Consider the following 56,835-nt stretch of genomic DNA (forward strand, 5'->3'; position numbering starts at 1 on the left):
CTGTTCCTGTTCGCGGGCGTGCTCGGGTACGCCGTACTGGCCGCCCGCAGGAAGCGCGCGGCGCTCTGACCGGTGGGACGATGAAGGCATGGCAGCGATCAGGGAGACGATCGACATCGACCGCACGCCGGCCGAGGTCTACGCCTATGTGACCGACCCCTCGCACCTGCCGGAGTGGCAGCAGAGCGCGGTGTCGGCGCGCAGGCTGAGCGACGCGCCCATGGGGGTCGGCTCGCGCGTGTCCGTGACCCGGCGGATGGGCAAGCGGGAGTACGCGGGCACGATGGAGGTCACCGCGATGGACCCGCCGCGGAGCTGGCACATGCACGGGGTCGACGGCCCGGTCCGGCCGGACGTCCAGGGCACCATCGAGCCGCTCGCCGACGGCACCGCCTCCCGGCTGACCATCGACCTCGACTTCGAGGGGCACGGGATGGGGCGGGCGCTGGTGCCGTTCGTAATCCGGCCGCACGCCCGCAGGGAGATGGCGCTCAACGAGGCGAAGCTCAAGCTCATCCTCGAAAACCGCTGACGGCGGGCGGCGGGGAGGGTGACATCACGCCGGTGGGCGGGGCCGCAGTGCGGCCCCGCCCACCGGCGTGAGTGCGATCGATCAGTCGAGGTAGTCGCGCAGCACCTGCGAGCGCGACGGGTGGCGCAGCTTCGACATGGTCTTGGACTCGATCTGGCGGATCCGCTCACGGGTCACCCCGTAGACCCGGCCGATCTCGTCCAGGGTCTTCGGCTGGCCGTCGTTCAGGCCGTACCGCATGGAGACCACGCCCGCCTCGCGCTCGGAGAGCGTGCCCAGGATCGACTGCAGCTGCTCCTGGAGGAAGGTGAAGGAGACCGCGTCGGCCGGGACGACCGCCTCGGAGTCCTCGATGAGGTCACCGAACTCGCTGTCGCCCTCTTCACCCAGCGGGGTGTGGAGGGAGATCGGCTCGCGGCCGTACTTCTGGACCTCGATGACCTTCTCGGGGGTCATGTCGAGTTCCTTGCCCAGCTCCTCCGGGGTGGGCTCGCGGCCCAGGTCCTGGAGCATCTGGCGCTGCACGCGGGCCAGCTTGTTGATGATCTCGACCATGTGCACCGGGATACGGATGGTGCGCGACTGGTCGGCCATGGCGCGGGTGATCGCCTGCCGGATCCACCAGGTCGCATAGGTGGAGAACTTGAAGCCCTTGGTGTAGTCGAACTTCTCGACGGCGCGGATCAGGCCGACGTTGCCCTCCTGGATCAGGTCCAGGAAGAGCATGCCGCGGCCGGTGTAGCGCTTGGCCAGCGAGACCACCAGGCGGAGGTTGGCCTCCAGCAGGTGGTTCTTGGCCCGGCGGCCGTCCTCGACGAGGATCTCCAGCTCGCGGCGGTAGGCCGGCTTGTGGTCGTCCTCTTCCTCCAGCTTGTACTCGGAGAACAGGCCCGCCTCGATCCGCTTGGCGAGCTCGACCTCCTGCTCGGCGTTGAGCAGCGGCACCTTGCCGATCAGCTTGAGGTAGTCCTTGACCGGGTCGGCGGTCGCGCCGGCCACCATGACGGTCTGCGCCGGGGCGTCGTCGTCGTCCTCGTCGGACAGGACGAAGCCCTGGCCGCCGGGCTTGGCCGCGTCTTCCTCGGTGTCGTCGGACAGGTCCTCGAAGAGGTCCTCGCCCTCCAGCTCCGGGGTCTCGCCGTCGGCGTCCTTGGCGGTGGTCTTCTTCGCCGCCGTCTTCTTGGTGGCGGTCTTCTTCGCGGCGGCGGTGGTCTTCTTGACCGCGCGCTTCTTCGGCTCGGCGGCGGCCACGTCTTCGGCTCCGGCCTCGACGGCCGCGTCCGGCTGAGCGGATATCGCCGCCGCGGCGGCCGGGGCGGCAGCGGTCTTGCGGGCTCCGATCGGGCGCGGCGGGGTGGCCGCCTTCTTCACTGCGGTGCGGGCCGGCGTCGCCGCGGCCTTGCGGGGCTTCTTCGCGGCGGTCTTGGCAGCGGGGGCCGCGCTGACGTGCAGCGCCACACCCTCCTCGTCCAGGACCTGGTTCAGGCTGCGCAGGACCCGCTTCCACTGGTCCACCGGGATGCGGCCGGCCTCGAAGGCCTGGCGCACGTCGTCACCGTTGATGTGACCCTGCTCGCGGCCACGCTCGACGAGCGCGACGAGGGCCTCGGATTCGGCGATCTCCGGAGGGAACGTACGGGACGGGCTGAGCGACACAAGGAGCCTCTCGTTGCGAACAGATAAAGGACGGGCGGGACATCATCGCGCGGACCTACGGCAACACCCCGAGGGGGGTCGGTATTCCGTCGCCGCGCGAGGACACCTGTCGGTTCATCGCGTGCCCGAGACGATTCGTTACGCACTGAATTGAGTGACCTACGCCACGCTGCCAATGGAAGGCGGTCGACCGGCCCCGCTGACGGGTCCCGGAGCGGCCCGGATCATCAGCCCGGTTTGCGGGCCTCGATCAGGAACCGGGTGGTGTGAGCGACGAACGGCCCTTCCTGCTCGATCCGTTCGTGCAGCTCGCGCAACCGGTCCCGGTAGTGGCCGACCGTGAAGCCGGGCACCATCCAGATCACCTTCCGAAGGAAGTAGACCACGGCGCCGATGTCATGGAACTCGGTCCGCAACCGCTCCGAGCGCAGATCGACCACTTCCAGCCCGGCTTTGGCGGCGTCGGCGGCAGCGTCGTCCGGGTGCCGGCCCCGCCGGACCTCCTCCGGCTGCGGCCCGAGGAAGTACTCGACCAGCTCGAACACGCTGGACGGGCCCACCTGCTGGGAGAAGTAGGTGCCACCCGGTCTCAGTACCCGGGCGATCTCGTCCCACCAGATGGTCACCGGGTGCCGGCTGACGACCAGCTCGAAGGCCTCGTCGCCGAAGGGCAGCGGCGGCTCGTCGGCATCGGCGACCACCACCGCGCCCAGCGGGTGCAGCAGCCGGGTCGCCTTGTCGATGTTGGGCGGCCAGGACTCGGTGGCCACCATCAGCGGCGGCAGCTGCCCGGCCGGGACGGCCCCGGCGAGCACCTCCCCGCCGCCGGTCTGGATGTCGAGCGCCGACCGGACCCGGCCGAGCCGCTCGCCCAGCAGCCGCTGATAGCCCCAGGAAGGACGCTGCTCGCTCGCACGCCCGTCGAGCCAGGAGAAATCCCATCCCTCCACGGAGACCGACTCGGCCTCGGACACGAGATGCTCGAAAGTGGGTGTCATGCCTTGATCGTCCCAGTTGCGGTGTCAGGTATCCAGCGGATTGCCGATGCCGGTCGACTACAGTGGGCGGCGGGCCGTGACTGGCGTTCGGGTGGATCACCACCGGGGAGCGGCCCGGCGTCGACCTGCAAGGGTGTCCGTACGCCGTTGCCGCGCGCCTGGGCGAACCGCGATCCCGCAGCGACGCTCAGGAGACCCCATGACGACTGCCACCGCCCGCCTGATGGACGGCACCGCCCTCGCCCGCCGCATCACCGAGCAGACCGCCGCCCGCGCCGCGCTGATCACCGAGCGCACCGGCACGGCACCCTGCCTGGCCACCGTGCTGGTCGGCGAGGACCCGGCGTCCGTGACGTACGTACGCATGAAGCAGAACCGTTGCGCCAAGGCCGGCATCACCTCCCGGCACGTGGCCCTGCCGGCCGAGACCACGACGGAGGAGCTGATCGCGGTGATCACCGGCCTCTCCGAGGACCCGGAGATCAGCGGCATCCTGCTCCAGCACCCGGTCCCGCACCACATCGACGAGCGCGCCGCATTCGAGGCCATCGCCCCCGGCAAGGACGTCGACGGGGTCACCATGCACTCCTTCGCCGCCATGGGCTTCGGCCTGCCGGGCTTCGTCTCCTGCACCCCGGGCGGCATCATGCGCCTGCTGGAGGCCTACAACGTGGACCTCACCGGCAAGCACGCGGTCGTCGTCGGCCGCAGCGCGATCCTCGGCAAGCCGGCCGGCATGCTCCTCCTGGAGCAGAACGCCACCGTCACCTACTGCCACTCCCGCACCCAGGACCTGTCCTCGATCGTGCGGCAGGCGGACGTACTGGTCGCCGCGGTCGGCAAGGCCGAGTTCATCCGCGGCGAGGACATCAAGCCGGGCGCCGTGGTCCTGGACGCCGGCTACAACGAGGGCAACGTCGGCGACGTCCACTTCCCCTCGGCGGCCGAACGCGCCTCGCTGATCACCCCGGTCCCGGGCGGCGTCGGCCCGATGACCATCGCCGTCCTCCTGGAACAAACGGTCACGGCAGCCGCCACCCAGGCGGGCCTCGACCTGACCTGATCCACCGCCCGCCCCGGGCCTTGCGGCCCGGGGCGTTCCTGGCGGCGGGAGCCTGTATCCGGGCATTGGCTGCTCAGCCTCGACGCCCGCCCTCTCCGTCGGCGCACCCGCAGCATCCACCTTCGGCCCGGTCCTCACGTGCCACGCCGTGTAGTGCAGCCCTCAGCTGGGCAGTTCGCCACCGCTCGACAACCACGGCCCTGCGGTAGCCGATCCATGCTGTGACCACACCAGCCACAGGCGCAGCTGCAAGGAGAAGAGGTGTCCCTGCCTCGAGCAGGCTGTTCGTGATCTCCAGACCCATGGTTCGTCACGGTCCTTCCGGTTCGGTTGCCCCCTGCTGGAGCAGTCCGTCGGAAGAGTCACCCGCCTGGTCAGTTTCCCTCTACGGTAAGGAAACCCGCAGAAATTAGGCTGAGTTGGAGGGGTCTCGTGCCTGGAGGTCGGCCGACACGGGCTGGACGCGAGGGATACCCGGAGCTGGCAGAGCTGGCGGCCTGGTTCGATCAGGCCATCAGGGAGGCGGGTCATCCCAGCGTCAACGCGTTCGTACAGCAGCACACCCTCGACAAGAACAAGGTCTACGAGGTCGTTCGGGGCACGCTACTTCTGTCACTCAATTCGACCGCAGGTCTGGCCAGACTGCTCAAGCAGGACCCGTCGGCCGTGGAGCCGATCTGGCTCCGTGCGCGTGAGGCAATGGACCGGCGGCTCATGGCCGAGGACGAAGGCGCAAGACCACGCGTCACCTCCTGGGCGGAGATCCCGCGGCCAGAGCTCGCACTGCGGAATGTCCTTGACGCCCTGACCCATGCTGTCGAGCAACTTCCCTACCGGCTGCTGGGTGTTGCGGCACCCCCGCTGTCCACCGTCTACGTCCGACAGCGCCTCCGCGCAGACACCCCTGGGGCAGGAGGGGATTCGAACAAGGAGCGCGACCGCGAGGAACTGCGCCCGGAGCGAAGCGAACCGAGTGCTGATGTCCCGGTGACGGTTGCGGAGGCGCTCAACCGCAGCGAACACCTGCTGGTCACCGGTGAACCAGGTGCGGGCAAGTCCACTCTCGGCCATCATCTGGTTTCCCGGCTCGCCCGGATCTGGCTCCGGCAGGAGAGCGCAGTCAACCCCCCGCTGTCCGAACCCGTGGTGCCGGTGCGGGTTTCGGCACGGGCCCTCGTAGGTGAGGGTTCGTGGAGCACGGTGCTGGCCGAGGCCACCCGACGGGCCCTCGGTCCCTATCTCGTCACGGAGCCGAGTCCGCACCTCTTCGCCGGCCGTACGCACGGTGTCCGCTGGCTGGTCGTGGTCGATGGCCTCGATGAGATCCTCGATCGCCCGACCCGGGCGTCCATCATCCGAGCGTTGTCCCAGCATGCCCGCGCAGGCAGCGACTACCGCTTCGTCATCACCAGCAGACCCCTGCCCGAAGAGGAGATGGCGGCACTCCGGGGCAGTCACATCGGCATGTGCCGCATCGAGCCGTTTGAGCAGGAAGAGCTGAAGCTGTTCTCGGAGCGCTGGTTCTTCGCCCAGGATCCGATCACCTCGGAGCAGCGGGCACAGGAGTTCCTCCACCAAATCGAGGACGGCCGCCTGAAAGAGCTGGTCCGCAACCCCCTGCTGGCCACCATCGCGGCCGTTGCCAACACACGTGAACCCGAACGTCCCTTGCCGACCAACCGGGTGGACCTCTACCAGCGGTTCTATGAGTACCTCGTCACCGATGAGGAGGCGAGCGGACGCGCAACACTCAGTGAGCTTCGTCGCCTGCGCGACGGCCAGCCGGGGCGATTTCGACTGGTCGAGTGGATCCACGCCCAACGGACGGCCGTCATCGAGGCGCTGGCCAAAGAGCGCCTGACGACCGAACTCCCCTTGTCGGACGTGGCCTACGCGTGGGTACGGGAGCGCAAGCCCGCCGGCATGGAACTGTCGCCTGGTTGGGAGCGGGACTTCGACAGGCTGCTCATCGATACCGGAATGTTCGTGTACGAGAGCTCGGGGCTTCGATTCCTTCATCACACTTTCGCCGAGTTCATTGCCGCTCGGGCGTATGCCACCAGCTTGCCGGCGGACTTTCCGGGAATCGATGAGTGGATCGAACGCGGTCTCGGGGAGGCACAGCGCAACTTCGCACTGCTCACCATGGTTCTATGGGGTCGTATCAATGGGAATGATGTGGGATTGATCCTGGATCGTCTCCTTGAAGGCGACCGGGAGTATGCATCACTGGCAGGGAGGCTTCTGTCGGAAAGCAGTGATGTGAACGACCGGCATTCCTGTGCGGTAGTGGACCGCCTGATCGACCTCGGCCTCGGTAATGCTCCGGTCGAGGAGCGCAAATTCCTCGGCTCCCCTGGGCGCATCGAGGACAGGTACAGTGCCACATCTTCCATCTTCGACATCCTGGGCCTGCTTAGCGGAAACGCCCATGCCGTAAGGCGACTTCGAGGGATCGTGGAACGTGAGGAATTGCCGTTCATCACCCGGATTATCGCCCTTGAGGCGCTCAGTCGCGTCGAATCCAAGGAGGAATCCCTGGAGCTCCTCAAATCGATCTCGCATGCAGCAATCAGACCCATCGAACTGTCCGTCGTTGCTGTCGGACTCATCGAGCTCGGGTCGGATTCATCTGAGGAGGCGCGAGAGCTCCTCGTCCGCGCCAGTCGAGATTCCAAGGCGGATTCCCAGGCCTTGGCATCGGCGGCAGAAGCATTGAGGGACATCGGAGAAATTTCCGCGGCGCTCCATGCTGCGCGTAGTGTCCTTACGACTTCCCATCCTCACCCGAGCGACGTACGCACTGCCGTGAAGCTGCTACTCAATGAGCGGGTTGAGGGTGACTCGATCGAGCCGGACGGTGTACTGGAGAAATTGTCGGACTGCTATGGATTGGCACTGGTCGAGGCGGCGAAGGAGTTTGTGCAAGCGGGCCATCCTTCGCAGGCCCTACTGCTCGCGCGAAGCGTTCTTCACGGCCCTGATTCCAACGAGGTTGCCATTGGCAGGGCAGCTGACCTCTGGCTCTCGCTGACCAGAGAAGACAGTGCTGAGGCTTTGGTCGCCGAGTTGAGCCGGCGTCAGAATTTTGACGAAGCCCAGCGTGCGCTTGTTGCGGAAGCCCTGGCGGAAGCAGGCTACTCAAGAGTGGCAGGAGAACTGGCGTCCGGCGTCCTTGTCGATTCGAATGCCAGCGGTTACGCAGTCGGCAAAGCGGCCGGAGCGTGGCTTGCCGCTTCAGGGAGCATTGATGGCTTGCTGGACATCCTGCGTCAACGTTCAGTGATCGACCCGTGGTCCCGTTCGACCATAGCCGAGGAGATGGCCGAGGCGGGCCATATTGCCCAGGCGGTCGATCTTGTGCGCAGTGTGTTTTCGGATCCTGTTGCCGATACATACGACTTGAGTAAGGCGGTCAAGGTTGTCCTCCGGGCGGAGGGTTCGGTACGGTCGGAAATTTTCGAGGAGATCCGACAAGTAAACTCCAAGGGAGATCGCGCAAGAGTCGCGTTCACCCTTGCTGAACTGGGATATCGTGAAGAAGCCAGTAGCCTCGTCATCGAAGCACTCGGCGACTTTGACGGCGACACGCAAACCCTCAAGGATCTCTTGGATGCCTTCCTCACGGCGAGCGGAGTCTCTGCAGCGGATGCGGCTTTGGCGGCCTTGAACGCCAGCACCGTATCCGAGGCAACTCGCTTTGCTGCGGCAGAGGTCCTGGCTTCCGCAGGCGCCTTGAGTGCAGCTGTATCACTGTGGTGCGGGCTCCTCACGGTGGAGGCCGGCTCCCCGACGGAGTCCGTCTCGGTGCTCACCCGCCTGCTGAATACCGGCCACCGCGACGAAGCCATCCATGCCCTGCGCAGTGCCCTGGATGCCCCCGATCTTCAGCCGCATCACCGCGGGCGCCTCCGTTCCCTGCTGTCCTGGGCCGTCTTCAGCGACCCGAACGCCTCGAACTGCGGAAACTGCCCCTGAGTCAGGGCGTGAGGTCATGACCCCTGAGGTAATCGACCCGCCGGGGAAGTCGGCGGCACAGTGGGGGCATCGGGTTCCGGGGTGGCGCACTCCGCTCCGGGGCCCGGGTCCTCGTTCCCGCTTCGACCTCGATGGAGGCTGATCTCCATGTCCGCAACCCTGCTCGGCAGCATTGCCCGTACCACCGAACCGCAGACCGCGCTGCGGCGGTTCCTCGGTCTGGATGCCGTGGTCACCGGTGCCAACGGGCTCGCGTATCTGGCGTTTTCCGGGCCCCTCGGGCGGCTGCTCGGGGTGGGGCAGGGGCTACTCCTGGAGCTTGGGATCCTGCTCGCCCTGTACGGGGCCGGGGTCGGGTGGCTGGCCTCGCGGCGGGAGCCGGCGGCGGGGTGGGTGCGGGTGGTGGTCGAGGTCAACTACGCCTGGGCCGCGCTCAGTCTGGTCGCCCTGGTGGTGTGGTTCGAGCCGACCGCCGCCGGGACCGTGTGGATCCCGGCGCAGGCCGTCACCGTCGCGGGCTTCGCCGTACTGCAGCAGCTGGCGCTGCGCTCACGGGGCCAGTGAGCGCAGGTACTTCACCGTCGCCGGGTCGGCCGGGAGCATCGTCTCGATGGCCAGCTCGGCGACGGTCACGTCCATCGGGGTGTTGAAGGTGGCGATGGAGGACACGAAGGACAGCACGTGCCCGTCGTGTTCGATGAGCAGGGGAAGTGCGAAGTAGGGGACGGGGTCCGCCGGTTCGGTGTCGTCCGGGCGGTCCGGGGTCGGATAGGCCGACACCTCCTCGTACAGGGCGCGCAGCGGCTCGGAGCGGGCCAGTGCGATCTGGCGTTCCATCTGGGCGAGGAGGTGTCCGCGCCACTCCTTCAGGTTGTGGATCCTCGGGGCCAGGCCCTCCGGATGCAGGGTGATCCGCATGGCGTTCAGCGGCGGGGTCAGCAGGTGTTCCGGGAGGCCCTCCAGGAACATGGCGATGCCCCGGTTGGCCGCGAGGACCGTGTACGTGCCGTCCACGATCAGCGCCGGGTACGGTTCGTAGCCGGTCAGCAGCCGTTCCAGGCCCTCCCGCAGGGTCCCCAGCGACGGGTCCTCCAGCGGGGTCTGGGCGTAGTGCGGGGCGTAACCCGCCGCCAGCAGCAGCGCGTTGCGCTCCCGCACCGGTACGTCGAGGCGGTCGGCGAGCCGCAGCAGGAGCTCCTCGCTCGGCCGGGACCGGCCGGTCTCGATGAAGCTGATGTGCCGGGACGAGGAGTCGGCCCGCCCGGCCAGCTCCAGCTGACTGAACCCGCGCCGCTGCCGCCAGGTGCGGAGCAGGGGTCCGACGGAGGTCGTGGTGGAGGTCATGACCGGGACGGTAGCCGAGGGCGAGAGCCGGGTCAGCCCAGGTCGAAGAGGTTCCGCAGACCGAGACGGTAGCGCCACCGGTCGTGCCGCTTGAACTCCTCGATCTCCGGCGCCCGGTAGAGCCTCTTGACCGCGCACCGGGCCGCCGCCGAACCGTCGCGGTCCAGCAGCGCGTTGACCGCGGCCCGCGCCGAGGCGTTGGCGCCCTCCATGGTGGCCAGGTCGATGTCCACGGCGACGTAGTCCCCGCTGAGGAAGAAGTTCGGGATGCGGGTGGCGGCCGACGGCCGGTGGTGGAAGGTGCCGGTCGGGTGGATCAGCAGCTCGTCCTCGTTGGTGGGGTTCGGGGTGCCCAGCCCGTCCACCCCCGGATCCAGGAACCACGAGTGCAGCGCAGCGTCCCGCAGCAGGGTCTTGCCGGTGTCGTTGAGCGAGGCCTTCAGCTGCGCCCACACCTCGCGGGCGACCTCCTCGCGGGTGCACTGCTTGGCCGTCTTCCCGTACAGAATCCCGGGCTTGTCCCACTCCGAGATGTCCACCGACAGGCAGTCCACGGCGGTGCCGTCGCCGTAGTCGGCGGGGAAGTTCCGGGCCGGCCAGTGCTCGGCCTGCTGGATCGCGGTCAACGACCAGGGCGAGTCGATGCAGTTGAGGTGGCCGTGGACGAGCGGCGCCCGCTCGGTGAGATAGAACTGGATGCCCGTCATCCAGTCGGTCTGCAGCTTGTCGCAGCGCGCCAGCATCGGATCGGCGGCCCGCAGCGCCGGGCTCCAGGTGCGACGGGCGTGTTCGACCGGCAGGGCGGACACGTAGTGGTCGGCGACCACCGTCTGCCGGGCCCCCGCCGGGTCCTCCACCAGGACCCCGCTGACCCGCCCGTCCCCGTACCGGACCTCCCGTACGGTCCACCCGATCCGGAACTCCACGCCCAGGGACCGCAGATGGGCCTCCCAGGGGTCGATCCAGGCCTCGTTGGTGGGCAGGTTCAGGATCCGGTCCGGCGGGCCGTCCGCGCCCCGGCCGAGCGCGTTGAAGACGAAGGCCTCGCCGAGCGTGCCGACCGTACGGGTGGAGGCCTCCTCGGCCTTGGTGGCCACGATGTTGCGGGTGACCCCGATCGCGAGGATCCGCTGGTACTCGCTCGACATCCGGGCGGCCCGGGTGAACTCCCACCAGGGGGTGCGCTCCCAGACCTCGTCGCGCCGCTCGTCGCAGCTGGTGAGGAAGACCAGGGCGCGGTCGACGAAGTACGCCGTCTCGTGCAGCGGCAGCCGCACCAGGGTCTGCAGGATGCCGGTCAGGGCGCGGCGGATCTCGTCCGGGGTGAGCTCGGCCGGGGCGTGGCCCTGCCAGGGGATCGGCGCGCGGAGGTCCTCGCGGTCACCGGCCCGGGCGAACATCATCTCGCGCGGGGCGACCAGGTTGTCCCAGACGCCGTTGGCGTTGCCGGGGAAGGGGATGCGGCGCATGGTGTCCGGCAGGTTGTGGTAGATGCCGGGGATGAAGCGGAAGCCGTGCTCGGCGGGGAGCGGGCGGCGGGAGCCGCGGGCGCTGCCGGGCACGCCCATGCTGCGCGCCTTGCCGCCGAGGGCGCGGCGTTCGTACACGGTCACGGTGTAGCCGCGTTCGGCGAGTTCGTGTGCGGCGGTGAGGCCGGCCACCCCGCCGCCGAGGACGGCGACGCGGCGGCCGGCGGCGGGAGCCGTGGCCGCGGCCGGTGCCGGAGCCGGTGCCGGTGCCGGCGCGGCGTCGGCCGGCCCGGCGGCGGCCAGGGCCCCCACCGTTCCGGCTGCCGCCGCGCCCGCCATGAACGTACGCCTGGAATTGCCTGTACGAGCCATTCCCCGCCCCCTCATTACCGCCGGTAACAGTCACGTCCGGCGCAGGAGCATAGGGGCGGCCCCCGGGCCACGGAAGGCGCAGAAGCACCCGCCCGCACTATGGCGCGAAACCTTCCCTCCGGTCTGAGCTGTGGGAACCTTGACTCCACGTCACGATCACGGTTACGGAGAAGGAGCCGGCGGATGCCGAGTGAGCCGCTTTCGCAGAAGGAGATCGAGGACCGGTTGCGGGAACTCCCCGGCTGGGCCTTCGAGGACGACCGGATCAACCGCACCTACCGGCTGGACACGCACTTCGCCGCCAGCGCTCTCGTCGCCCACATCGCCGCCGTTCAGGACGAGTTGGACCACCACTCCGACCTCACCCTCGGCTACAACACGGTCCGGCTGTCGGTGAACACCCACAGCGCGGGCGGCCTGGTCACCGAGACCGACTTCGAACTCGCGCAGCGGGTGGAGGCCATCGCGCCTGCGCACGCAGTGAGCTGACTGTGAAACAGCTGGTCGACTACGACGCCGAGGCCGAGGCGTACGACGCCATGCGCGGCGGCGTCCCGAGGGCCGAGGCCGCCGCCCGGGCGGTCCTCGGGCTGCTCCCGCCCGACACCGCAACCCTGCTGGACCTGGGCTGCGGCACCGGCATCGTCACCTGCCGAATGGCCCGCCCGGGCCTTCGGGTCCTTGGGGTGGACGCCTCGCCCGGCATGGCCCGGATGGCCCTCGGCCGCGGCGTCCCGGTGGCCCTCGCCTCCGCGACCCGGCTCCCGCTGCCCGACGCGCGGGTGGACGCGGTCAGCGCGGTCTGGCTGCTGCACCTGCTGCACGACCCGGGCGCGGTGGCGGCGGTGGTCGCCGAAGCGGGCCGCGTGCTGCGGCCCGGCGGGGTGTTCGTCACCACCGTCGACAAGGATGCCGGGCACGACGTCGGCAGCGATGTCGACGCCGTCCTCGCCCCGCACCGGCGGGCCCTGGCATCGGACGAGGCCGACGCCGTCACCGCGTACGCCGCCTCGGCGGGCCTGCGGCCGGCCGGCCGGGCCCGCTTCCGGGGCCACGGCCAGGGCCGCACCCCGAACGCGATGGCCGAAGGGGTGCTGGCCGGGCGCTACGCCTCCCTGCTGGAACCGCAGAACACCGTCCCGGCGGAGCTGGTCGCCCGCCTGGGCGCCCTCCCCGCCCCGGACACCCCGCGCGGCGAACCGACGTACGAAATCCGGTCCTTCATCCGCACCTGAGGCGCCGGGGCCGGGGTCCGGGTCAGCCGGCGGCGGGCTCGGCGGCGGGCTCCAGCCGCCAGCCCTGCGTGGGCGCGTCCGTCTCCTCCCACTGGCGGGCGTACCCCTCTGCGTCCACATCCAGCGGCAGCCCGCTGATGCAGGCGATCAGGGAGACCACGCCCGGGGCGTCCAAGTGCTCCTCCACCAGCCACTCCTGCGCGCCGAAGCCGTTCGGCTTCCACAACTGGATGCGGGTGCCGCTCTCCACGGCGGCGCCGGCCACGTCGAGCCGCTTCTCGCTCAGCACGTTCACGACGTGGTACGTCCCGGCGCCCGGGTGCACCGGCACGATCCGCCACCGCTGCGCCGCCTTTCCCGCAGCCGTCGGCGGATCCTCCGGGCCCACCCGGACCCGCGTACCACTGCCCGTACGGCCGCCCTCAGCCTCCAGTACCAGCCCGCTCGCTGCGTTCCGCAGCAGGAAGACCCCCTCCACGTCCTGCCGCCTCTTCAGACGTCGAAGACGGCCGGGTCCGGACCGATCCGGCGGCCGTCCGGCCCCGACCCCAGCGCGTCCAGGGCCGCCACGTCCTCGCCGTCCAGCTCGAAGCCGAAGACGTCCAGGTTCTCGCTGATCCGGGACGGGGTCACGGACTTCGGGATCGCGATGACGCCCTGCTGCACGTGCCAGCGGAGCACCACCTGGGCCGCGGACCGGCCGTGCTTCGCGGCCACCGCCTCGACCGCGGGCAGGGCCAGCAGCTCCTTGCCCTGGCCCAGCGGGGACCATGCCTCGGTGGCGATGCCCAGTTCGGCGTGGACCGCGCGGAGTTCGGTCTGCGGGAACAGCGGGTGCAGCTCCACCTGGTTGACGGCGGGCACCAGCGGGCTCTCGGCCTGCAGCCGGCGCAGGTCGGCCGGGCGGAAGTTGGACACGCCGACGGCCTTGGCCCGGCCGCTCTCGGCGATCTCCTCGAAGGTCCGCCAGATGGCGAGGTAGTCCTCCCGCATCGGGCGCGGCCAGTGGATCAGGTACAGGTCGATGTAGTCCAGGCCCAGCTTCTCCAGCGAGGCGTCGAACTCGCGCAGCACGTTGTCGCGGCGCCAGGTCTCGGACGGCCCATTCCACAGCTTGGTGGTGACGAACAGCTCCTCGCGCGGCAGCCCGGAGCCGGCGATGCCCTTGCCGGTGCCGGTCTCGTTGCCGTAGATCGAGGCGGTGTCGATGCTGCGGTAGCCGGCGTCCAGCGCGATGCCGACGGCCCGTTCGGCCTCGGCGTCCGGGACCTGCCAGACACCGAAGCCGAGCTGCGGCATGAGCGTGCCGTTGTTGAGGGTGATGGCGGGGACCTGGTCGGGCTGAGTCACGTCTGGTCGTTCCCTTGCGAAGTGTGCTGTGGCCGTGGCTGGTGGTGCGGCGGTCCGGCGGTGGCCGTACCGTACGCCCGGGCACAACCGGACCGCCCACCGTCCTATTCCCGCCGTGTCCCGGCACCCGGCGGCTCTCCACCCGTCCGGGTCAGCCGCTCCTGGGCAGAGCCCAGGTAAGCCTCCCTGACCAGCGGGTTCGCCCGCACCTCCGCCGCCGTGCCCTCGGCCAGCACCGTACCGAGGTCCAGGACCACCACCCGGGTGCACAGCTCCATCACGAAGGCCACGTTGTGTTCGACCAGCAGCACGGCGCAGCCCTCCTCCTCGGCGAGCCGCCGCACCACCGCCGCCAGCTGCTCCCGTTCCGGAGCGGACATGCCGGAGGCCGGCTCGTCCAGCAGCAGGACCCGCGGCGGGTCGGCCACCGCCCGGGCCAGTTCCACCATGCGGGCCCGGCCCACGGGCAGACCCGCCGCGTACGCATCACCGAGCGCGGAGATCCCGCAGCCCGCCAGCACCTCCTCGGCCCGGGCGCGCCGCTCCCGCTCCCGGCGGCGCCGGTCCCGCAGGCCGCCGCCCCGCCATTCCTGGGCCACAAGCAGATGGTCGGCCACGGTCAGCTGGCCGAAGAGCTGCTGCCGCTGGAAGGTGCGGCGCATGCCGTGGCGCGCCCGCCAGACGGGGGAGCGGCGGGTGATGTCGGCGCCGTCGAGCAGCATCCGGCCGCGGTCGGGCCGCCGGATCCCCGACAACACGTCGAACAGGGTGGTCTTGCCCGCCCCGTTGGGCCCGATCAGCCCGCAGACCTCACCGGCGCGGATGCCGACGGACACGTTGGTGAGCGCCCGGACCCCGCCGAACCGCACCCCGATTCCGGCGGCCTCCAGCACGTACCTGCTCCTGCTCCTACTTGTCTCGCTCATCGGGTCATCCCCAGGTAGGCCTCGGTCAGCCGGTCCGTCTCCACCTCGGCGCGCGGGCCGCACCAGGAGACCCGGCCCTGGGCGAGGTAGGCGACGGTGTCGGCGATGCCGAGGATCTCGGCGGCCTTCTCCTCTACCAGCAGCAGTGCGGTCCCGGCGTCGCGGAGCTCGGTGAGCAGCGCGTACACCTCGTCCACGATGCGGGGGGCGAGGCCGAGGGAGGGCTCGTCGGCGATCAGCACCCCGGGCGGGCGCTGGAGCAGCGGCGCGAGGGCGAGCATCTGCTGCTCCCCGCCGGACAGCGAACCGGCGGGGACACCGCGGCGTTCGGCGAGCCGGGGGAAGCGGTCGTAGACGGCGGCGCGGGCCTCGGGGTCGGCGAGGTAGAGGGCGAGGTTCTCCTCGATGGTGAGCGAGGGGAAGATCCCCCGGCCCTCGGGCGCGAGCAGCACGCCGGCGCGGGCGCGGCGGACGGCTCCGTCGCGGGTGGCGTCACGACCGTGGACGTGGACGGAGCCGGAGCCGGCCGGGAGCAGGCCGGCGGCGACGCGGCAGGCGGTGCTTTTGCCGGCGCCGTTGGGGCCGAGCACGGCAAGGATCTCGCCGCGCCTGACCCGCAGGTCAACACCATGCAGCACAAACCCCCCGTCATACCCGGCCCGCACCCCCCGCAACTCCAACGCCACCCCCTGCGCGGGGGCTGCGCCCCGGCCCCCGTTCCGGGCCACGCCGGGCTCTTCGGGGGCTTCGCCCCGGTCCCCTTCGGGGAGACCGCCCCGGGCCTGTGCGGGGACTCCGCCCCGGCCCGTGTTCCGGGCTGCGCCCGGCGTTGCGGGGGCTTCGTCCCGGTCGCCGTTCCGGGTCGCGCCCGGTTCGGCCGGGGCTTCGCCCCAAGCCTCGGCCCAATCCGGGGCGGGGGTTCCTGGGGCTGCGCCCACGGCACCCGGCGCTGCGGCCCCGGCCATGGCCTGGCCCTGGACCGCCAGGGCTGCAGCTCCCGCAGCCGCCGCGCGCCGCCGCGCCCGCCGCACCGGCACGGCTGCGCAGTAGCCGTCCGGGTCGTTTGCCAGGGCGAGGCCCGCCAGGCCGAACAGGATCACCGGCAGGTGCGCGGACTCCGTGACGTAGTCCGCGAACAGCCTCGGCATCACCGCGAACACCAGCCCCGCCACCACCGCGTACTGCGGCCTCCGCACCCCCGCCGCCACCACCACCGCCAGCCACACCAGCCCGGTCATCGCGGTGAAGTCGGTCGCCGTGATCCGGGTGTTGTACGAGGCGTACAGCACGCCCCCGAACCCGGCCAGCCCCGCCGACAGCGTGAACAGCAGCAGCTTCGTCCGCAGCACCGACACCCCCGAGGCCATCGCCGCGGCCGGCGCCGACCGTACGGCGAGCATGGCCCGCCCCGCCGGGGAGTTCCGCAGCGCGCTCAGCCCGGCCGCCACCACCGCGACGATCACCACCAGCGCCACGCCCATCGCCCGGTCGTCGCCCAGGTCCAGCGGCCCGATCACCGGCCGCGGGACCGACCATCCGGAGTCCCCGTTCCGCAGCCAGCGCAGCTGGAAGAGGACCTGGTCGGCCAGGAAGGCCAGTGCCAGCGTGGCCAGCGCCAGGGACCGGCCGCCCAGCCGCAGCGCCGGCAGGGCGACCAGCGCGCCCAGCAGCGCGGCCACGCAGGTGCCGACGGCGAGCGCGGCGACGAACGGCCAGCCGCGGCTCATCAGCAGCCCGGCCACCAGCGCCGCCCCCGTCACGAACGTGGCCTGGGCCAGCGACACCATCGCCCCCAGCCCCGTCACCACGGTGAAGGACATGAACACCAGCGCGATGGCCAGCCCTTGGGCCAGCAGCCCGCTCCAGAAGGGGGTCGTCACGGTGTAGAAGGCGGTGCACAGCAGCGCCGCGCCCACCGCCCACCCGCCCCAGCGCCGCGCCCACGACGCCCCGGCCAGATGGTCGAGCGGTGCCGTGTCCGCCGCCGCGATCCCCGCCGCCCGCTGCCGCCGGGTCAGGACGAGCAGCCCGCCGAACAGGATCAGGAACGGTACGGCGGTCCGGAACCCGGTGATCCCCTCCGCGAAGGTGGCGTACCCGGCCACCAGGTTCTGCAGCACCCCCAGCCCCAGCCCGCCCGCGAAGGCCAGCGGCACCGAGGCGAACCGCCCGAGCACCGCCGCCGTCGCCGAGACGAACAGGAAGAGGGTGAAGTCGTGCGCCGACAGGCCCAGCAGGGGCGTGGCCAGGACGCCCGCCAGCCCGGCCAGTCCCGACGCGATCATCCAGGCCACCGAGGACAGCCGGTCCGCGCTGATCCCGCGTAGCTCGGTCAGCGAGCGGTTGTCGACGGCGGCCCGCAGCTGCAGCCCCAGCCGGGTGTGCCGCAGCAGCACCCACAGCGCCACGGCCACCACCGCCGTCACCACCCAGGTGATCAGCTGGTCGGAGTCGATGCCGACCCCGTCCGCGAGCTGCCAGGACTTCGCCGGGCTCGGTCCGACCCCGGGCAGCCCGAACTGGTTCTCGGCCGGCTTCACCGGCGCCCCCGCCTCCGACAGCAGTTCCACCAGCCACAGCCCGGCCGCCGGCAGGGCCACCAGCAGGCCGATGGTGGCCACGATCTGTGCCGTCTCGCCGACCCGCGCCAGCTTGCGGAACATCAGCCGGTCCAGCCCCCAGCCGAGGCCGGGGGCCAGGACGCACACCACCAGCAGGGCGGCGGGCACGGCCGGCCAGCCGAGCCCGGAGTGCAGTTCGTAGAAGGTGAGCGCGGACACGTACGCGGTGGCCCCGTGCGCGAAGTTGAACAGTCCGGACGCCGAGTACGACAGCACCAGCCCGGTCGCGAGCAGGGCGTACAGCGCGCCGGAGACCAGGCCGCTCAGCACGAAGACGAGCAGATCACCCATGGGTGCGGAACCCTGCCCCTACGTGAAGGGGATGGGTTCGTGGCACTTGAAGGGTACGGACACCTGGTACGTGCCGTTCTTCAACTGCACCAGCGCGCCGCAGCCGAAGCTGTCCTTCTGCCCCTTGGGCAGGGCCCGGTCACCGACCAGGGTGCCGGTGTCGGAGAAGTTCTGCGCGGCGGCCTGGAAGGACTCCACGGTCAGGTCCTTGCCGGCCTTCTGGGCGATGGACAGGAACAGGTCGGCCGACATGTAGCCGGTCAGCATGTGCATGTTCAACGGCACCTCCTTGCCGCCCGCCGCCGCCTTGATATCGGCCTTGAACTGCGCCATCTGCGGATGGGACGACTCGAAGGGCTCGAACTGCAGCAGCACGTGCACCCCGTCGAGGGCCTGCTTGGTGGCGTCCTTGGCGAGCAGCCCGGGGTCGTAGTCGGTCGGGTCGGACAGCAGGCCCCGGTAGCCGGCCCGCTTGAGCGCGGTGAACAGGCCGATGTTGTTGGGCGTCTGCATGACCGAGACGACCGCGTCCGGCGTCTTGCCGCCGTTGCTCGACATGATGTCCTTCACGTACGCCGACCAGTCGCTGGGGACGGCGGTGGCGGGCACGCTCGCCTTGGCGTAGGCCACCGTGAAGCCGGCGCTGGCGAAGCCCTGCTGGAAGGTGCGGATGCCGAACTTGCCGGCGTCGCTGTCATTGGCGATGACGGCGACCGATTTGCCCTGCGCCCCGCCGAGGACGGTGGCGATGCCTTCCGGCCAGGTCTGGTTGAGGGTGCCGCCGGGGGAGGGGACCAGGCAGCCGTTGAAGCCGTAGATGTACTTGGGCCCGCAGAACGACGGCAGGGTGCCCCAGCCGAAGGTGGGGACCTTCTCCTGTTCCAGGAAGTCGGCGCCGGAGAAGGTGACCGAACTCATCGGCGCGACCGCGAACACCTTGTCCTGCTGGACGAGTTTGCGGGCGGCGGCGTTGTTCTTGCCGGGGTCCTGGCCGTCGTCCTCCGCGCCGAGGTAGTCGATCTTCCGCCCGTTGACCCCGCCTTCGGCATTGGCTCGCAGATAGCGGGCCTTGGCGCCGAGGTCGGTGTCCTTCTTGCTGTAGCCGCTGCTGGTGGTCATCGAGACGATGCCGCCGACCTTGATGGAGTCGGCGGTGACGCCGCGGGCAGTGCCGGTGCCGGACTGTCCGGGCTTGCCGGTGCCGGTGCCGGTGCCGTTCTCGGAGGCGGAGTTGCAGGCGGAGACGAGGGCGAGGGCCGCTGCCGCGGCGGCCAGGGTGCGGATCGGTCGCAAGCGGATCGGTCGCAACATGTTCGGGTACCCCTCCGGTCGGAATTCCCGAATTCTGTGCGTGAGCTGACGAACCGTCAAGAACTCGCGCAGCGTTGATGACGAACCGTCAGCTAAACCTGGTCGGGGCCGGTCAGGACTGGTAGAGCGCGGCTATCTCGGTCGCGTACGCCGCCTCGATCGCCCGCCGCTTCAGCTTCAGCGAGGGCGTCAGCAACCCCCGCTCCTCACTGAACTGCTCCGCCAGCACCCGGAACGAACGGATCGCCTCCGCCTGCGAGACCCGGGTGTTGGCGGCCGTCACAGCCCGCCGGACCTCGGCCACCAGATCCGCGTCCTGCACCAGCTCGGCCGGAGTCATCTGCTGCCGCCCGCGCATCGACAGCCAGTGCGCCACCCCCTCCGGATCAAGGGTGACCAGGGCGGCGATATACGGCCGGTCGTTCCCGACCAGCACACACTGCGACACCAGCGGATGCGAACGCACCCGCTCCTCCAGCGAGCCGGGGGACACGCTCTTGCCGTTGGAGGTCACCAGGATCTCCTTTTTCCGCCCGGTGATCGTGAGGTAGCCGTCCTCGTCGAGCCGCCCCAGATCCCCCGTGGCCAGCCAGCCGCCCTGCAGGACCGCCGCCGTGGACCGCGGATCGTTCAGGTACCCGGCGAACACGTGGTCCCCGTGCAGCCAGACCTCCCCGTCCTCCGCGATGTGCACCGTACTGCCGGGAATCGGGAGGCCCACCGTCCCGTACTTCGTCGCCCCCGGCGGATTCGCCGTCGCCGCCGCACAGGACTCGGTCAGCCCGTACCCCTCGAACACCGTGACCCCGGCACCCTCGAAGAACAGCCCCAGCCGGCGCGACATGGCTGAGCCGCCCGACATCGCATGCCGGACCCGGCCGCCCATCGCCTCCCGGACCTTCCCGTACACCAGCCGGTCGAACAGCTGGTGCTCCACCCGCAACGCGGCCGACGGCCCGGGCCCGGTCCCGAACGCCTTCTGCTCCCGTGCCTCGGCGTACCGTACGGCGGCCTCCACCGCCCGGTCGAAGGGGCCGGTCCGCCCCTCCGCCTCCGCCTTGCGCCGGGCCGCGGCGAACACCTTCTCGAAGACGTACGGCACGCCCAGCACAAAGGTCGGCCGGAACGCGGCCAGATCCGGCAGCAGCTCCGCGGCGGCGAGCACCGGCTGGTGGCCCAGCTTCACCCGGGCCCGGACCGCCGCCACCTCCACCATCCGCCCGAAGACGTGCGCGAGCGGCAGGAACAGCAGCGTGGACGGCCCTTCCCCGGCACCGCCGGAGAACACCGACTCCCACCGCTGCACCAGCGTGTCCGTCTCGTACATGAAATTGCCGTGGGTCAGCACACAGCCCTTCGGCCGCCCGGTGGTCCCCGAGGTGTAGATCACCGTGGCCACCGCATCAGGAGTGACCGCGGCCCGGTGCCGGTGCACCACCTCCTCGTCGACCGTCGCCCCGTCGGCGGCGAGCTGCGCCACGGCCCCGGTGTCCAGCTGCCAGAGCCGCCGCAGCTGCGGCAGCCGGTCGATCACCGACCCGACCGTCATGGCCTGGTCCTCGTTCTCGACCACGCAGGCGACGCAGTCGGAGTCGTGCAGGATCCAGTGCACCTGCTCGGCGGAGGAGGTGGGGTAGACCGGCACCGGCTGGGCCCCGACCGCCCACAGCGCGAAGTCGAACAGCGTCCACTCGTACCGGGTCCGGGACATGATCGCGACCCGGTCGCCGAACCGCACCCCCTGCGCCAGCAGCCCCTTGGCGAGGGCCAGCACCTCGTCGCGGAGCTCGGCCGAGGTCACGTCCCGCCAGACCCCGCCGGTCTTCCGGCCGAGCACGACCCGGCCGGGCTCCTCCCGGGCGTGCCGGAACACCGCATCGGCCAAGCCTCCGGCGGGTGCGGGGATGACCACGGGTGGAACGCTCAACTCGCGCAAGGGCTGCTCCGCTCCTCTCCGTACCGGCGCGGTGACGCTACCCCCGGACCCGCCTTCACCAGGCCGGTTTGGCTGAAACCTCCACGAGATCCACTCACCGCCGTGCGTGTGATCCCTTCCGCCGTCCGGCCCCTGCGGGCGGGCATGTCAGCGGTGCCGCGGCGGCCCGCCGTGGTCGGCTGTCGACCGTCCCCCGCACCGACATGAAAGGTGAACCCCGGTGAACAGAGCCCGGTTCCTGGCCGCGGCCGTACCGTCCCTGCTCGCGGTCTCGCTGGCGGGTGCCCCCGCCTGGGCCGCGCCGGCCTTCAGGCCGCCCGTCCCGCACTGCCTGACGTCCGACGGCACCGACCTCAACGAGCTGTTCAAAATCAAGGAGCGGATCATCGGTCCGGAAGGCTGCCGGACGGCCTTCGCCAAGGAGAAGTGGGTCAGGACCGTGCCGGCCTGGGAGGTCTCGGGCGCCGCGGGTGCCGTGTACCCCGACGGGTACGAGCCGGCCCGGGTCGCGCCCATCGACGACTTCATCTCCAAGTTCGTCAGCGCCACGTACGTCCACGACATCGGTACGCCGGAAGAGGAGAGCTTCACCTTCAGCCGGGACAAGGTGCTGCGCACCGGCTCCATCCCGAACGGGAACAGCCTCGCCGTGGTCATCTCACCGCCGTTCAAGGCGTTGAGCGTCGGCTCGCACACGAGCACGGTGTTCTTCACCCTCAGCGCCGAGCACTGCGACGGTCTCGGCACCGACCGGGAGGAGAACTGCCTGCCGGAGGGCACCTTCCCCTACACGGGCGACATCCCCTTCGACGTGGTCCCCCGACCCAAGGACGGGTACCCGCACGACAAGGACAGGGACAAGGACAAGGATCCGGAGCACGGGCGGCCGGACCACGGCAAGCCGGACTACAAGAAGCCGGACCACGGCAAGCCCGATCACGGGAAGCCGGACTACCAGAAGCCCGACCACCACAAGCCGAAGCCGAAGCCGAGCAAGCCGGACTACCAGAAGCCCGACTACCACAAGCCGGAGCCGAGCAAGCCCGACCACCAGAAGCCGGACTACAAGAAGCCGGAGCCGAGCAAGCCGGACTACAAGAAGCCCGAGGACGGCAAGCCGGACTACAAGAAGCCGGAGCAGGACAAGCCGGACTACAAGAAGCCGGAGAACGGCAAGCCCGACTACAAGAAGCCCGAGCACGGCAAGTCGGATGACAAGAAGCCCGACCACGAGGACGGCGAGTACCAGCCCTTCGCCTTCTAGCAGCCGACGCGCAGCCATCGCGCAGTCGACGCTCAGCCGGCCGGTCCACGGGCCGGCCGGCTGAGCCGGTCCCCGCCCGACAGGATCGCCGCGGCCAACGCCTCCGCCGCCGCCCCGCCCTGCGGCCCCCGCAACAGCGCGAACTCCACCGGACCCAGCTCCGGCAGGCCGCCCACCCGTACCAGCCCCGGCGGGATCAGTCCCCGGGTGTGTGCCATCACCCCCAGCCCGGCCCGCGCCGCCGCGATCAGCCCGCTCAGGCTGCCGCTCGTACAGGCGATCCGCCAGCCGCGGCCCTCCCGCTCCAGCACCTCCAGGGCCCGGGCCCGGGTGATCCCCGGCGGCGGGAAAACGATCAGCGGCACCGGCCGATCCGGGTCCAGCCGCAGGCCCTCCGCGCCGATCCACACCATCCGGTCCCGCCACACCAGCCGGCCCCGCTCGTCACCCGGCCCGCGCCGCTTCGCCAGCACCAGGTCCAGCCGGCCTGCGTCCAGCCGCTCGTGCAGCGTGCCGGACAGCTCCACCGACAGCTCCAGGTCCACCTCGGGGTGCTCCTGCCGGAATCCCTCCAGGATCTCCGGCAGCCGGGTCAGTACGAAGTCCTCCGAGGCCCCGAACCGCAGCCGCCCGCGCAGCCGGGTCCCGGTGAAGAAGGCCGCCGCCCGCTCGTGCGCGGCCAGGATGGTCCGCGCGAACCCCAGCAGCGCCTCCCCGTCCTCGGTCAGCTCCACCCGGTGGGTGTCCCGGACGAACAGTGGCCGCCCGGTCGCCTCCTCCAGCCGCCGCACGTGCTGGCTGACCGTGGACTGGCGCACCCCGAGCCGGCCGGCGGCCTGCGTGAAGCTGAGCGTCTGCGCGACGGTGAGGAACGTACGGAGCTGAACCGGGTCGTACATGCCCCCACCGTAGACCGCTCATCATGATGAGCAATGACAGTCAGCACGGTGAACGGGGTTCCCGATCACCACCCCCTTCCACCACCATGGACGGGACCGCCCCGAAACAAGTGAGTGAGCCGAGCACCGCACATGCGCCGCCCGCAGATACCGGCCTGGCTGCCGGTGGACCCGTACATCCTGGCCCTCGTCGGCACCGTCGCCCTCGCCGCCCTGCTGCCCGCCCGGGGCACCGCGGCCACCGTCGCCGAAGCCGCCGCCACCGGAGCGGTCGCCCTGCTCTTCTTCCTCTACGGAGCCCGGCTCTCCACCCGCGAAGCCCTCGACGGCCTGCGCCACTGGCGGCTCCACCTCACCGTCCTGGCCTGCACCTTCGTCCTGTTTCCGGTGCTCGGGCTGGCCGCGGGGGCCCTGGTGCCCACCCTCCTCACCGACCCCCTCCACAACGGGCTGCTCTTCCTCTGCCTGGTCCCCTCCACCATCCAGTCCTCCATCGCCTTCACCTCCATCGCCCGGGGCAACGTCCCCGCCGCGATCTGCGCCGGCTCCTTCTCCAGCCTGGCCGGCATCCTCCTCACCCCGCTGCTCGCCGCCGCCCTGCTCGGCGGCAGCGCGGGCGGCTTCTCCGCCGACTCCCTCCTGAAGATCGTCCTCCAGCTGCTCCTCCCTTTCCTCCTCGGCCAGGTGCTGCGCCCCTGGGTCGGCGGCTTCCTGGTCCGCCGCAAGAGAGTGCTCGGCTACGTCGACCGGGGCTCGATCCTGCTCGTCGTGTACACCGCGTTCAGCGCGGGCATGGCCGCCGGCGTGTGGCGCCAGGTCAGCCCGGCCCGGCTCGGCGCGCTGATGCTGGTCGAAGCGGTGCTGCTCACCGTCATGCTGCTGCTCACCTGGTACGGGGCGAAGCGCCTCGGCTTCGACCGCGCGGACCGGATCGCCATCCAGTTCGCCGGCTCCAAGAAGAGCCTCGCGGCCGGACTCCCCATGGCCAGCGTGCTGTTCGGGGCACAGGCGAGCCTCGCGGTGCTCCCGCTGATGCTGTTCCACCAGATGCAGCTGATGGTCTGCGCCGTCCTGGCCCGCCGCCGCGCCCGGGACCCGGAGGATTCCGACGGTCCGGCAGCGGCCCAACTCCAGCCCCGGCGGGCCCCGCAGGCCGCCGATGCCGCTACCGTGCGGTAGTGACCTGGATACGTCCCCTCGCCGCCCACGCCCCGCGTCCCTGCACCCTGGTGGTCTGCCGCGGCTGCTGTTGCGGCACCCCTCGCAAGCACCCCGGCACCGACCACGCCGCCCAACTGGCCCGGCTGCAGGCGGCCGAGGCCGCCTCGGAAGGCCAGCTGGCCGTCCGTACGGTCGACTGCCTCGGACCCTGCGAGCAGGCCAACGTCATCGTGGTCCAGCCCACCACCGAAGCCCGCCGCCGCGGCGCCCGTGCCGCCTGGTTCGGCTGGGTACTGGACGATACGGCCACGGACGACATCGCCGACTGGGCCCTCGCAGGCGGCCCGGGCACCGCCCCCCTCCCGCCGGCCCTCACCCTCCACCAGGTGGACCCGCCCACCCCGGCCCCGAAGCCGGACCGCCCGAAGAAGCAGCGCCGCAAGGGCCGCTGACCCGGCGCTCGGGGCCGGATGGCGAAGAGCGGGGCGGGATGCCAGTCTGGGAGGGTCGGCCATGTGCCGGGGCGCCCCTCCACTCAGCCCGATACCACTGTTCGTGTTCGCGGGAGGAGGAACCTCCGTGAGAAGCCGTGCATCACGTACCAGAACCGCACTGAGTCTGGCGGCGGCCGGAGTTCTGTCGGCCACGCTCATACCCATCGCCGCCCCATCGGCCTCGGCGATCACCTGCAATGCCGCGGTCGCGGCCCAGCCCCCGAGCGGCACCGCCACCAGGGATACCCTCGTGTGCCTCATCAACGCCGAGCGCACGAAGCGCGGGCTGCCGGCCCTGACCGGCAACCAGGCCCTGACGAACGCGGCCCAGCAGCACACCGCCGCGGCCGTGCAGTTGAAGTGGTGGGGACCGGGAAAGGACTCCCACACCAACCCGCGGACCGGCTCGACACCGCAGAGCCGCATCAAGGCCGCGGGCTACTGCCCGAACCCCCGGTCCTGGCGCGTCGCCGAGATCACCTACAACGGCTGGGGCGGCTCCGGCACCCCGAAAGCCGCCGTCAACTGGTGGATGAACGTCAGCACTTGGGGCCACCGTCAGATCATCCTCGACCCGTCACTGCGGGAGATCGGCCGCTGGGCCCAGGCCGGTGCGGCTGATCCGGCCGGAGCGAATGCGAGCGGGGCCGGAACCTATGTGGTGACGTTCGGGCGCTGCCAGCAGTGATCGCCGAGCACGATGCGGTGCTCGCCCGCGTAGATGTTCATGTTCCCGCCGCGCAGGAATCCGACCAGGGTCAGGCCCGACTCCAGGGCCAGGTCCACTGCCAGGGAGGACGGGGCGGAGACGGCGGCCAGGACCGGGATGCCGGCCATCACCGCCTTCTGGGCCAGTTCGAACGAGGCCCGGCCGGACACCAGCAGCACCGCACCCGCCAGCGGCAGCAGCCCCGCCTGGAGGGCCCGGCCGACCACCTTGTCCACCGCGTTGTGCCGGCCCACGTCCTCCCGCAGGTCCAGCAGCTCGCCGTCCGCCGAGAACAGGCCGGCCGCGTGCAGGCCGCCCGTCCGGTCGAAGACCTTCTGCGCCGCCCGCAGCCGGTCCGGCAGCTCGCCCAGCAGCTCGGCGGGGATCCGTACCGGGTCATCGGCCAGGCCCGCGAACCGGGTCGCCGTACGGACCGCGTCCAGGCTGGCCTTTCCGCACAGGCCGCAGGAGGAGGTGGTGTACACGTTCCGTTCCAGCGTGATGTCCGGCACCTTGACGCCTGCCGCCAGCTGTACGTTGACCACGTTGTACGTGTTGGAGCCGTCCTCCGTCGCGCCCTCGCAGTAGGTGACGGCCTGCACCTCGGAGGCGGCGCCGAGCACGCCCTCGCTCGCCAGGAAGCCCACCGCCAGCGCGAAATCGTCACCCGGCGTGCGCATCGTGATCGCCAGCGGCCTGCCGTTCAGCCGGATCTCCAGCGGTTCCTCCGCCACCAGCGTGTCCGGGCGCACCCCGGCGGCACCACCCCGGATGCGTACCACGCGGCGACGCTCGGTGACCCGTCCCATGCCGATCAGCCCGTCCATTCACTCGTTGTGCCCGTTGTGCTGGTCGCGGTCCATTGTCCTTTACGTCAGGAAGCTCCTCAGGACTCTCCAAATTCGGGTGCCGGAATCCTGTCGGGTCACACGCACACGTACCCACCGGTAGCAGGCGAAGCTGGATGATCCTGACTGTCGTACGAGGGGAATGCACCCAATGACCGCTTCACGCGTGGTGGCGCTGGGGCACTACCAGCCCGCCAAGGTGCTCACCAACGACGACCTCGCCGCCCTGGTCGACACCAACGACGAGTGGATCCGTTCCCGGGTCGGCATCAGGACGCGCCGGATGGCCGGGCCCGACGAGCCGGTCGACGAGCTGGCCGCCCAGGCCGCCGGAAAGGCCCTGGCCGGCGCGGGCCTCACCCCCGACGACATCGACCTCGTCCTGGTCGCCACCTCCACCGCGATCGACCGCTCGCCCAATATGGCCGCCCGGGTCGCGGCCCGCCTGGGCATGGGCGGCTCCCCGGCCGTCATGGACCTCAACGTTGTCTGCTCCGGCTTCACCCACGCCCTGGCCACCGCCGACCACGCCATCCGGGCCGGCTCCGCCACCCGCGCGCTGGTCATCGGGGCGGACAAGATGACCGAGATCACCGACTGGACCGACCGCACCACCTGCGTGCTGACCGGTGACGGCGCGGGCGCCGCCGTGGTCGAGGCCTGCCCCGACGGCGCGGCCGGCATCGGCCCGGTGCTGTGGGGCTCGGTGCCCGAAATGGGGCACGCGGTCCGCATCGAGGGCAGCCCGCCGGTCTTCGCGCAGGAGGGCCAGTCCGTCTACCGCTGGACCACCAGCCGACTGCCGGCGCTCGCCCGCAAGGTGTGCGAGAAGTCCGGCATCACCCCCGAAGAGCTCGCCGCGGTCGTGCTGCACCAGGCCAACCTGCGGATCATCGAACCGCTCGCCGCGAAGATCGGCGCCGTCAACGCGGTCGTCGCCAAGGACGTCGTCGACTCCGGCAACACCTCGGCCGCCAGCATCCCGATGGCCCTGTCCAAGCTGGTCGAACGCGGCGAGGTCCCCTCGGGCGCCCCCGTACTGCTGTTCGGTTTCGGCGGCAACCTGTCGTACGCCGGCCAGGTCATCAGCTGCCCGTAGCCCCGGGCCTGATGCCCCCGGCGCAGGCAGCTGACCACGGGATATGTGGTCGAGGAGCACCGGAAACCTTTGCTATTGTTGTCCATGTCGCCGCGGGAAACCGGGGCCGACCACCTGGTCCGGGTGGCGGAATGGCAGACGCGCTAGCTTGAGGTGCTAGTGCCCTTTATCGGGCGTGGGGGTTCAAGTCCCCCCTCGGACACCAACGAAAACCCCACTCCACGTGGGGTTTTTTGCTTTTCCGGGCTGCGGCGTGACCAACCAGGTGACCAACAGCCCAGTGAATCCCCAGGTCAGACCAGGGGTGTCAGTTCACCGAACGAATCAGGCCCCGGCCAATCGGCCGGGGCTTCTTTCGTTGCTTCGACTACTTCAGCGGGCAAGGCAGCTCGGGGCTGGAACGGTTCGGGGAACAGGTCACCAGGGCGACCGAATGAAACTGGGTGCCGTTCAGGTAGTGCCCCAGCGACACATCCCCGCCCCAGGTCAGTCGCTCCACCGCCGCCTTCACCAGAAGTACCAGCCGAGTCACTTCCCGGTCCGCTTGTGAGGCGAACCGTGGCGCGGCCTCCGCCAACTGGAAGCCAAGCCATTCCCCGGCCTCTTTCGGCTCCTCCCACGTGCCCTTGACCGCTCCCGGCGGCTTCATTAGCCAGTGAGCCGTCTGCATGGGCGGCAGCCCCGTCACGCTGAACTCCGCGACCACGTCCCGATACCGTTCCACGAGCCGCTGAGCCGCCGCGTCCTCCTTGGCCGCAGGCGCGGGCGGATTGGGATGCGGGGGCCGCCGCAACGCTTCGTCGTCGAACATCTTCTTCTCTCCGACCCATGCGTAACCGTGGTGGTGCACTGCCGCTCCGTTCCGGGAATGGCGACGGCCCCGCCCGTCGGCGTGTGGGCGGGGCCGTCAGTCAGGTGGTGCCAGGAGTCAGGCGGAGAGGTCGAAGCGCGCGGGGTCGATGCCCGCCGCGTTCAGCTCCGCCGTGGTGAACCGCAGCGGCTCAGCGGTCGACCGCTTGCTGTCACCCATGGCCCACGCGTCCGGGCCGATCCTGGCGAGCGTCACGCACGCCTCGCCGTCCGGGTGCGTGCTGCCGCCGCACGCCTTGTGGAAGTCGGCACCCTCGATGGGGAGCCCGTACAGGTCGGTCATTGTTGTGTCCTTCCTGATCTGCCTGACGGCCGCCCAGAGCCGACCGTCCCCCGCCCCTTAGCGGACGGAAGTCATCGCTCCTCGAAGAGCCTCGGCAATCTGTTCCGCCACGTCCGCGCGGAGCGTCCCCAGCTCCACGTACGGTCTGCCGGTCTTCGTGACCGTGGGCCGGACGCTGCTCCAAGCGGACTCGGGAAGGCCGAGTGCGGCCAGAGCCGCTCGTATCGACTCGGCGGCATCTGCGGCCCGTGTCCAGCCGTCCCGCCAGGTCTGCATGTCCATCACGCGGCCACGCTCACGTTCGGGCACTCGTTCGCGTGCCGGTAGATCACCACCGGGGACGCCGAGGCCCTTTCGATGCAACCCCGCCGGACAGGCTCCAGGGTCTCGATGCCTCGCAGACACGCGGTGCACTGACTTCCCGGCGGCGCATAGGTCACGTACTCCCACAACTGTTCCGCCGTCTGCACGGTGCCCGCCATGGCGCCCTCCCGGTCGCTTCCGAAGTCGATGGAACGACCCTAGGAAGTGGCGAATCCGCGCAGCTACGTTCTTGCACGAGCTTGCACGCGAACTAACCGAGAGACGTAATCGCCTCTGAGATCAGAGCCCGGGCGGCAGCACCGTGTACCGCGATCTTGGACAGCTCTGAGAACGCCTTCGCGTAGGTCGCAACCTCGCTGGGGGCAGTCACGTTCACGGCGGCCGTGAGCAGCTCGACGCTCGCTTGGCGGCTGTCGAACAGGTAGAAGGCTTCCAGTGGCCAGACGCGGCGCTGAGCCGTGAAAGGGATGACTCCAAGGCTCACGTTCGGCAAGGCCATGACTGCCAGGAGATACCCGAGCTGGCCGGCCATGGTGGCCTCGTCGCCGATCCGGTAGCGGAGCACCGTTTCTTCTAGGAGCAGAGCGAACCGGTGGTCACCCTCGTGGAGAACGCGTGAGCGCTCGATCCGGGAGGCGGCGGCCGTCTCTGAATCGTCTGGGGTTCCTTGGAAGGCCGCGATGGTCGAGAGCAGGGCGGCGGCGTATGCCTCGGTTTGAAGCATCCCAGGGACCACGTTCGAGCAGTACACGCGGAAGTGGCGCGTTTGCTCATACAGGGGAACGACTTCCTCCTGTGCCCGGCGCATGCCGTGCCGGTGGAGCTTCTGCCAGTGCACGTACATCTGATCGGCTTGCCGATTCGCCGCGATCAGGTCCTCTACCTGGCCCTCGGCTCCGCACGCCTTGCACCAGGCGCGGATGTCGGCGTCAGACGCGGGAGTCTTGGCCCGCTCGATGCGTGACGACTTGGCCGGACTCCAGCCACAGCGAAGAGCCAGCTCATGCCCGGTCAGCTCCGCCTCTCTGCGCAGGCCTCCGAGACGGGTGGCGATGGCTTCACGGGCAGCCTGGGCACTGGACGAGGGGGATGCAGACATGAGTTGGCTCTTCGTGATTCGTCAGGTCAGACCGAGTACTTCTCGTGTGGGATACCGCGCTCCCACACTGTCTCGAAGGCTGCGGAGGCCAGTGCAGCAACGGCCGGTTCGGACCGTACCTCCCAACCGGGCTCGGACCAGCTCCCCTCCCCGGTGAAGTGGTTGAAGAGCACGATCTCCCCGTCGAACACCCAGCAGTCGTTCCCAGGAAGTGCGATGTCGGAAGCCTGACGGCGGGGAAGCCAGCGCACCTGCTCCCCGGCGTGGAGGTTCACCACGGTGCCAGCGTGCTCGTACCGGATGTACTCCGTGACCGGCTCCGACACCACACGGGCCCGGCGGACGACGACTCCCCGGGCCACGGTGCCGCGAATCAAATCAACCCAGGGCGCCCAGTAGGCAGAGGCAGGGTCTACGTCGCGTTGGCCTGTGCGCTGCCAGTTCTCGAAGTCCTCGGCCTCGTCGCCTACCCCGTACGAGTCGCGCATCTCCAGATGCACCGCCGAGTGCCGGGCCGCCGCCAGCAGCTCGTTAAAGCCCGGCTCGTTCTGCGACATCACACGCCTCCCTGAGCATCGGCACCATGCGGGCCGGAATCCGAATCACGGCTTCGTGCGGAGGGATGCCCGGGGCATGTCCGCGAGCCTCGAACGGTGTCTGGATCAATCCCGATGAACCGTAGTGCCATGACTGCCTCCGGTGTCGAGTGGCTTACGCCAACTTGCACGAGCTTCGTTGCGGCGGCGTCTGAGCGTCAAGGCTGATGGTCGTTCGCAGGGCCCTTGCAGGGCGGTCTCGGTCACCTGGAAGACCCGGGCCCGGGGGTTGGCTACGTGACCAACGCATGACCAACAGCGGGCGGGAACAGGCAGAAGTGCCAGGTAACCGTGACCAACCGCAGCTACGACGAAGTGGCCTGAGGGAGTACGTTTCCCCAGGTCAGAAGGCAAAAGGGCTGGTGCCCGAGTGGAGAGTTCAAGTCCGCCCTCGGACAACAGTAGGAACCCCACTTCGGTGGGGTTCTCTTGCATTTCCTGCCACGGTGCTGCACGCGTACGTCACCCCTCGGACAGCGGGGCCGAGCTGTCCGACGCCTACGCCCATGCCCGGGCTGCTGCTGCCCGACCCCGTCGTGATCACCCTGCGGGAAGCCCGGCCACATCACCAAGGCGGCCGGCGCTCCCAAGCGGGCAGGACAGTTCGGGACTGGAACGGTTCGGGGAGCAGGACACCAGGGACTCGGCTACGGCCTGCCGGTGCCGGTCCATCACTTCCGCCGAACTGTTCGGGATGCCGTTAACGAACGGCGAAGGCGGCAGGACATGTTCAGCCGCACCTCGCCGTAGGGCTGGATGTGCATCCAGAACAGCGGGGTGAGCGCCCGGTGGTCCGCGTCGGTCAGCTGGTCACGGCGGCGACTTCCAGCGTGGCCTGTTGGACAGGGTGGGAGGCGGTGTGGGTGAACTGACGCAGGATCGCCTCGGTGGAGGCGGTCGCAGGCGTCCTCGTCCTCGCGGCCGTGCGTGGAAAAAGTTGCGCGGAACGCGAGCCATGGAGACGATGCCTGGTAGCGGATGGAAGGCAAGAGCTCCAGCCTGACAGTGATTGACGAGGGGTTTTCGGAGACCAGGCTGGGATCCGGATGGGCTGGACGGTAGTCCGCACAAGATGCGTGAACGATCAGAGCTAAGCGGCTTTCCGAATTTCCCCCAAGGAGCCTCTTGATGACCCCGTCCACCAAACCAAACGTCGTTTTCATCCTGATGGATAATGTCGGCTGGGGTGATCTAAGTTGCTACGGTGGAAGCGTCTCGACCCCACGCATCGACTCCATCGCCAGGGACGGGCTGCGCTTCAACAACTACACCGTAGAGGCCCAATGCACCCCGACGCGGTCGGCTATCCTGACCGGCCGACTGCCAGTGCGGTCGGGAACGATGAGGGCGCCGTTCGGCGGCGGCAGCTATGGTCTCGCGCCGTGGGAGTACACACTGGCGGAGCTGTTCTCCGACGCGGGCTACGCTACCGCCGCCTTCGGCAAGTGGCATCTGGGTGAGGTGCCCGGCCGATTGCCCACCGACCAGGGCTTTGATGAGTGGTTCGGGCTCAAGAACTCGTCCGATGAAGCCGGCTATTCGTCATACGAGCTCTACCGTGAGCTTGGCTATCCGGAGCCCCAATGGTGGGAAGGCGTGAAAGGCGAGCCGGTGGCGCCCGTCGGCGTTTTGGACAGGCAGTCCAAAGACCGTGGCGACGAGGAGATCGCAGAGCGCGTCGTTGCCTTCATTGAGCGGCAGGCCGAAGCGGAGAAACCATTCTTTGCATACGTGGCCTTTCTCCAGATTCATCCACCAATCGGCACACATCCGGATTTTGTAGGTAAATCAGGCGGGGGGCTGTACGCCGATTGCCTGGCCGAGATGGACCATCGCACCGGTCAGATTCTCGATGCGATCGACGCAGCCGGCATCGCAGACAACACGATTTTTGTGTTCAGTAGCGACAACGCCACGAGTCCCCTGAAGGGCGCGGCCGACGGCGGGTCGAATGGACCTTGGCGGGGCGAGTTCTTCAACCCTCCGTACGAAGGAAGTTACCGAGTACCGGCTGTTGTTCGGTGGCCTGGACATATCCCGACCGGGTGGCAAAGTCAAGAAATGTTCAGCGCCGTCGACTGGCTGCCGACTCTCGCCGAATTGATCGGACAGTCGGAACGCGTTCCAGTCGACCGTCCTATTGATGGAATCAGTGGCGCTGACCATCTTCTGGGAAAGAGGGAGGCCTCCGGGAGGGATTCGGTCCTGTATTTCGGGCTGGACGGCCAGCTGATGTCCGTGAAATGGAAGAACTTCAAGGTAATCTTCCGAAAGTCTGATGGCATCAATGAGCCCATCGCAGACGTCCAAATGCCCATGGTGTTCAACTTGATCGGTGATCCCGGTGAACGCTTCAATATCTGGGAGACGGCGATGGACATGGGGTGGGTCTTCCATCCGGTTTTCGAACTGATCGGAAGGTTTCAGGAGAGCGTGGCGAAGTATCCCAACATCAGCACAGGAGAGGATTTCAAGGGTTACGGGGCTCATCGATCTTGAGCAGGATGGCGCGGGGCGGTCCCGGCGTCCGCCGCGCAGCGGAAGCCTTGGTGCCCGGTGCTGCTGTCCGGGGTGCTGGAGCTGCGGGCGGCCACCCGGTAGCGGCGGCAGTAGGAGGCGTGGCAGAGATAGGAGCCGCCGCGGAGCACCCGGGCGGTACCGAACGCGGGGCCAGTGGGATTGCCGCGCGGGCTGCGGGCGTAGTAGTTCGGTGCGTACCAATCGGCACACCATTCCCAGACGTTGCCGCACGCGTTGTACAGGCCATGGCCGCCGGGCGGGTAAGCGGTGACGGGAGCGGTGCCGTACCAGCCGTCCGGGCGGGTGTGGTGACCGGGGAAGCGGCCCTGCCACACATTCATGCGGCGCTCCCCACCAGGTTCCAGGTCGTCCCCCCACGGGAAGGCAGTCTGCTCCAGGCCACCGCGGGCGGCGTACTCCCACTCGGCCTCGGTCGGCAGCCGCTTGCCGGCCCACGCCGCGTATGCGCGGGCATCCTTCCAGGAGACGTGCACCACCGGGTGATCGTCGCGCCCCGCGAGGTTGGAGCTGGGGCCTTCTGGGTGGCGCCAGTAGGCACCGTGGACCTGGCGCCACCAGGACGCTGCCGCCACCGCGCGGGTGTCGGGGAAGCCGGGCGGCAGTAGTCCGGCGAAGACGAACGACCAGCCGTACCGTTCGGCGTCCGTCACGTATCCCGTAGCGGCTGTGAAGGCGCCGAAGTCGGCGTTGGAGACCGCGCAGCGGTCGATCCAGTACGGCGCGAGCGACACCTCGTGGATCGGGCTCTCGCCGTCACCCGGCACCTCCCACCTGTCCTGCGAGCCCATCAGGAAAGTGGCCGCGTCCAGCCTCACCATGCCCTCCCGATCCGGGCCGCTTGCCGCAGGGGATGCGCGCTTGTCGCCTGCCGTCGGCTCGGCCATCTGCGCCGCCGGGTCCGGCCGGGATGGGCTGCAGCAGCCGGACCTCACCTCACCGTCAGACATCGTCCGTCCTTCACAGGGGATAGGCACAGGGGATAGGAGAGTTTCACGCGATTCTGGTACAGCGCGTCTCCAGGGGCGGGGTCGACACGGCACCACGCCGGCAAGGCAGCAGTGGATTGGTGGTCAGCGTTCCCGCAGGGCGGCGTACGCCTCGCGCACGGTCGGAAAGACCGGCAGCTGCTGAGTGACGCCGTCCTGATAGGGGTTGGCGCGCAGCGTGGCCAGAACCTGCTCCCGGGGACGGGCGACCACCAACTGGCAGTCACGTTCCTTCAGGCCGACGGCGAGTTGGGCAAGGGTTTCCGCAGCGGTGGCATCGAGGTAGAACACCGCCCCGGCGTCCAGGACCACATACCGCGGATAGGGCGTCCGGGCGGCTGCCAAGGTGAGGATGCGCTGGGAGATCCGGTTGGCGTTGGCGAAGAACAACGGCGCGTCCACGCGGTACATCAGCACATCTGAGCCAACTGCCTGATCCGGAGCCACCTCGTGGGGTGGCCGACCGTCGTCGGTGACGGCGAGCACGGCGTCGTGAGGCCAGGCAACGCGGCGCAGCAGCTGCATCAGCGCGAGGACGACGGCCAGCAGCAGTCCGTAGAGCACGCCAAGGACCAGCACACTGGCCATCGTCACGAGTGCCAGCCCACTCTCCCGGCGCCAGCCCTGCCACAACTGCTGAAAGCCCGCCACGTCGATCAGATGCGAGGCCGACACCATGACCACGGCGGCCAGCACCGTTACCGGCAGCAACGCGATCACCGGCCCTGTGGTAAGGATGCAGCCCACCACGAAGCCCGCGCACACCAGCTGGAACAGCTGCGAGTGGGCACCGGCACCGCGAGCGGACAGGGTGCGCTGAGTACTTGGCATCGCCGCGAAGCCGCCAAGGGCGCCTGCGCCTGCGCTTGCCGCGCCCGCCGCTACCGTCTCCCGGATCAAAGAGATCTTTGTCCCAGAGGGGAGTGCTACCCGGCGCAGGGCCGCCGTCCCCTCGATCGAGCCGATCACCGCCATGCCGGCCGCGGCGGGCAGTAACGCCCACACGTCCTCGGAGGTCACCTCCGGCCAACCAGGGGCAGGCAGACCGCCGGAGATACGTCCGATCACCGCCACACCGTGAGCGGCCAGATCCGCGGCGGCTGATACGGCGACCGCCACCACACAGACCACGGGCGTGACAGGCACCGCACGCAGGACGGGCACGGCATGGAACACCGGCTTGAGCAGGACGAGCGCGAGCAGAGAGACCACGCCCACCATGGCGGTCACCCACTGAATCTGGTCCAGATGGGTGAGCACCTCCCACACTCTGACCATGGGATGGTCACTGTCCGTCTTCACCCCCACCAGCTTGCCTGCCTGACTGGCCATGATCTCCACAGCCGTCCCTGCCAGATATCCGAGCGCCACCGGCGCCGACAACAAATTGATGAGCCCCCGCAGCCCCGGCAGCAGCAGAAGAGCACCCGTCATCAATGCCAGACACGCCGCCAATGACGCCGCCCGCCCGGCGTCGCCCTCGGCACGGGGGGTCACTGCGGTGAACGTCATGATGGCCAGGGTCGACGAAGCGCCGACCGCCATCAGACGCGTGGACGTCACCAGGGAAAACACCACCATCGCCCCGACCGCGGTGTACAGGCCGGCAACCGGCGACAACCCCGCCAACTGCCCGTAGCCCAGCCCCTGTGGCACCAGGGTCACCGCGACTGCAAACCCGGCCACGGCATCCCCGCGCACCGAGCGCATTGAGCTGCGCCGCAGCTGCCCGAGCAGTGGCACCGCGTCCCACACCGACACCCGACTCACCTTCACGCGGTCATTGTGGGAGCTAAATCTCATTACCAGCGGCACAACGCCGCATGTCATTGGAATGCCAGTCACATCGAGGTCCGCCATCATCAGTGCCGCCGTCGGGGGCCCCGTCCTGGCGATCGCCGCCGTTTGCGGCTGGTGACGAGCCATCGCGCCTGGACTGGGCTGAGCACGCTCTGACGCGCCAGGACCACTTCACTGCTGCGTGTGCTGCGTGTGCTGCGTGTGCTGCGTGTGTTGGGGGCTGCGTGGGGGTTGTTGGTCCGGGGCGAGGAGCTTGCCGGTGCCGAAGGCCAGCGCGAAGACGGCGATGAGGGTCAGGGTGAAGGTGGCGATCTTGAGGCGTGTGTTCATGAGGTGAGAATACCCCTGGGGGGTATCTAGTCAAGGGGTGGACCCTTGGTTGCGTTGCCTACCCCCAGGGGGTATATCTGGAAGCGGGAAATGGATACCCCCTGGGGGTAGGTGTGAGGGAAAGGGAGTGCGCATGACCGTCATCGATGCCGCCACCACCGCCGGTGCAGGCCGCCGGGTCGAGCTCGTCATCGGGGGGATGACCTGCGCCTCCTGTGCGGCCAGGATCGAGAAGAAGCTCAACCGCATGGACGGGGTCGAGGCCACCGTCAACTACGCCACCGAGAAGGCCCGGGTTGTTTTCGGGCCCGAGGTGTCCGTGGCCGATCTCGTCGCTGCCGTCGAGGCCACCGGGTATACGGCGCGCCCGCCCGAGCCCCCGTCGGCGCCGCGCCCCGCTGGGGGCGAGGAACTGCTGGGGTTGCGGCAGCGGCTGGTGGTCGCCGTGGGGCTCGCGCTGCCCGTCATTGCCATGGCCATGGTTCCGGCCCTGCAGTTCACCTACTGGCAGTGGCTCTCGCTCACCCTTGCGGCGCCGGTCGTCACCTATGCCGCCTGGCCCTTCCACCGGGCCGCCTGGACCAATGCCCGGCATGGGGCCGCCACCATGGACACGCTGGTCTCGGTGGGCACCTCGGCTGCGTTCCTGTGGTCCCTGTGGGCGCTGTTCTTCGGCACCGCCGGAACCCCGGGCATGACCCACCCCTTCGAGTTCACCCTCGCCCGCACCGACGGGGCCGGGAACATCTACCTGGAGGCAGCCGCCGGAGTGACCGCCTTCATCCTGGCCGGGCGGTACTTCGAGGCCCGGTCCAAGCGGAAGGCCGGCGCCGCGCTCAAGGCGCTGCTGGAGCTGGGGGCCAAGGAGGTCGCCGTGCTGCGCGGCGGCCGTGAAGTCACCGTTCCCATCGGTGATCTGGCGGTCGGCGACCGGTTCGTGGTCCGGCCCGGTGAGAAGATCGCCACTGATGGCACCGTGGTCGAGGGCTCCTCCGCCGTGGACGCCTCGATGCTCACCGGAGAGTCCGTACCGGTCGAGGTCTCGGCCGGCGACCCGGTCACCGGCGCCACCCTCAACGCGGGCGGCCGGCTGGTCGTCGAGGCCACCCGGGTCGGTGCCGACACCCAACTGGCCCGGATGGCCCAGCTGGTGGAGGAGGCCCAGAACGGCAAGGCCGCCGCCCAGCGGCTGGCCGACCGGATCTCCGCCGTGTTCGTGCCCGTGGTCATCGTGCTGGCCCTCGCCACGCTCGGGTTCTGGCTGGGCTCCGGCGCCGGACCGGCCGCCGCGTTCACCGCCGCCGTGGCCGTCCTGATCATCGCCTGCCCCTGCGCCCTCGGCCTGGCCACCCCGACCGCCCTCATGGTCGGCACCGGCCGCGGAGCCCAGCTCGGCATCCTGATCAAGGGCCCGGAGGTGCTGGAGACCACCCGCAAGGTCGACACCATCGTGCTGGACAAGACCGGCACCGTCACCACCGGCCGGATGACCCTGCTCGCCGTGCACCCCGCCCATGCCGACGCCGACGAGGTGGCGGAGGAGGAAGTGCTGCGGCTGGCCGGTGCGCTGGAGTACGCCTCCGAGCACCCCATCGCGCAGGCCGTCGCCGCGGGCGCCGCCGCCCGGGTCGGTGCGCTGCCCGTCCCCGAGGACTTCGCCGCCCTGCCCGGCCTCGGTGTGCAGGGCATCGTCGAGGGGCATGCCGTCCTCGTCGGCCGCGAGAAGCTGCTCACCGAGTGGGCCATCGAGCTGCCCGCGCGGCTGCGGCAGGCCAAGGAGGCGGCCGAGGCGGCCGGCCGTACCGCGATCGCGGTGGCCTGGGACGGCGAGGCCCGCGCCGTACTGGAGGTGGCCGACGCGGTCAAGGCGACCAGCGCCGAGGCGATCGTACGACTGCGCGCCCTGGGCCTGACCCCGATCCTGCTGACCGGGGACAACCGGGCCGTGGCCGAGGCTGTCGCCGCCGAGGTGGGCATCGGCGAGGTCATCGCCGAGGTCATGCCGCAGGACAAGGTCGACGTGGTGAAGCGGCTCCAGGCCGAGGGGCGGAGCGTGGCGATGGTCGGCGACGGGGTCAACGACGCAGCCGCGCTGGCCCAGGCGGATCTGGGCCTCGCCATGGGAACCGGCACCGACGCCGCGATCGAGGCCGCCGACCTGACCCTGGTCCGCGGGGACCTGCGGGTGGCTGCGGACGCGATCCGGCTCTCCCGGCGGACCCTCGCCACCATCAAGGGCAACCTCTTCTGGGCCTTCGGCTACAACGTGGCCGCCCTGCCCCTGGCCGCCGCCGGCCTGCTCAGCCCGATGATCGCCGGGGCGGCGATGGCCTTCTCCTCGGTGTTCGTGGTCGGCAACAGCCTCCGGCTGCGCCGCTTCCGGCCCGCCGCCTGATTGCCACGCCGCTGACCGTACCGCTGACCGGCCCCCGCCGGTCAGCGGTACGGCCGTCACATGCCGAGCACCAGCAGCCCCTCGCCCGCCGCGTCCACCGGGGCGAACGGCGTGAAGGCATGCGGCAGTGCCAGCACCGGCCGAGCGGCCTCCGGCTCCGGCGCATCGAAGAGATACGCGGTCGCCGAAGCCGCATCACTCACCAGATGCGGGCCCACCGAGTCCGCCGCCGCCGGCAACGGCGTACGGAAGACACTGCGCAGGTGGCGCAGGGTCTCCGGGGACCCGTCGGCCGCCCCGTCCGGAGGCAGCGCCCCGGTCAGCAGCAGGGCCAGCAGCACCGGCACCGTCTTGCGGCGCAGCGCCCCGGTCGCGGCCGGCAGCCGGTGCGCGTGCAGCGCCGGCAGAGACAGCGCCAGGCAGCCGGCCTCGTCCCCGGTCGCGATCGGCACCGCCGAGCAGACCACCCCCGGCGAGTACTCCCGCAGGTCGAAGACCGGCTCGCCGGGAGCCACCGCGTCCAGTGCGTTGAACAGCACCCGGCTGTCGGTGATGGTGGACGCGGTCAGTCTGGCCGGCTTGTACCGGGCCACATGGTCGGCCCGGTCGTCGTGGTCGAGCTGGGTGAGCAGGCACTTGCCGACCGCGCTGGCATGCGCGGCCATCCTGAAATCGAACCACTCGTTGACCGGCGGTGCGGCCGGGCCGGTCGCCATCTGCGTGACCCGCACCTCACCCTCCGCGTAGCGGCCGAGGTACACGGCCGCCCCGACGCTGTCCCGGGCCAGCGCGAGGGTGTGCTGGAGCTGGGCCGCCAGCCCGTGCCCGCCGGGTGCGGCCAGCCGGTCCAGGGCCGGCCCGGGCACGAACACGCCCTCGGCCGGCCGGTGCGCGAACTGCTCCTCGCAGAGCATCGCCAGTACCCGGCCGAGTTCCGGCCCGGCCAGGCCCGCCTCCCGGCCGAGCCGGTCGCCGCGCACCCCCTGGGGGTGCCGTCCCAGGATCCGTACGACGTCCAGCGCGCGGCGGGCTTCGGCCGCCGAGCCGCCCTCGCCCTGCCCGCCGTGTCCCACCGAGGTCCGACGGGCCGCGGCCGTCACGGCCGGATGCCGGAGCGGGCCGGGGGAGTGCCGGGGGCCGCCGGCCCGGGAGGCGGAGGCCCGGGTGGTCCGCCCGCCGTGGTCGATGCGATCGGCGCGGTCGCTGTGATCGGCGCGCTCCGCCCGGTCCGCCCGCGCGGAGGGCGGCAGCAGGGCGTGCATCGCCTGCTCCAGCCCGGGCAGGGGCAGCGGCACCGGGCCGAGGTCGGGGTCCTCGAGCTGCTCGACGTACCGCAGGACGGCGGCCTGGCCGTGGACCCGAGGTTCGGCGGGCTCCCGGCCGGCCGGCGGGGTGAAGCCGAGGTGGGCCAGCCGGCGCGCCCAGATCCCGGCGTCGTGGTGTTCGCCGCGCCGGGAGTGGTCGAGGAACAGGCAGTACGCGGCCTGCTCATGGCCGGCTCCGGCGCTGAACTGCCACCAGAAGCGGGCGCCGTCCCGCAGCCCGGCGAGGTGCAGCAGGCAGGCGAACACCTGGGCGCCGTCCGGGTCGGCGTGCCCGTACGCGATGAACTCGGCCAGGACGGGCACCGCCAGGGGAGCGCACACCGTGGTCATGGCGGCGGCCTTGAGGTCCCGCCAGGCCCGCTCGGCGTCCACCGGGATGTCCCGGGCGGGATCGCACCAGCCCGCGGGCACCGGCTCCGGGCCGCCGGGGCCGCTGCCGTGGTCGGCCGGGCCGGCGAGCCGGGGGCAGGCGGTGGGCCGGGCGGCGCGGGCATAGAGCAGGCGGGCTTCGGCTGCGCCGAGGTCGTAGTGCGGGTAGCGGTCGCGCACCCCGGCGCGGGCGAGGAATTCTGCGAGCGAGCGGGGGCGGGGGGCGCCGCGCTGCGGGTACCGGTCGCTCATGACCCGGCCTCCTCACTGTGCGTGCCGTATCCGGGCTCCCCGGGGCCCGGGTCTCCGTATCCCACGTCCCCATGCTCCGTATCTACGTGCTCATCTACTACGTACTCATCTACGTACTCCGCGCACTCCGGGTCCCCGTCCCGCGCCCCGGACCCGGGCGTGTCGAGCAGCCGGGCGAGGCGCCGGTGGGCCTGCCTGAGGTGGGAGCGGACGATGGCCTCCTCCACCCCCATCACGGCGGCGGCCTCCCCGGCGGTGCAGTGCAGCCCGTAGCGCAGCAGCACCGCGTCCCGCTGGCGCTCGGCCAGCCGGGACACCGCCGAATAGAACTGGATGGTGTCGGTCAGCACCTCGTACGGATCGACCACCGCTTCCTTGAGCGCTGCCTCGAAGGCGGTGATGTCCATCGGTGCCGGCCGCCGGTCCCGTTTGCGCTGCTGGTCGACGATGCGGTGTTTGAGGACCGTCCAGGCGTACGCCTCCAGCCGGTCCATGTGCAGCATCCGGAGCCACTCGTTCATGATCGCGTCGAACGTGGCGTCCACTGCGTTCTCGGCATCCGCGTCCGAGCCCAGCTGCAGGTACGCGAACCGCATGTACGCAGGCCGCCGGTCGGTGTGGAAGGCCCAGTACGACAGGCGTGCGCTCGGTTCCCACTGGCTCATGGGCGTGGGCTGCGGTCGCTGTCTCCGGCTGGGCAGTCCCACCGCCCCACCGGATTCCTCCGGTCCGCCATCGCTCAACGTTCCACCTTCTGCTCGGGGCACGGGAGGCATCTGCCGCCAGCCTGTCAGTGATCGGCGGCCCGTGGGGGCAGGAGAAAAAAGCTGGTGACAATCCGTCCGCTGATGGTCACTCTGGGATCAGATCCGATCAGTCCCACCTGGTGGGCGCGGACGAGGGGCCTTCGTCGGTTCGATACGATGAGCCCTTCACGACCGGTTACACGCCGCACATATGAAATGGAGCATCCCAGGATGGCTCGACACCTGATCACCAGCGCGCTTCCCTACATCAACGGGATCAAGCACCTGGGCAACATGGTCGGGTCGATGCTTCCGGCGGATGTGTACGCGCGGTACCTCCGGCAGCGCGGCCACGACGTGCTCTACATCTGCGCCACCGACGAGCACGGCACCCCCGCCGAGCTCGCCGCCAAGGAGGCCGGTCTCTCGGTCGCCGAGTTCTGCGCCCAGGCGCACCACGCGCAGAAGGCGGTCTACGACGGCTTCGAGCTGTCCTTCGACTACTTCGGCCGCAGCTCCTCGCAGCAGAACCGCGAGATCACCCAGCACTTCGCGCGGCAGCTGAAGGAGAACGGCTTCATCGAGGAGCGGGCGATCCGGCAGGTCTACTCGCCGGTCGACGGCCGCTTCCTGCCGGACCGCTACGTCGAGGGCACCTGCCCGCACTGCGGCTACGACAAGGCCCGTGGCGACCAGTGCGAGAACTGCACCCGGGTGCTCGACCCCACCGACCTGATCGACCCGCGCTCGGCCATCTCCGGCTCCACCGAGCTGGAGGTCCGCGAGACCAAGCACCTCTTCCTGCTCCAGTCCAAGCTGCAGCACGAGGTCGAGGCCTGGGTCGCGCAGCACGAGGAGGAGTGGCCGCAGCTGGCCTCCTCCATCGCCCGCAAGTGGCTGACCGAGGGCCTGCACGACCGCGCCATCACCCGTGACCTGGACTGGGGCGTCCCGGTCCCGGCCGACACCTGGCCGGAGCTGGCCGCCGAGGGCAAGGTCTTCTACGTCTGGTTCGACGCCCCGGTCGAGTACATCGGCGCGACGAAGGAGTGGTCGGACGCCGATCCGGCGAACCGCGACTGGAAGTCGTGGTGGTACGAGGCCGACGACGTGCGCTACACGGAGTTCATGGCCAAGGACAACGTCCCGTTCCACACGGTGATGTTCCCGGCCACCGAGCTCGGCGTGCGCGAGCCGTGGAAGATGGTCGACTACGTCAAGGCCTTCAACTGGCTGACGTACTACGGCGGCAAGTTCTCCACCTCGCAGAAGCGCGGCGTCTTCACCGACCAGGCGCTGGAGATCCTGCCGGCCGACTTCTGGCGCTACTTCCTCATCGCCAACGCCCCCGAGTCCGACGACTCGTCCTTCACGTGGGAGCACTTCGCCGCCACGGTCAACAAGGACCTCGGCGGCACCCTCGGCAACTTCGTCAACCGCGTGCTGACCTTCTCCCGCAAGAAGTTCGGCGACGAGGTCCCCGCGGGCAGCCCCGCCGGCGAGGTCGAGGCCAAGCTGGGCGAGCAGATCGCCGAGCTGCTGGCCGAGTACGAGAGCCACATGGACTCCCTCCAGTACCGCAAGGCCGCGGCTGCGCTGCGCGCCCTGTGGTCGGCCGGAAACGCCTACCTCGACGAGAAGGCCCCCTGGACGGAGGTCAAGACCGACCTGGACGGCGCGGCGCTCACCCTGCGCACCGCGATGAACCTGATCCACCTCTACTCGGTGGTCTCCGAGCCGTTCATCCCGGCCTCGGCGCGCGCCATGCGCTCCTCGTTCGAGCTCGCCGACGACACGGCCACGTGGGTCACGCCGGAGCAGGCCCGCTCCCTGGACGCGGTCCCGGCCGGTACGCCGTTCACCGTGCCGCCGGTGCTGTTCGCCCGGGTCACCGAGGACGACCTGGACGCCTACCGGGAGCGGTTCGGCGGTTCGCCCGAGGCCGTCTGAGTCGTACAACGTGAGGGGCGCGATCCGGTGACCGGGTCGCGCCCCTCACGCATGCCCGTGCATGCACCGCACGTTCACCGCAGTAGGGGAAACCCCACTCCCACATGTCGACTTGGGCGTGCAGACCGGGACCGGGGCCGGCGGCTGCAATGGCCCCATGACGATTTCCCGCACCTCCTGGTGGGCGGCCGGCTGGCTGCTGATGGCCGCCTGGGCGCTGTCCTTCCCGCTGCTCTCGACGCTGGAGCCGCACCGGCTGTGGGGCTGGTGCGCGGCCACCGGGTACCTCGCCGCGGCGGGAGCCTGCGCCCTGCGGCGCCCGCGCACCGCCCTCGCCCTCGCCATGGCCGGGGCGGTGGCCGTCCCGCTGCTGTGGCTGGTGCTCACCGGACAGGGCCAGTCCGAGGTTGCCGTGATCGAGCGCTCGGGCCGGCTGCTGCTGGAGACCGGCAGTCCGTACGTGAACGGGCCCGCCGGAGTCCGGGACTACACCCCGTACCTGCCCGGGATGGCGCTGCTCGGGGTGCCCAGGGCGCTGCTGGGGGACGAGGGCTGGATGCTGCGCCTGCTGGGGGACGCCCGGATCTGGTGTGCGGCGGTGCTGTTCGGCGGCATGTGGGGCGGGCGGCGGTTGCTGGGCGTCCGCGGGGTGGTGTTCTCGGCGCTGGTTGCCTCCCCGGTGATCGCGCTGCCGCTCGCCGTCAGCGGGGTGGACCTGCCGCTGGCCGGACTGTGCTGCCTGGCCCTGGGAGCCGCCGCGGCCGGGCGGCCGGTGCTCGCGGGAGCCGTGCTGGCCGCGCTCTGCTCGCTGAAGTGGACGGCCTGGCCGGCGGTACCGGTCGCGGTGGTGCTGGTGGCGTGCCTGTGGGGGCGGCGGGCCGCGGTGCGCTGCGGGGCGCTCTCGGTGGCCGGAGCGGCCGTGCTGGTCCTGCCCGCAGCCCTGCTGCAGCCGACGGAACTGGTCCGGCAGGTCGTCGCCTTCCCCACCGGCCGGGCGGCCGTACCCACCCCGGCGAGCAGCCCGCTCCCGGGCCGACTGCTGACCGAACTCGCGCCCTGGGGCTGGTATGTGACGGTGGGTCTGCTGCTGGTCGGCGGGCTGGCGGTGGCCCTCTCCCTGGTGCTGCGCCCGCCGCGCACCCTGGTGGCGGCGGCGGACCGGCTGGCCCTCGGCCTGACCCTGGCCTTCCTGCTGGCTCCGGCCGGCCGCTTCGGCTACCTCGCGCTGCCGGTGCTGCTCGTGCTGTGGGCGCGTACGACGGCGCCCGCGCCGGTGGCCTCGCGGATCGTGGCCGGCGCCGGCCGGGTGCCCGTGACCGTGCTTGACCGGGCTTGACCTCAAGGGCACTTGAGGTCGGAAGATCAAGACACGGAACGCCGGAACGGAAGGAAACGACACCGCCATGAGCGCCATCGCCACGACCCAGACCGATGCCCGCCCCGACCTCGCCCGCCCCGGAGTGGGCCATGTCAAGGCCGGTACCTGGCGGGTCGGCACCCCCGAGCGGCAGCGGGCCGCTGTCGACGCCATCGCCCGGGCCTGGCAGAGCCGCCCCTGGCCGGCCGTCGGACTCCTCTCGTACACGGTGCACATCGGCACCGACGGCGAAACCCTCCTGCACTACTCGCAGTGGACGGACGAGGCGGCCTACGAGGAGTTCTCCCGGACCTTCCGGGACGACCGCAACGCGGAGATCGACGCGGCGGTACCCGGCATCGAACGGGTCGGCCTGCACTCGTACACGCCGTACCGCTCGCTGGGGCTGGGCGCCGATACGAAGACCCCGGGCTGCGTGGTCGCCGTGGACGCCGAGTTCGAGGGCACCGACCCGGGTGCGGCCAAGGCGTGGGTGGACCTGGTCCTCGACGCCCTGGAGAGCGACCCGGCCCCGGCGCCCGGCGGGATCTCCGGCACCTTCCACCTCGGCACGGACGGCCGGCGGATGCTCAACTACGCCGAGTGGGAGAGCGAGCAGGCCCATATCGACGCCCTGGCCGCACCCGGCCAGGGCATCGGCTCGGCCACTCCCGAGTGGCAGAAGGTGCTCGGCTTCCCCGGGGTGACCGGCAACGGCTTCCGCCGCTACCTGCCCGCGCTGAGCCTGGCCCCGGGCGCCGAGTGACCGTGGGGTGTCAGGGGGTGTCCGCGCCCCGCAGGTGCGCCAGTACCGCCAGGACCCGGCGGTTCCCCTCCGTCGGGTCCAGGTCCAGCTTCATGAAGATGCTGCTCGCGTGCTTGACCACGGCCGCCTCCGTGACGAACAGCCGGGCCGCCACCGCCTGGTTGTTGAAGCCTTCCGCCATCAGTGCCAGCACTTCCCGCTCGCGCGGGGTCAGCCGGCCCAGCGGACGGTCCGCCGCCGGGCGCTGGCTCAGCAGGACCCGTACGACCTCGGGGTCGATGACCGTCTGGCCGCCCGCCACCCGCTCCAGCGCGTCCAGGAACTCGTCCACCTCGCCGACCCGGTCCTTGAGCAGATAGCCCAGCCCGGCCGCCGAACCGCCGGTGAACAGCTGGGTCGCGTACGCGGTGGCCACGTACTGGGACAGCACGAGCACCGGCAACGACACGTCCACGGAACGCAGTTCCAGCGCCGCTTGCAGCCCTTCGTCCCGGAAGTCCGGCGGCATCCGGACATCGGTGACCACCGCGTCGGGCCGCTCCGCGGCCACCGCCTCGCGCAATGCCCTCGCATCGCCGACCGCCGCGATCACCTCGTGCCCGCTGCGGGTGAGTACCTCCACCAGGCCGGCCCGCAGCAGTACGGAATCCTCGGCCAGGATCAGCCGGAGCACGGTACCTCCACACGCAGTTCGGTCGGCCCGCCCATCGGACTCGACACCACCAGTCTGCCCCTCAGGACCGCCAGCCGGTCCGCGAGCCCCGCCAGGCCGGCCCCGGCGGACGGGTCGGCACCGCCGCGGCCGTCGTCGGTGACGGCCACGACGAGCAGACCGTTCGCCATCCGGCCGGTCACCTCGACGCGCGAAGCGCCGCTGTGCTTGGCTGAGTTGGCGAGTGCCTCGGTGACCGAGAAGTACGCCGTCACCTCGACCGGCTCGGGCAGCCGCGGCAGGTTCAGATCGACCGTCACCGGGACCGGATGCCGCAGCGCCACCTCCGCGACCGCGGCGGCCAGCCCGTGATCGGTCAGGACCTGCGGATGGATGCCCCGTACGAGGTTCCGCAGTTGCTCCAGGGCCTGCCGGGCCTCGCCGCGGCCCCGGGCCACCAGCTCGGCGGCCTCGGCCGCCGCCGGCACCCCGCGCAGCTCCCGCTCGGCCAGTCCCAGCGTCATGCTCAGCGCCACCAGCTGCTGCTGCGCCCCGTCGTGCAAGTCCCGCTCGATCCGCCGCCGTTCGGCCTCGAAGGCGTCCACCAGCCGGACCCGGGAGCGGGTCAGCTCCAGCACCCGGCTGTCCTCCTCGCGCGGCCCCAGCAGCAGCCGTGCCGTCCGGACCTGGGCCCGGGCCAGCAGCGCAGCCGCGTACGCCGCCACGATCAGCCCCAGCAGCCCGGCGGCGGTCCCGGCCAGCCCCTCCAGGGGCCCCGAGACGGCCCGGCCGGGTATCAGCATCACGGTGTCGGGCGCGATGGCCCACACGATCACCGGGGTGGAGATCAGGATGCCCGAGAACGCCACCAGCGTGGTCACTCCGAATCCGGCCGGGCCGAACACGAGCGCCAGCAGCAGGGCGTACCCGAGCTCCCGCCAAGTGGCCCGCTCCCGCAGCCGGGTCCGCAGCCAGGACAGCGGACCCGCCCCGGCCAGGGCGCCGTGCGGATCCGGTACCGGCGCCGGCTCCACGAACCGCAGCCGCCGCCGCTCCAGGGCACCGAGCGGCACCCCGGACACCGCCGCCAGGGTCAGCAGCACCAGCCCGATGCCGAGCAGCGACAACAGCACCCCGGCTCCGGCCAGTACGGCCAGCACGGTCAGCACCGCCCAACCGAGCACCGCACCCGAGAGGTGGTAGCCCCAGCACCGCCACGGCCACCAGGAGAACAGGAACCGGCGCGGGCCGTTCCGCATCACCGACCCGAGTGCGCCTGAGGGTTCGGGCGTACGGGGTTCGGGCATGTCCCGAGCTTATGTCAGACGGCTGAGTCCGGTTGGCCGTGGCGTGTCGTACCTGCTTCGTGATCGTTTCTTCAGCCGGAAGGGCCGTATCGGCGAGTTCCGGAGCACGGAAGAGGGGCGGAGGCGCGGTGACCGCTTGGCAGTTGTTCGCGGGGGTGGGCCTGGTGGCGGCGCTGGGCCCGCTGCACGGGTTCGTGGAGGTGGGCGGGGGAGGTGTTCGGGTGGATGTGTGCGTCCCCGCGGTCCAACTCGCCCCGGCCGAACCGTCGGCCCCGCCGGCCCCGCCTGCCCCGCGCGCCTCTCAGCCCGTACCGTCGTCGCCGCCGTCGGCCCGGCCCGCCGCCGTGAAGCAGCCGGCCCCCGAGCCCGGTGGGGCCTGCCCCGTGGCCCGGAATCCCGCCACTGACTGTGCCCCGGCGGCCCGGCCGGCCGTCGGGGACGCGCCGCCCCACCCGGCGGCCCGGAAGCCGGCTCCGGTCACCCCCGCCCCCGCCGCGGCCGTTCCCGCAGCAGCCGCCCCAACCGCCGCAGCCGAGCCTGCCGCCGCGCCCGTCGCCCCGGCCGCCGCCCCGGCCCCCGACCCGGCGGAGCCGGCCGCCGCGCCGGCGGCCCGCCCGGCGCCCGCCGCGGAGGCCGCCACGGCCTCGCGGTTCCGGGTCCGCCCCTACCGCTCCGCCGCCCTCCCGGCACGCAGTACCGACGGGCTGTCCACCGTGATGCTCATGGTGGTCGTCACCACCCCGGCCGTGCTGGCCGCCGCCGCCCTGCGCCCGCGCTCCAAGAGCCGCGGCGCCTGATCCCCGAAAGAACTGGAGCTTCCCCGTGTCCGAATGGCTGGTCCTGGCCATCGCCATGGCGCTCGTCTGCGCCCTCGTCCTCGCCATCACCGCGATCCGGCACCGCCGGGCGGCCGACGACGAGGACACCAGCGAAACCCCCGACGTCATCGAGTACATGACGATGATGGTCGGCGTGGTCTACGCGATCGTGTTGGGCCTGGCCATCGCCGGAGTCTGGGAGGCCCGCGGCGCCGCCGAGGACAGCGTGCGCCGGGAGGCCCAGGCCCTGTACGAGGTCACCCAGCGCGCCGACGTCTACCCGGTCGCCGTCCGCGACCGGATCCGCGGCGAGGTCGACGCGTACGTCGCCCACACCGTCGGCGTGGACTGGCCGCGCCTGACCTCCGGCGAGGCCCCCACGGACAAGGGCGGCACCCTGCTCGCGGCCCTGCGTACCGATGTCACCCACCAGAGCCCCGCCACCGAACTCCAGGCCCAGGCCTACCAGCCGCTGCTCGACCACATCGCCGCCGCCGACGACGCCCGCCACACGCGCACCCAGAGCTCGGACGCCACCCTGCCGGGGGTGGTCTGGTTCGGGCTGCTCACCGGGGGAGTGGTCACCATCGGTCTGATCTTCACCCTGCAGATCCGACGGTCCGGCCGGGAGTTGCTGCTCGCCGGCCTGTTCACCGCGCTGATCGTGTTCCTGCTCTTCCTGGTGTGGAGCTTCGACGCCCCCTACGGCCGCGGCGGGATCGATTCCGCGGCCCCCTTCCAGGACCTGTTCCCGGCCCTCGGCATCTAACCCCCGCCGGCCCGGGACACCGGCTACGCCCCGGCGGTCTCCGCCATTCCCGCCTCCGTCGGCCGCATGAAGTGCAGTTCCCGCTCCGTCAGCGGCGGCCCGGTCAGCGGGGCGAGCCGCGGCCCGCGCAGTGCCCGCAGCAGGATGCCGGGCCGGACCAGGGTGGTGAGCGGGGCCGACAGGGTCATCACCTCGGTGAGCGCGGTGGCCACCGCGAAGTCCGCGGTGGCGGTGCGGACGAGCCGGTCGACATAGCGCGCCAGCAGCTTGTCGGCCGCGCCCGGCCGCTTGCCGACGGCCTCGGGATAGAAGATGTCCTGCCCCGTGGCGAGTTCCCAGGCCACCGACACGGGGCGGGCCACCGCCCGCTGGGTGCGGCGGGCCAGCCCCGGGGCCCGCAGGCCGCCCTCGGCCAGCTCCCGGCCCAGGGCGCGGGCGCCCTGCGCGGCCACCGACATGCCGTGGCCGTAGACCGGGTTGAAGGAGGCCACGGCGTCGCCGACCACCACGTATCCCTCGGGCCACACCCGGGACTTCTCGTAGTAGCGGCGCCGGTTGGCGGTGTTGCCGAAGGTGCTGACCTCCGAGAGCGGCTCGGCGTACTCGATGAGTTCGGCCACCACGGGGTGCCGCGCCGTGCGAGCGAAGGCCGCGAAGGCCTCGCTGTCGCCGGTCGGTTCGCCGCCCCGGGTGCCGGCCAGGGTGACCAGCCACCGGCCGCCCTCGACCGGCATGATGACGGCGGTCTTGCCGGGCCGCGGATCGCGGGCCACCGGCTGGATGTTGACGACCGGGAAGTCCTCGGTCCCGGCCGGGGCCCGGTACATGCGGCTGGCATAAACCAGACCTGAGTCCACCAGTTCCTCGTGGATCTCGGGCAGGCCGAGCTCGCGCAGCCACTGCGGGGTGCGGGTGCCGCGGCCGGCCGCGTCCACCACCAGGTCGCCCGGCAGGGTCTTTGCCGCCGCTCCGTGCGGCTGCACCCGGATGCCGGTGACCCGTCCGGCGTCGCCGGTCAGGCCCAGCACCCTGGTCCGCTCCAGGATCCGTACGTTCCCCAGGGCCCGCACCCGCTCGCGGACCACCTGGTCGAGCAGCTCCCGGGTGCCCGCGATCAGGTGGTGGGTGGGCCGCCGGCGCCGGTACCAGCCGCCCGGGGAGAGGGCCACCATGCCCGCGGTCAGCGGGATCCGGCGGGCTCCCGCCGCCAGCATCCGGTCGGTGAACCCGGGGACCAGGTCCTCGATGGCCCCCGCCCCGCCGGACCACAGCAGGTGCGCGTGGTGGCCCTGCGGCAGGAAGGCGCGCGGCTCGGCGCCCGTCGGCAGCGCATCGCGTTCGACCACGGTGACCCGGTCGGCGTACGGGGCGAGGGCCGCCGCGGCGAGCAGGCCGGCCAGCCCGCCGCCGATGACGACGGCCCGTCTCGGCAGGGGCTGTTCCGGGCGGGGGGTCTCACTCATGAATGGCTGCTTTCGGCACCGGCCGCATGCCGGCGGGTCTGTTCCACGACGGGGGAGCGGAGGGCGAGCGAGATGCTCACCAGATCGCGCGGCCCCTCGGCCGCTGTCGACATATAGGCATCCGCCGAGCCTATGACCTTCTCCTCCGGGTCCGCTGCCCGGGCCCGGACCGCGGCGGCCACCATGGCTGCCTCGGCGGTGGCGTCGGCTTGCAGGCTGCCCGCCCCGGCCGCGAGGACCGCCGCCCGCGTGCGGTCGCGCAGGGCGTGGTCGAAGTACGGGTCGAGGTGCAGGATCCCGTCGTGGATGTCGGCCACCCGCTGGGTGACCCGGAGGTCCGCCGGGGACCACCAGGAGATGCGTACGGAGCGGGAGCCGTGCGGGACCACGGGCCGCAGCTCGCGCCAGAGCGGACCCAGCCGCCGGTACGTCGCCCAGGTCTGCCAGCTGGCCGACAGCCGCTGCACCAGCAGCGGCAGCACGAACCCGGTGCCGATGAGCAGGGCGGAGAAGGAGGCGACGGGCGGGGCCACGGTGGTGCTGAGCATGTCCCAGTCACGGCCCGTCAGGCGGGCGCCGACGGCTGCGAACTTGGCGGCGTCGAAGACCAGGTTCAGGACGAACCCGCACACCATGAGGATCAGCCCGGACCGCAGCGAGCCCCGGACGTGCAGGGACCAGCGCCGGCACAGCACGGTCATCACGACGGCGGCGCCGGTGTGCGCCGACAGGTACACCAGGACCATCTCGCGGATGAACGGGGTGTGCGCGTAGTACGTGTCGAAGTCGCGCAGCCGCTCCACCGGGGCCTCGCCCAGCGTGAACAGGACGATCTGCGCCAGGATCACCGAGCTGTACAGGCCCACGCACCAGCGGGAGAGCCGGCGGGTGCGGTCGGCGGGCCCGCCACGCCAGTTGATGAGGAGCAGCAGGCAGGAGGAGCTGAAGGCGGTGAGTATGCAGTAGACCAGGGGCGCCGAGAAGTTGGGGATCCCGGTCAGCCGGTTGACGGCGGCGATGGTGGGCGGCGCGGCGAAGAAGAACACCGAGCTGGCCACGAGGAGCAGCACACTGACGGCCCGCACCAGCGGATCGCGCCAGTGCCGGGTCAGGCCCGGGAGCTTGCAGGTGAACGCGACGACCAGCACGCTGGCCGGAATGTAGTAGTCCAGGCCTTTCAAGGGTCAGCCTCGTGGCCCTCGGTAGCCCAGGGACGCCTCGATGCGTCCGGCCAGCTTGTCCCGTTCGGTCGGCGCGGGGCTCAGCGAGGCCGACAGCCACGGCCGGCACTTGCTGCCCAGCAGCAGCCCGAAGGTCTCCGCCTCGGTCTCCTCGCGCACGTCGGCGCGCGTCCGGGCGGCGACCCGCCGGACGGTCTCGCTGAGGTCCGCCTCCTCGGACAGCAGCCGGGCGGCGACGGCGGCGCCGTCGACGTGGTGGCTGCAGTGGCCCGCCTTCATGTGCCACAGCTCGTGGCCGAGGATCACCAGCTGATGGTCCGGAGCGGTGCGCTCTTCGATGATCACCAGGTCCCGGTCCGCCATGTCGAGCCAGAGACCGCTCGCCGTCCCCGGCGGGAACGAAGCCATCCGGAACTCCACCCGGCGACCGCGGTGCTTGCTCATGCCCTCGCAGAGGGCGGCGTAGAGGTCCACTGGTTCCACGGGGGCGGTGAGCCGGATTCCGGCCACCAGCTCTCCGCACAGCCGCCGCTGCTCTCTGCCTATGCTCACCGTTCTCCCCGTCGGCACGGTTCCGGATCAGGACTCAATGTCGTCATTCGAGGTCGGTGGGTTTGACGCTTTCCAGCAGCATGTCCAGCCATTCGGTGACTTTGTCACGGTGTTTGTCGCTGGGAAGTTGGGCGGCCCGCCAGGCGATGCCGCGGACGCCGTGGTTCTGCAGCAGCCGGGCCAGCGGGTCGGCGGCGGCCGACGCGGTCTCGGCCGGTGCGGTCAGGTCCTGGAGGAGTTGTTGCTCGGTGCGGAGCAGCGCGTCGGTGAGGGCGTCGGCGTCGTGGGCGGTGAGGAACCCGGCGTGGACCCCGAAGAAGCGCTGGATCGCGTCACAGTGCTCCATGGTGGGCCGGCGGTCGCCGTTGATCAGGGCTCCGGCCTGCTGCCGCGACATGGCGGCGCCGTCCGCGATCTCCTGCTGGGTGTACCGGCGCCCGTTGGGCTTGACCCGGGTGCGGCGGAGCAGGTCCAGCCGTTGCAGGAAGCGGGCCTGCAGATCCGGTTCGCCGGCCGGCCGGCCGTCCAGCAGGGCCTTCACCACATCGGCCGGGACTCCGGAGGCATCCGAGAGCCGGCACAGGTCGAAGACGTCGGCGTGGTTGCGTCCGAGCTTGTCCGCGAGTTCGGCGACGCGCGCGACGGTGGCTGCCAGGGGCACGGTGGCCACCGCGACGGGAGCCGGGAAGCCGTCTGTCACCAGTGGTTCTCCTAGATCACGCGAGGTCGGTACGGACACGTGGTTGGCCCCTGGAGGCTAGCCGGTCGGCCGTCGGAGGGCTAGAACTTGCCACAGCTGTGGCGGGAATCTGCTGTCAAGGGGCTGGAATTGCCACAATAGTTGACACTCGAATGATGTGGGTAGCAGGATCGCCACAGGGAAACGAAGATCCAGACCGTGAGAAGGGGGAGCTCTCGGTGCCACATCTCGCAGCGGTGGGCCCGTCCGACGGCCTCTCCCGTGCCGCCCGGACCGGTGAAGAGTGCCCGGCGGGCGATGAGCCCGTCCGTGGCACAGTGCGGCTGGAACGCCGCAAGGAGATTTTGCGCCAGCGCCGCGAGGAACTGGGCCTGAGCCAAGAGGATATTGCCTCCCGCCTGCGCATCAGTGTGCGTGCGTACGGCAATTGGGAGCGCGGCCTCGTCAAGGAGTGGACCGACCGCAAACTGCTCGCCCTGGCCGAGGCCCTGGAGATGAGCGAGCGCCAGTGCTTCTGGCTGTTCCGGGTGATGGTCGACCGCGACCCGCCGCCGACCTGGCGGGCCGCGCAGGGCAGCCGGCTGCCCGACGACCCGGCGCAGCGCGACTACCTGAGGGACTACGCCGCCCTGATGGAGGCCGTCCCGTACCCCAGCTTCCTGGTGGACCACCGCTGGGACGTGGCGCTCACCAACTCCGCCTTCGATCAGCTCTTCCAGACCGTCCGGCCGCACCCCACCGCACTGCCCGACGACAACTTCCTGCGGTTCGTGCTGTTCCATCCGGACGCGGCTGCGGTACTGGAGGACCACGAGCCAGCCTGGTGCGTGCCGTTGCTCGCCCAGTTCGCCACCGCGCTCGCCGGGGACCCGGAGGACCAGGGGCTGCGGAGCATCCGTCAGGAGGTGGCCCGGGACCCGTTCATGGAGGCCGCCTACCGGTACGGGGTGCCGCACTGGCTCAGCACCTACGGGGCCGAGGCCGCCGAACGGGACGGCGCGGTGCTCGCCGTCCGCCACCCGGACCCGCGCTGGGGCCTGGTGCGCTGCCGGATGGTGTCCGAACACGGCCGGATGCTCGACGCCATGGGCCTCACCCGGATCACCCTGGTCCTCTCCGCCCCGCAGGGGCTGCCCGCGGACCGGGGCGGCGCCGGAGTCCCGCGCCAAGCCGCCGCCCGGCTGCGCGCCGTGCCGCCGCTGGGAGAGTGAGCGAGTCGGTGAGACTGGTGCCCCTGCCCCGCTGCGGAGCAGGCGGCACCGGACGCTGACCGGCTGACGAAGGGTGGTGGGGACGTGCGGCTGACGATCCTCGGCGGAGGCGGCTTCCGGGTTCCGCTCGTGTACCGGGCACTGCTCGCCGACCGGGCCCCGGGCCGGGTGACGGCGGTGACCTTGTACGACGAGGACCCCGCCCGGCTCACCGCCATCGCCCGGGTGCTGGCCGACCAGGCCGAGGGCGTGGCCGATGCACCGGCCGTGACCGCCACCAACGACCTCGACGAGGCCCTGCGCCGCGCCGACTTCGTCTTCTCCGCCATCCGGGTCGGCGGGCTGGACGGCCGGGCCACCGACGAGCGGGTGGCCCTGGCCGAGGGGGTGCTGGGCCAGGAGACGGTGGGCGCGGGCGGGATCGCGTACGGCCTGCGGACCGTGCCGGTGGCCCGCGAGCTGGCCCGCCGGATCGCCCGGACCGCCCCGGACGCCTGGGTCATCAACTTCACCAACCCGGCCGGCCTGGTCACCGAGGCCATGCAGGAGGAGCTCGGCGACCGGGTCATCGGAATCTGCGATTCACCCGTCGGGCTCGGCCGCCGGATCGCCCGCGTGCTGGGCGCCGTACGCCCCGCGGAGGCCTGGATCGACTACGTCGGCCTCAATCACCTGGGCTGGGTGCGCGGCCTGCACCTCGGCGGCCGGGACGAACTGCCCCGGCTGCTGGCCGACAGCGCCGCCCTGGAGTCCTTCGAGGAGGGGCGGCTGTTCGGCGCGGAATGGCTGAAATCCCTCGGAGCCATCCCGAACGAGTACCTCCACTACTACTACTTCAACCGTGAGGCGGTCCGCGCCTACCAGGAGGCGAAGCAGACCCGGGGCGCCTTCCTCCGCGACCAGCAGCGCGCGTTCTACGCCGAGGCGGACCGGCCCGGGCAGGCCGCCGGAGCGGCCCTGGCCGCCTGGAACCGGACCCGGGCCGAGCGCGAGGCCACGTACATGGCGGAGAACCGCGAGGCGGCGGGCGCCGGGGACCGGGAGGAGGGCGACCTGGAGTCCGGCGGCTACGAGCAGGTGGCCCTGGCGCTGATGCGGGCCATCGCGCGGGACGAGCGGGCCACCCTGATCCTCAACGTCCGCAACCGCTCCACGCTGTCCGTCCTGGACGGCGAGGCCGTGATCGAGGTGCCCTGCCTGGTGGACGCGAACGGGGCGCATCCGGTGGCCGTCGATCCGTTGCCGTACCACGCGGTGGGGCTGGTCACGGCGGTCAAGGCGGTGGAGCGGGAGGTGCTGGCGGCGGCCCGGAGCGGCTCCCGGGCCACCGCGGTCAAGGCCTTCGCGCTGCACCCGCTGGTGGATTCGGTGGCGGTGGCGCGGCGGCTGGTGGACGGGTACGCGGTGGGCCATCCGGGGCTGTCCTACCTGCGGTGACGCGCCGGCCGTGGCGGGGGCGTCCGGGTCGGCCGTACGGAGCAGCGCGGCATGCGGCTGCTCCGGCCCGCTGTGAGAGTGCGGGATGTGACCACTGCACCGGGCGGCGTGCGCGCCGCCGCCGGGCCGCCTCCGGTGCTGGACCGGCGCCGGCGCCACATCGTCTTCGGGACGATCATGCTGGGCGTGCTGCTGGCCGCGCTCGACCAGACCATCGTCGGCACCGCTCTGCCAACGATCGTGGCAGAGCTGGGCGGCGCCGCCCATGTGTCCTGGGTGGTCACCTCCTATCTGCTCGCGGAGACCGTGGCCACCGTCCTGGCCGGCAAGTTCGGCGACCTCTTCGGCCGGAAGGTGATCTTCCAGATTTCGGCGGTGGTCTTCATCGTCGGATCGCTGCTGTGCGGACTGGCCGACAACATGACTCTGCTCATCCTGTGGCGGGGCGTCCAGGGGCTCGGCGCCGGCGGCCTCATGGTCACCTCCATGGCACTGATCGCGGACGTGGTGCCGCTGCGCGAGCGCGGGGCGTACCAGGGTGCGATAGGCGCCGTCTTCGGTATCGCCACCGTCATCGGGCCGCTGCTCGGCGGGCTCTTCACCGACCACCTGAGCTGGCGCTGGGCCTTCTATGTCAATGTGCCGCTCGCCATCCTGGTGGTCATCGCCGCCGCCCGGACGATCCCCTCGGTGCGCTCCGCCGCCCGGCCGGTCATCGACTACCTCGGCATCGCACTGGTGACGGTCGGCTCCGGCGCGCTGATCCTCGCCACCAGCTGGGGCGGGAACGAGTACGCCTGGGGCTCCCCGGTGGTCATCGGGCTGTTCACCTGCGGCGCGGTGGCGCTGGCCCTGTTCTGCGTGGTGGAGACCCGGGCCGCCGAACCCATGCTGCCGATGCGGCTGTTCCGCAACCCCGTCTTCACGGTGTGCTCGGTGCTCAGCTTCGTGGTGGGCTTCGCCATGCTCGGCGCGATGATCTTCCTGCCGACCTATCTCCAGTTCGTGGACGGGGATTCGGCCACCGTTTCCGGCGTACGGACCCTCCCGCTGGTCATCGGTCTCCTGCTGGCCTCGGTCTTCAGCGGCAACGTCACCGGCCGCACCGGCCGGTACCGGGTGTTCCCCATCGTCGGCACGCTGGTGATGGGCGTCGGGCTCTACCTGCTGTCCCGGATGGAGTCCGGTACCGCGACCTGG

Annotated in this window: 50 protein-coding genes, 1 tRNA gene, 1 pseudogene and 1 riboswitch (2 of these 53 running past the window's edge); of the genes and pseudogenes, 23 read left to right on the forward strand and 29 right to left on the reverse strand. The window is 70.9% G+C overall.

Going from position 1 to position 56,835, the window contains the following annotated elements; translation table 11 throughout:
• Positions 1-69, forward strand: partial view of an amino acid permease gene (locus tag ABT123_RS25100; RefSeq protein WP_351318515.1) — the 3' end only. It extends 1,338 nt beyond the left edge of the window; 69 of the gene's 1,407 nt are visible here — the last part of the coding sequence; its start codon lies off the left edge, out of view; it ends in the stop codon at positions 67-69.
• A gap of 19 nt (positions 70-88) precedes the next feature.
• Entirely contained in the window at positions 89-532 is a 444-nt protein-coding gene (locus tag ABT123_RS25105) for an SRPBCC family protein (protein ID WP_351318517.1), read from the forward strand.
• An 81-nt stretch (positions 533-613) separates the two neighbouring features.
• Here ABT123_RS25105 and ABT123_RS25110 read toward each other — a convergent pair whose 3' ends face one another.
• Complete coding sequence (locus tag ABT123_RS25110; protein ID WP_351318519.1) at positions 614-2,188, reverse strand: RNA polymerase sigma factor; 1,575 nt, start codon at positions 2,186-2,188, stop codon at positions 614-616.
• Between the two features lie 227 nt (positions 2,189-2,415).
• Positions 2,416-3,186, reverse strand: a complete 771-nt coding sequence (locus tag ABT123_RS25115) for a class I SAM-dependent methyltransferase (protein WP_351318521.1) — start codon at positions 3,184-3,186, stop codon at positions 2,416-2,418.
• 66 nt (positions 3,187-3,252) lie between these two features.
• A riboswitch (ZMP/ZTP riboswitch) is annotated at positions 3,253-3,357 on the forward strand.
• Between the two features lie 28 nt (positions 3,358-3,385).
• Here ABT123_RS25115 and ABT123_RS25120 point away from each other — a divergent pair.
• The 3 genes from ABT123_RS25120 to ABT123_RS25130 all read left to right on the forward strand — a co-directional run bounded on the left by ABT123_RS25120 (position 3,386) and on the right by ABT123_RS25130 (position 8,791).
• Positions 3,386-4,249: a bifunctional 5,10-methylenetetrahydrofolate dehydrogenase/5,10-methenyltetrahydrofolate cyclohydrolase gene (locus ABT123_RS25120; protein ID WP_351318523.1), complete on the forward strand. Its 864-nt coding sequence runs from the start codon at positions 3,386-3,388 to the stop codon at positions 4,247-4,249.
• A 432-nt stretch (positions 4,250-4,681) separates the two neighbouring features.
• The gene (locus ABT123_RS25125; protein ID WP_351318525.1) at positions 4,682-8,227 is read left to right on the forward strand and encodes an NACHT domain-containing protein; all 3,546 of its coding nucleotides are present in this window, start codon (positions 4,682-4,684) and stop codon (positions 8,225-8,227) included.
• Positions 8,228-8,374: 147 nt separating this feature from the next.
• Positions 8,375-8,791, forward strand: coding sequence for a hypothetical protein (locus ABT123_RS25130; RefSeq protein ID WP_351318527.1), 417 nt, complete (start codon positions 8,375-8,377; stop codon positions 8,789-8,791).
• Here ABT123_RS25130 and ABT123_RS25135 read toward each other — a convergent pair.
• Entirely contained in the window at positions 8,777-9,571 is a 795-nt protein-coding gene (locus ABT123_RS25135; RefSeq protein WP_351318529.1) for a helix-turn-helix domain-containing protein, read from the reverse strand. The two genes, ABT123_RS25130 and ABT123_RS25135, sit on opposite strands and share 15 nt — an antisense overlap.
• Positions 9,572-9,603: 32 nt before the next feature.
• On the reverse strand, positions 9,604-11,412 hold the full coding sequence (locus tag ABT123_RS25140; RefSeq protein WP_351318531.1) for a hydroxysqualene dehydroxylase: 1,809 nt from the start codon (positions 11,410-11,412) through the stop codon (positions 9,604-9,606).
• A 183-nt stretch (positions 11,413-11,595) separates the two neighbouring features.
• Between ABT123_RS25140 and ABT123_RS25145 the strand changes: the two genes are divergently transcribed.
• Both ABT123_RS25145 and ABT123_RS25150 read left to right on the forward strand, forming a co-directional pair.
• Positions 11,596-11,901 carry a 4a-hydroxytetrahydrobiopterin dehydratase gene (locus ABT123_RS25145; protein ID WP_351318533.1) on the forward strand — a complete coding sequence of 102 codons (306 nt, stop codon included), beginning with the start codon at positions 11,596-11,598 and terminating at the stop codon, positions 11,899-11,901.
• Positions 11,902-11,912: 11 nt separating this feature from the next.
• A complete protein-coding gene (locus ABT123_RS25150) occupies positions 11,913-12,647 on the forward strand; it encodes a class I SAM-dependent methyltransferase (RefSeq protein ID WP_351318658.1) in 735 nt (244 codons plus the stop codon).
• Between the two features lie 22 nt (positions 12,648-12,669).
• Here ABT123_RS25150 and ABT123_RS25155 read toward each other — a convergent pair whose 3' ends face one another.
• The 6 genes from ABT123_RS25155 to ABT123_RS25180 all read right to left on the reverse strand — a co-directional run bounded on the left by ABT123_RS25155 (position 12,670) and on the right by ABT123_RS25180 (position 21,082).
• The gene (locus ABT123_RS25155; protein ID WP_351318535.1) at positions 12,670-13,125 is read right to left on the reverse strand and encodes an RICIN domain-containing protein; all 456 of its coding nucleotides are present in this window, start codon (positions 13,123-13,125) and stop codon (positions 12,670-12,672) included.
• Positions 13,126-13,139: 14 nt separating this feature from the next.
• Positions 13,140-13,946, reverse strand: a complete 807-nt coding sequence (locus ABT123_RS25160; protein ID WP_351318660.1) for an aldo/keto reductase — start codon at positions 13,944-13,946, stop codon at positions 13,140-13,142.
• 155 nt (positions 13,947-14,101) lie between these two features.
• The gene (locus tag ABT123_RS25165; RefSeq protein ID WP_351318537.1) at positions 14,102-14,923 is read right to left on the reverse strand and encodes an ABC transporter ATP-binding protein; all 822 of its coding nucleotides are present in this window, start codon (positions 14,921-14,923) and stop codon (positions 14,102-14,104) included.
• The gene (locus tag ABT123_RS25170) at positions 14,920-17,835 is read right to left on the reverse strand and encodes an ABC transporter permease subunit (RefSeq protein ID WP_351318539.1); all 2,916 of its coding nucleotides are present in this window, start codon (positions 17,833-17,835) and stop codon (positions 14,920-14,922) included. The genes ABT123_RS25165 and ABT123_RS25170 overlap by 4 nt, the downstream gene beginning before the upstream one ends.
• Positions 17,836-17,853: 18 nt before the next feature.
• Positions 17,854-19,146: an ABC transporter substrate-binding protein gene (locus ABT123_RS25175; protein ID WP_351318541.1), complete on the reverse strand. Its 1,293-nt coding sequence runs from the start codon at positions 19,144-19,146 to the stop codon at positions 17,854-17,856.
• A gap of 112 nt (positions 19,147-19,258) precedes the next feature.
• Positions 19,259-21,082 (reverse strand): AMP-dependent synthetase/ligase, encoded by a 1,824-nt coding sequence (locus tag ABT123_RS25180; protein ID WP_351318543.1) that lies wholly within the window; start codon positions 21,080-21,082, stop codon positions 19,259-19,261.
• A 220-nt stretch (positions 21,083-21,302) separates the two neighbouring features.
• Between ABT123_RS25180 and ABT123_RS25185 the strand changes: the two genes are divergently transcribed.
• Complete coding sequence (locus tag ABT123_RS25185; protein ID WP_351318545.1) at positions 21,303-22,346, forward strand: hypothetical protein; 1,044 nt, start codon at positions 21,303-21,305, stop codon at positions 22,344-22,346.
• Between the two features lie 32 nt (positions 22,347-22,378).
• Here ABT123_RS25185 and ABT123_RS25190 read toward each other — a convergent pair whose 3' ends face one another.
• On the reverse strand, positions 22,379-23,245 hold the full coding sequence (locus ABT123_RS25190) for a LysR substrate-binding domain-containing protein (protein WP_351318547.1): 867 nt from the start codon (positions 23,243-23,245) through the stop codon (positions 22,379-22,381).
• Positions 23,246-23,377: 132 nt separating this feature from the next.
• On the opposite strand from ABT123_RS25190, the gene ABT123_RS25195 reads away from it, so the two are divergent.
• From ABT123_RS25195 to ABT123_RS25205, 3 genes are all read left to right on the forward strand, one after another.
• Entirely contained in the window at positions 23,378-24,424 is a 1,047-nt protein-coding gene (locus ABT123_RS25195; RefSeq protein ID WP_351318549.1) for a bile acid:sodium symporter family protein, read from the forward strand.
• The gene (locus ABT123_RS25200) at positions 24,424-24,858 is read left to right on the forward strand and encodes a (2Fe-2S) ferredoxin domain-containing protein (RefSeq protein WP_351318551.1); all 435 of its coding nucleotides are present in this window, start codon (positions 24,424-24,426) and stop codon (positions 24,856-24,858) included. The genes ABT123_RS25195 and ABT123_RS25200 overlap by 1 nt, the downstream gene beginning before the upstream one ends.
• A gap of 127 nt (positions 24,859-24,985) precedes the next feature.
• On the forward strand, positions 24,986-25,588 hold the full coding sequence (locus ABT123_RS25205; protein WP_351318553.1) for a CAP domain-containing protein: 603 nt from the start codon (positions 24,986-24,988) through the stop codon (positions 25,586-25,588).
• On the opposite strand, the gene fdhD is transcribed toward ABT123_RS25205, so the two are convergent.
• Positions 25,555-26,418 carry a formate dehydrogenase accessory sulfurtransferase FdhD gene (gene fdhD, locus ABT123_RS25210; RefSeq protein ID WP_351318662.1) on the reverse strand — a complete coding sequence of 288 codons (864 nt, stop codon included), beginning with the start codon at positions 26,416-26,418 and terminating at the stop codon, positions 25,555-25,557. The two genes, ABT123_RS25205 and fdhD, sit on opposite strands and share 34 nt — an antisense overlap.
• A 190-nt stretch (positions 26,419-26,608) precedes the next feature.
• Between fdhD and ABT123_RS25215 the strand changes: the two genes are divergently transcribed.
• Positions 26,609-27,556, forward strand: a complete 948-nt coding sequence (locus ABT123_RS25215; RefSeq protein WP_351318555.1) for a beta-ketoacyl-ACP synthase III — start codon at positions 26,609-26,611, stop codon at positions 27,554-27,556.
• 117 nt (positions 27,557-27,673) lie between these two features.
• Positions 27,674-27,761, forward strand: a tRNA-Leu gene (locus tag ABT123_RS25220).
• Between the two features lie 162 nt (positions 27,762-27,923).
• On the opposite strand, the gene ABT123_RS25225 is transcribed toward ABT123_RS25220, so the two are convergent.
• From ABT123_RS25225 to ABT123_RS25250, 6 genes are all read right to left on the reverse strand, one after another.
• A complete protein-coding gene (locus tag ABT123_RS25225; RefSeq protein WP_351318557.1) occupies positions 27,924-28,406 on the reverse strand; it encodes a hypothetical protein in 483 nt (160 codons plus the stop codon).
• Positions 28,407-28,484: 78 nt separating this feature from the next.
• The gene (locus ABT123_RS25230) at positions 28,485-28,709 is read right to left on the reverse strand and encodes a DUF397 domain-containing protein (RefSeq protein ID WP_351318559.1); all 225 of its coding nucleotides are present in this window, start codon (positions 28,707-28,709) and stop codon (positions 28,485-28,487) included.
• A 57-nt stretch (positions 28,710-28,766) separates the two neighbouring features.
• Positions 28,767-28,991 carry a hypothetical protein gene (locus ABT123_RS25235; protein ID WP_351318664.1) on the reverse strand — a complete coding sequence of 75 codons (225 nt, stop codon included), beginning with the start codon at positions 28,989-28,991 and terminating at the stop codon, positions 28,767-28,769.
• Positions 28,991-29,191 (reverse strand): hypothetical protein, encoded by a 201-nt coding sequence (locus ABT123_RS25240; RefSeq protein WP_351318561.1) that lies wholly within the window; start codon positions 29,189-29,191, stop codon positions 28,991-28,993. The genes ABT123_RS25235 and ABT123_RS25240 overlap by 1 nt, the downstream gene beginning before the upstream one ends.
• A 92-nt stretch (positions 29,192-29,283) precedes the next feature.
• Positions 29,284-30,132 carry a helix-turn-helix domain-containing protein gene (locus ABT123_RS25245; RefSeq protein ID WP_351318563.1) on the reverse strand — a complete coding sequence of 283 codons (849 nt, stop codon included), beginning with the start codon at positions 30,130-30,132 and terminating at the stop codon, positions 29,284-29,286.
• A gap of 26 nt (positions 30,133-30,158) precedes the next feature.
• Positions 30,159-30,689, reverse strand: coding sequence for a DUF6879 family protein (locus tag ABT123_RS25250; RefSeq protein WP_351318565.1), 531 nt, complete (start codon positions 30,687-30,689; stop codon positions 30,159-30,161).
• Positions 30,690-31,856: 1,167 nt separating this feature from the next.
• Here ABT123_RS25250 and ABT123_RS25255 point away from each other — a divergent pair.
• Positions 31,857-33,227, forward strand: a complete 1,371-nt coding sequence (locus ABT123_RS25255) for an arylsulfatase (RefSeq protein ID WP_351318567.1) — start codon at positions 31,857-31,859, stop codon at positions 33,225-33,227.
• Here the strand turns inward: ABT123_RS25255 and ABT123_RS25260 are convergent.
• The 3 genes from ABT123_RS25260 to ABT123_RS25270 form a co-directional block, all read right to left on the reverse strand.
• Positions 33,215-34,216 carry a formylglycine-generating enzyme family protein gene (locus ABT123_RS25260; RefSeq protein ID WP_502971041.1) on the reverse strand — a complete coding sequence of 334 codons (1,002 nt, stop codon included), beginning with the start codon at positions 34,214-34,216 and terminating at the stop codon, positions 33,215-33,217. The two genes, ABT123_RS25255 and ABT123_RS25260, sit on opposite strands and share 13 nt — an antisense overlap.
• Positions 34,217-34,339: 123 nt before the next feature.
• On the reverse strand, positions 34,340-36,031 hold the full coding sequence (locus ABT123_RS25265; RefSeq protein ID WP_351318571.1) for a SulP family inorganic anion transporter: 1,692 nt from the start codon (positions 36,029-36,031) through the stop codon (positions 34,340-34,342).
• A gap of 195 nt (positions 36,032-36,226) precedes the next feature.
• The gene (locus tag ABT123_RS25270; protein WP_351318573.1) at positions 36,227-36,385 is read right to left on the reverse strand and encodes a hypothetical protein; all 159 of its coding nucleotides are present in this window, start codon (positions 36,383-36,385) and stop codon (positions 36,227-36,229) included.
• Between the two features lie 133 nt (positions 36,386-36,518).
• Here ABT123_RS25270 and ABT123_RS25275 point away from each other — a divergent pair, with 133 nt between their 5' ends.
• Positions 36,519-38,780, forward strand: a complete 2,262-nt coding sequence (locus ABT123_RS25275) for a heavy metal translocating P-type ATPase (protein ID WP_351318575.1) — start codon at positions 36,519-36,521, stop codon at positions 38,778-38,780.
• 320 nt (positions 38,781-39,100) lie between these two features.
• Here the strand turns inward: ABT123_RS25275 and ABT123_RS36770 are convergent.
• A pseudogene (locus ABT123_RS36770) lies at positions 39,101-39,853 on the reverse strand (IclR family transcriptional regulator domain-containing protein); the annotation flags it as partial.
• Between the two features lie 869 nt (positions 39,854-40,722).
• Positions 40,723-41,391 carry an RNA polymerase sigma factor gene (locus ABT123_RS25285; protein ID WP_351318579.1) on the reverse strand — a complete coding sequence of 223 codons (669 nt, stop codon included), beginning with the start codon at positions 41,389-41,391 and terminating at the stop codon, positions 40,723-40,725.
• A gap of 312 nt (positions 41,392-41,703) precedes the next feature.
• Here ABT123_RS25285 and metG point away from each other — a divergent pair, with 312 nt between their 5' ends.
• The 3 genes from metG to ABT123_RS25300 all read left to right on the forward strand — a co-directional run bounded on the left by metG (position 41,704) and on the right by ABT123_RS25300 (position 45,545).
• A complete protein-coding gene (metG, locus tag ABT123_RS25290) occupies positions 41,704-43,422 on the forward strand; it encodes a methionine--tRNA ligase (RefSeq protein ID WP_351318581.1) in 1,719 nt (572 codons plus the stop codon).
• Between the two features lie 157 nt (positions 43,423-43,579).
• On the forward strand, positions 43,580-44,758 hold the full coding sequence (locus tag ABT123_RS25295; protein ID WP_351318583.1) for a hypothetical protein: 1,179 nt from the start codon (positions 43,580-43,582) through the stop codon (positions 44,756-44,758).
• Positions 44,759-44,825: 67 nt separating this feature from the next.
• A complete protein-coding gene (locus ABT123_RS25300; RefSeq protein ID WP_351318585.1) occupies positions 44,826-45,545 on the forward strand; it encodes an antibiotic biosynthesis monooxygenase in 720 nt (239 codons plus the stop codon).
• 10 nt (positions 45,546-45,555) lie between these two features.
• Here ABT123_RS25300 and ABT123_RS25305 read toward each other — a convergent pair whose 3' ends face one another.
• The gene (locus ABT123_RS25305; RefSeq protein ID WP_351318587.1) at positions 45,556-46,218 is read right to left on the reverse strand and encodes a response regulator transcription factor; all 663 of its coding nucleotides are present in this window, start codon (positions 46,216-46,218) and stop codon (positions 45,556-45,558) included.
• Complete coding sequence (locus ABT123_RS25310; RefSeq protein ID WP_351318589.1) at positions 46,206-47,504, reverse strand: sensor histidine kinase; 1,299 nt, start codon at positions 47,502-47,504, stop codon at positions 46,206-46,208. The genes ABT123_RS25305 and ABT123_RS25310 overlap by 13 nt, the downstream gene beginning before the upstream one ends.
• Before the next feature lie 128 nt (positions 47,505-47,632).
• On the opposite strand from ABT123_RS25310, the gene ABT123_RS25315 reads away from it, so the two are divergent.
• Both ABT123_RS25315 and ABT123_RS25320 read left to right on the forward strand, forming a co-directional pair.
• Positions 47,633-48,301 (forward strand): hypothetical protein, encoded by a 669-nt coding sequence (locus tag ABT123_RS25315; protein WP_351318591.1) that lies wholly within the window; start codon positions 47,633-47,635, stop codon positions 48,299-48,301.
• Between the two features lie 25 nt (positions 48,302-48,326).
• Positions 48,327-49,091: a bestrophin-like domain gene (locus tag ABT123_RS25320; protein WP_351318593.1), complete on the forward strand. Its 765-nt coding sequence runs from the start codon at positions 48,327-48,329 to the stop codon at positions 49,089-49,091.
• 23 nt (positions 49,092-49,114) lie between these two features.
• Here the strand turns inward: ABT123_RS25320 and ABT123_RS25325 are convergent, their stop codons facing one another.
• The 4 genes from ABT123_RS25325 to ABT123_RS25340 are packed head-to-tail and all read right to left on the reverse strand — an operon-like array spanning position 49,115 to position 52,987.
• Positions 49,115-50,554: an NAD(P)/FAD-dependent oxidoreductase gene (locus ABT123_RS25325; RefSeq protein ID WP_351318595.1), complete on the reverse strand. Its 1,440-nt coding sequence runs from the start codon at positions 50,552-50,554 to the stop codon at positions 49,115-49,117.
• Positions 50,551-51,735 carry an MAB_1171c family putative transporter gene (locus ABT123_RS25330; RefSeq protein ID WP_351318597.1) on the reverse strand — a complete coding sequence of 395 codons (1,185 nt, stop codon included), beginning with the start codon at positions 51,733-51,735 and terminating at the stop codon, positions 50,551-50,553. The genes ABT123_RS25325 and ABT123_RS25330 overlap by 4 nt, the downstream gene beginning before the upstream one ends.
• A 3-nt stretch (positions 51,736-51,738) precedes the next feature.
• Positions 51,739-52,287 carry a toxin-antitoxin system, toxin component gene (locus tag ABT123_RS25335; protein ID WP_351318599.1) on the reverse strand — a complete coding sequence of 183 codons (549 nt, stop codon included), beginning with the start codon at positions 52,285-52,287 and terminating at the stop codon, positions 51,739-51,741.
• 43 nt (positions 52,288-52,330) lie between these two features.
• Positions 52,331-52,987 (reverse strand): helix-turn-helix domain-containing protein, encoded by a 657-nt coding sequence (locus tag ABT123_RS25340; protein ID WP_351318601.1) that lies wholly within the window; start codon positions 52,985-52,987, stop codon positions 52,331-52,333.
• Between the two features lie 218 nt (positions 52,988-53,205).
• Between ABT123_RS25340 and ABT123_RS25345 the strand changes: the two genes are divergently transcribed.
• The 3 genes from ABT123_RS25345 to ABT123_RS25355 form a co-directional block, all read left to right on the forward strand.
• Entirely contained in the window at positions 53,206-54,198 is a 993-nt protein-coding gene (locus tag ABT123_RS25345; protein ID WP_351318603.1) for an MmyB family transcriptional regulator, read from the forward strand.
• Between the two features lie 84 nt (positions 54,199-54,282).
• A complete protein-coding gene (locus ABT123_RS25350; protein WP_351318605.1) occupies positions 54,283-55,635 on the forward strand; it encodes a 6-phospho-beta-glucosidase in 1,353 nt (450 codons plus the stop codon).
• Positions 55,636-55,686: 51 nt separating this feature from the next.
• Positions 55,687-56,835: the 5' portion of a DHA2 family efflux MFS transporter permease subunit gene (locus ABT123_RS25355; protein ID WP_351318607.1), read on the forward strand. 960 nt of this gene lie beyond the right edge of the window; 1,149 of the gene's 2,109 nt are visible here — the first part of the coding sequence; the start codon lies at positions 55,687-55,689; the stop codon falls past the right edge of the window.

Source organism: Streptomyces sp. NPDC002054 (assembly GCF_040296685.1).
Taxonomy (GTDB): Bacteria; Actinomycetota; Actinomycetes; order Streptomycetales; family Streptomycetaceae; genus Streptomyces.

Bases quoted from the DNA above. Each gene is read 5' to 3' on its own strand.
- ABT123_RS25295 (WP_351318583.1), top strand. From the start codon at position 43,580: ATGACGATTTCCCGCACCTCCTGGTGGGCGGCCGGCTGGCTGCTGATG.
- ABT123_RS25130 (WP_351318527.1), top strand. From the start codon at position 8,375: ATGTCCGCAACCCTGCTCGGCAGCATTGCCCGTACCACCGAACCGCAG.
- ABT123_RS25310 (WP_351318589.1), bottom strand. From the start codon at position 47,504: ATGCCCGAACCCCGTACGCCCGAACCCTCAGGCGCACTCGGGTCGGTG.
- ABT123_RS25215 (WP_351318555.1), top strand. From the start codon at position 26,609: ATGACCGCTTCACGCGTGGTGGCGCTGGGGCACTACCAGCCCGCCAAG.
- ABT123_RS25165 (WP_351318537.1), bottom strand. From the start codon at position 14,923: ATGAGCGAGACAAGTAGGAGCAGGAGCAGGTACGTGCTGGAGGCCGCC.
- fdhD (WP_351318662.1), bottom strand. From the start codon at position 26,418: ATGGGACGGGTCACCGAGCGTCGCCGCGTGGTACGCATCCGGGGTGGT.
- ABT123_RS25240 (WP_351318561.1), bottom strand. From the start codon at position 29,191: ATGGCGGGCACCGTGCAGACGGCGGAACAGTTGTGGGAGTACGTGACC.
- ABT123_RS25230 (WP_351318559.1), bottom strand. From the start codon at position 28,709: ATGACCGACCTGTACGGGCTCCCCATCGAGGGTGCCGACTTCCACAAG.
- ABT123_RS25255 (WP_351318567.1), top strand. From the start codon at position 31,857: ATGACCCCGTCCACCAAACCAAACGTCGTTTTCATCCTGATGGATAAT.
- ABT123_RS25145 (WP_351318533.1), top strand. From the start codon at position 11,596: ATGCCGAGTGAGCCGCTTTCGCAGAAGGAGATCGAGGACCGGTTGCGG.
- ABT123_RS25175 (WP_351318541.1), bottom strand. From the start codon at position 19,146: ATGTTGCGACCGATCCGCTTGCGACCGATCCGCACCCTGGCCGCCGCG.
- metG (WP_351318581.1), top strand. From the start codon at position 41,704: ATGGCTCGACACCTGATCACCAGCGCGCTTCCCTACATCAACGGGATC.
- ABT123_RS25190 (WP_351318547.1), bottom strand. From the start codon at position 23,245: ATGTACGACCCGGTTCAGCTCCGTACGTTCCTCACCGTCGCGCAGACG.
- ABT123_RS25135 (WP_351318529.1), bottom strand. From the start codon at position 9,571: ATGACCTCCACCACGACCTCCGTCGGACCCCTGCTCCGCACCTGGCGG.
- ABT123_RS25105 (WP_351318517.1), top strand. From the start codon at position 89: ATGGCAGCGATCAGGGAGACGATCGACATCGACCGCACGCCGGCCGAG.
- ABT123_RS25245 (WP_351318563.1), bottom strand. From the start codon at position 30,132: ATGTCTGCATCCCCCTCGTCCAGTGCCCAGGCTGCCCGTGAAGCCATC.
- ABT123_RS25275 (WP_351318575.1), top strand. From the start codon at position 36,519: ATGACCGTCATCGATGCCGCCACCACCGCCGGTGCAGGCCGCCGGGTC.
- ABT123_RS25260 (WP_502971041.1), bottom strand. From the start codon at position 34,216: ATGTCTGACGGTGAGGTGAGGTCCGGCTGCTGCAGCCCATCCCGGCCG.
- ABT123_RS25115 (WP_351318521.1), bottom strand. From the start codon at position 3,186: ATGACACCCACTTTCGAGCATCTCGTGTCCGAGGCCGAGTCGGTCTCC.
- ABT123_RS25140 (WP_351318531.1), bottom strand. From the start codon at position 11,412: ATGGCTCGTACAGGCAATTCCAGGCGTACGTTCATGGCGGGCGCGGCG.
- ABT123_RS25270 (WP_351318573.1), bottom strand. From the start codon at position 36,385: ATGAACACACGCCTCAAGATCGCCACCTTCACCCTGACCCTCATCGCC.
- ABT123_RS25325 (WP_351318595.1), bottom strand. From the start codon at position 50,554: ATGAGTGAGACCCCCCGCCCGGAACAGCCCCTGCCGAGACGGGCCGTC.
- ABT123_RS25120 (WP_351318523.1), top strand. From the start codon at position 3,386: ATGACGACTGCCACCGCCCGCCTGATGGACGGCACCGCCCTCGCCCGC.
- ABT123_RS25235 (WP_351318664.1), bottom strand. From the start codon at position 28,991: ATGGACATGCAGACCTGGCGGGACGGCTGGACACGGGCCGCAGATGCC.
- ABT123_RS25300 (WP_351318585.1), top strand. From the start codon at position 44,826: ATGAGCGCCATCGCCACGACCCAGACCGATGCCCGCCCCGACCTCGCC.
- ABT123_RS25250 (WP_351318565.1), bottom strand. From the start codon at position 30,689: ATGTCGCAGAACGAGCCGGGCTTTAACGAGCTGCTGGCGGCGGCCCGG.
- ABT123_RS25160 (WP_351318660.1), bottom strand. From the start codon at position 13,946: ATGCCGCAGCTCGGCTTCGGTGTCTGGCAGGTCCCGGACGCCGAGGCC.
- ABT123_RS25285 (WP_351318579.1), bottom strand. From the start codon at position 41,391: ATGAGCCAGTGGGAACCGAGCGCACGCCTGTCGTACTGGGCCTTCCAC.
- ABT123_RS25170 (WP_351318539.1), bottom strand. From the start codon at position 17,835: ATGGGTGATCTGCTCGTCTTCGTGCTGAGCGGCCTGGTCTCCGGCGCG.
- ABT123_RS25195 (WP_351318549.1), top strand. From the start codon at position 23,378: ATGCGCCGCCCGCAGATACCGGCCTGGCTGCCGGTGGACCCGTACATC.